The 45,470-nt window shown below is 36.7% G+C and carries 32 protein-coding genes; 27 read left to right on the top strand and 5 right to left on the bottom strand.

Going from position 1 to position 45,470, the window contains the following annotated elements; genetic code table 11:
* A partial coding sequence (locus EQG68_RS14720; protein WP_449404220.1) for an HYR-like domain-containing protein occupies positions 1–7,287 on the bottom strand: 7,287 nt, incomplete at its 3' end.
* Between the two features lie 49 nt (positions 7,288–7,336).
* Positions 7,337–7,879 (bottom strand): hypothetical protein, encoded by a 543-nt coding sequence (locus EQG68_RS14715; RefSeq protein WP_129465649.1) that lies wholly within the window; start codon positions 7,877–7,879, stop codon positions 7,337–7,339.
* A 600-nt stretch (positions 7,880–8,479) separates the two neighbouring features.
* Between EQG68_RS14715 and EQG68_RS14710 the strand changes: the two genes are divergently transcribed.
* From EQG68_RS14710 to EQG68_RS14700, 3 genes are read left to right on the top strand one after another with little or no spacing between them, the layout of a single operon-like run.
* A complete protein-coding gene (locus tag EQG68_RS14710; RefSeq protein ID WP_129465648.1) occupies positions 8,480–8,971 on the top strand; it encodes a SixA phosphatase family protein in 492 nt (163 codons plus the stop codon).
* Complete coding sequence (gene ppk1, locus EQG68_RS14705; RefSeq protein ID WP_129465647.1) at positions 8,964–11,087, top strand: polyphosphate kinase 1; 2,124 nt, start codon at positions 8,964–8,966, stop codon at positions 11,085–11,087. Before EQG68_RS14710 ends, ppk1 begins: the two co-directional genes overlap by 8 nt.
* Positions 11,088–11,108: 21 nt before the next feature.
* The gene (locus tag EQG68_RS14700; RefSeq protein WP_129465646.1) at positions 11,109–11,999 is read left to right on the top strand and encodes a Ppx/GppA phosphatase family protein; all 891 of its coding nucleotides are present in this window, start codon (positions 11,109–11,111) and stop codon (positions 11,997–11,999) included.
* Here EQG68_RS14700 and EQG68_RS15295 read toward each other — a convergent pair.
* Positions 11,996–12,592 (bottom strand): DNA polymerase III subunit gamma/tau, encoded by a 597-nt coding sequence (locus EQG68_RS15295; RefSeq protein WP_246011776.1) that lies wholly within the window; start codon positions 12,590–12,592, stop codon positions 11,996–11,998. The two genes, EQG68_RS14700 and EQG68_RS15295, sit on opposite strands and share 4 nt — an antisense overlap.
* A gap of 41 nt (positions 12,593–12,633) precedes the next feature.
* Complete coding sequence (gene dnaX / locus EQG68_RS14690; protein ID WP_129465645.1) at positions 12,634–13,719, bottom strand: DNA polymerase III subunit gamma/tau; 1,086 nt, start codon at positions 13,717–13,719, stop codon at positions 12,634–12,636.
* 274 nt (positions 13,720–13,993) lie between these two features.
* Here dnaX and typA point away from each other — a divergent pair, with 274 nt between their 5' ends.
* The 24 genes from typA (at position 13,994) to EQG68_RS14570 (ending at position 43,831) form a co-directional block, all read left to right on the top strand.
* Positions 13,994–15,790: a translational GTPase TypA gene (gene typA / locus EQG68_RS14685; protein ID WP_129465644.1), complete on the top strand. Its 1,797-nt coding sequence runs from the start codon at positions 13,994–13,996 to the stop codon at positions 15,788–15,790.
* Positions 15,791–15,982: 192 nt separating this feature from the next.
* Positions 15,983–16,603, top strand: a complete 621-nt coding sequence (gene recR, locus EQG68_RS14680) for a recombination mediator RecR (protein ID WP_129465651.1) — start codon at positions 15,983–15,985, stop codon at positions 16,601–16,603.
* 64 nt (positions 16,604–16,667) lie between these two features.
* Entirely contained in the window at positions 16,668–17,456 is a 789-nt protein-coding gene (locus EQG68_RS14675) for a polysaccharide biosynthesis/export family protein (RefSeq protein ID WP_129465643.1), read from the top strand.
* A 9-nt stretch (positions 17,457–17,465) separates the two neighbouring features.
* A complete protein-coding gene (locus EQG68_RS14670) occupies positions 17,466–19,937 on the top strand; it encodes an exopolysaccharide transport family protein (RefSeq protein ID WP_129465642.1) in 2,472 nt (823 codons plus the stop codon).
* Positions 19,937–20,923, top strand: coding sequence for an SDR family oxidoreductase (locus tag EQG68_RS14665; protein ID WP_129465641.1), 987 nt, complete (start codon positions 19,937–19,939; stop codon positions 20,921–20,923). The genes EQG68_RS14670 and EQG68_RS14665 overlap by 1 nt, the downstream gene beginning before the upstream one ends.
* Positions 20,924–20,934: 11 nt before the next feature.
* Positions 20,935–22,326 (top strand): UDP-glucose 6-dehydrogenase, encoded by a 1,392-nt coding sequence (locus EQG68_RS14660; protein WP_129465640.1) that lies wholly within the window; start codon positions 20,935–20,937, stop codon positions 22,324–22,326.
* 6 nt (positions 22,327–22,332) lie between these two features.
* Positions 22,333–23,610, top strand: coding sequence for a nucleotide sugar dehydrogenase (locus tag EQG68_RS14655; RefSeq protein WP_187347471.1), 1,278 nt, complete (start codon positions 22,333–22,335; stop codon positions 23,608–23,610).
* A gap of 124 nt (positions 23,611–23,734) precedes the next feature.
* Positions 23,735–24,790, top strand: a complete 1,056-nt coding sequence (rfbB, locus tag EQG68_RS14650; protein WP_129465639.1) for a dTDP-glucose 4,6-dehydratase — start codon at positions 23,735–23,737, stop codon at positions 24,788–24,790.
* Positions 24,791–24,795: 5 nt separating this feature from the next.
* The gene (locus EQG68_RS14645; RefSeq protein WP_129465638.1) at positions 24,796–25,815 is read left to right on the top strand and encodes an NAD-dependent epimerase; all 1,020 of its coding nucleotides are present in this window, start codon (positions 24,796–24,798) and stop codon (positions 25,813–25,815) included.
* 4 nt (positions 25,816–25,819) lie between these two features.
* A complete protein-coding gene (locus EQG68_RS14640; RefSeq protein ID WP_129465637.1) occupies positions 25,820–26,848 on the top strand; it encodes a glycosyltransferase family 2 protein in 1,029 nt (342 codons plus the stop codon).
* 7 nt (positions 26,849–26,855) lie between these two features.
* Positions 26,856–28,013: a polysaccharide pyruvyl transferase family protein gene (locus EQG68_RS14635; protein WP_129465636.1), complete on the top strand. Its 1,158-nt coding sequence runs from the start codon at positions 26,856–26,858 to the stop codon at positions 28,011–28,013.
* A complete protein-coding gene (locus tag EQG68_RS14630; RefSeq protein WP_129465635.1) occupies positions 28,014–29,204 on the top strand; it encodes a glycosyltransferase in 1,191 nt (396 codons plus the stop codon).
* Positions 29,197–30,390 carry a glycosyltransferase gene (locus EQG68_RS14625; protein ID WP_129465634.1) on the top strand — a complete coding sequence of 398 codons (1,194 nt, stop codon included), beginning with the start codon at positions 29,197–29,199 and terminating at the stop codon, positions 30,388–30,390. Before EQG68_RS14630 ends, EQG68_RS14625 begins: the two co-directional genes overlap by 8 nt.
* A 5-nt stretch (positions 30,391–30,395) precedes the next feature.
* On the top strand, positions 30,396–31,832 hold the full coding sequence (locus EQG68_RS14620; protein WP_129465633.1) for an MBOAT family O-acyltransferase: 1,437 nt from the start codon (positions 30,396–30,398) through the stop codon (positions 31,830–31,832).
* Between the two features lie 3 nt (positions 31,833–31,835).
* Positions 31,836–32,795 (top strand): hypothetical protein, encoded by a 960-nt coding sequence (locus tag EQG68_RS14615; protein ID WP_129465632.1) that lies wholly within the window; start codon positions 31,836–31,838, stop codon positions 32,793–32,795.
* 27 nt (positions 32,796–32,822) lie between these two features.
* Positions 32,823–33,986 carry a glycoside hydrolase family 88 protein gene (locus EQG68_RS14610; protein WP_129465631.1) on the top strand — a complete coding sequence of 388 codons (1,164 nt, stop codon included), beginning with the start codon at positions 32,823–32,825 and terminating at the stop codon, positions 33,984–33,986.
* Positions 33,987–34,064: 78 nt separating this feature from the next.
* Complete coding sequence (locus tag EQG68_RS14605) at positions 34,065–35,453, top strand: T9SS type A sorting domain-containing protein (RefSeq protein WP_129465630.1); 1,389 nt, start codon at positions 34,065–34,067, stop codon at positions 35,451–35,453.
* A gap of 96 nt (positions 35,454–35,549) precedes the next feature.
* A complete protein-coding gene (locus EQG68_RS14600; protein WP_129465629.1) occupies positions 35,550–37,100 on the top strand; it encodes a lipopolysaccharide biosynthesis protein in 1,551 nt (516 codons plus the stop codon).
* Positions 37,101–37,125: 25 nt separating this feature from the next.
* Positions 37,126–38,220, top strand: a complete 1,095-nt coding sequence (locus EQG68_RS14595; RefSeq protein WP_129465628.1) for a glycosyltransferase family 4 protein — start codon at positions 37,126–37,128, stop codon at positions 38,218–38,220.
* A complete protein-coding gene (locus EQG68_RS14590; RefSeq protein WP_129465627.1) occupies positions 38,217–39,341 on the top strand; it encodes a glycosyltransferase family 4 protein in 1,125 nt (374 codons plus the stop codon). The genes EQG68_RS14595 and EQG68_RS14590 overlap by 4 nt, the downstream gene beginning before the upstream one ends.
* Positions 39,338–40,441, top strand: coding sequence for an EpsG family protein (locus EQG68_RS14585; RefSeq protein WP_129465626.1), 1,104 nt, complete (start codon positions 39,338–39,340; stop codon positions 40,439–40,441). The genes EQG68_RS14590 and EQG68_RS14585 overlap by 4 nt, the downstream gene beginning before the upstream one ends.
* 5 nt (positions 40,442–40,446) lie before the next feature.
* Positions 40,447–41,343: a glycosyltransferase family 2 protein gene (locus tag EQG68_RS14580; protein WP_129465625.1), complete on the top strand. Its 897-nt coding sequence runs from the start codon at positions 40,447–40,449 to the stop codon at positions 41,341–41,343.
* A gap of 4 nt (positions 41,344–41,347) precedes the next feature.
* Positions 41,348–42,682, top strand: a complete 1,335-nt coding sequence (locus tag EQG68_RS14575) for a polysaccharide pyruvyl transferase family protein (RefSeq protein WP_129465624.1) — start codon at positions 41,348–41,350, stop codon at positions 42,680–42,682.
* Between the two features lie 6 nt (positions 42,683–42,688).
* Entirely contained in the window at positions 42,689–43,831 is a 1,143-nt protein-coding gene (locus tag EQG68_RS14570) for a glycosyltransferase family 4 protein (protein WP_129465623.1), read from the top strand.
* Positions 43,832–44,165: 334 nt separating this feature from the next.
* On the opposite strand, the gene EQG68_RS14565 is transcribed toward EQG68_RS14570, so the two are convergent.
* A complete protein-coding gene (locus EQG68_RS14565; RefSeq protein WP_129465622.1) occupies positions 44,166–44,933 on the bottom strand; it encodes a hypothetical protein in 768 nt (255 codons plus the stop codon).
* Between the last annotated feature and the right edge of the window lie 537 nt (positions 44,934–45,470).

The following is a 45,470-nucleotide window of genomic DNA, read 5'->3' as shown; positions in this document are numbered from 1 at the left end:
TTCTACAACAATACTAGCTGCTTGAGTAGTGATTTCAGGGGAAACAGTATCTTGAACAGTGATAATTTGTGTGTGTGTTGTTTCATTTCCACACTCATCTGTTGCCGTCCAAGTTCTGGTCACAACAAAAGCGTTAGCACATTGACCTTGTTGAGTAGACTCAACAAAGGTAACACTTGCCTCACTACAGTTGTCAGTAGCAGAAAGTGTAGCAGCCGTTGGTACAGCATCACATTCTACAGTTACATCACTTGGTAATTCTTCTACAAAAATCGGAGCAGTAATATCTTGAACATTAACAAATTGTTTTTTAAGTGAAGTGTTACCACACAGATCCGTTGCTGTCCAAGCTCTTGTAATTAAATAGTTATTTGGACAATTTCCTTCACTAATTACTTCAAAATAAACAACATTTACTTCACCACAATTATCTGTTGCAGTCAATACCTCTGGTTGAGGAATGTTGTCACATGAAACTGTTATTTCTGAAGGAATATCTTCATTAAATATTGGAGCTATAGTATCCTCTACAGTTATAATTTGAGTATGAACTGTTTGGTTGTTACAAGCATCTGTTGCCGTCCAAGTTCTGGTCACAACATAAGCGTTAGCACATTGACCTTGCTCAGTTGATTCAGTAAAGGTAACAATTGCATCACCACAATTGTCTGTAGCAGTTAAAGTAGCAGCAGTTGGAACAGCACTACATTCAACGCTTACATTAGCAGGAAGCTCTTCTACAAAAGCAGGAGCAGTTGTATCTTGAACAGTGATAATTTGTGTGTGTGTTGTTTCATTTCCACACTCATCTGTTGCCGTCCAAGTTCTGGTCACAACATAAGCGTTAGCACATTGACCTTGCTCAGTTGATTCAGTAAAGGTAACAATTGCATCACCACAATTGTCTGTTGCAGTTAAAATAGCAGCAGTTGGAACAGCACTACATTCAACAGTTACATTAGCAGGAAGCTCTTCTACAAAAGCAGGAGCAGTTGTATCTTGAACAGTGATAATTTGTGTGTGTGTTGTTTCATTTCCACACTCATCTGTTGCCTTCCAAGTTCTGGTCACAACAAAAGTGTTAGCACATTGCCCTTGCTCAGTTGATTCGGTGAAGGCAACAGTTGCCTCACCACAATTATCTGTAGCAGTTAAAGTAGCAGCCGTTGGAACAGCATCACACTCTACTGTTAAACTAGCAGGAAGCTCTTCTACGAACGCAGGAACAACAGTATCGTTTACAGTAATTGTTTGCGAAATAGAAGTTTCGTTACTACAAGCATCTACAAACAACCAAGTTCTAGTGATTACGAACGAGTTCGGACAATCACCAGCCACAGTTGTATCAACACCTTCCACAGTGATTTCACCGGCACAATTATCCGTAGCGGTTAATGAAATGGTTGCCGGAACTTCAGAAGCACAGGCTACAGTTACAGCAGCAGGAGCTTCCGGAGCCACAGGAGCAGTACTATCTTGTACAGCAAAAGTAGCTGAAGTAGTAGCGGTATTTCCACATGCATCAGTTGCAGTGAAAATCACAGTTATAGCTGTAGAACAATCGTTTGATAAAGCATTGAAATCATTTGTCCAAGTAACATCAGAACAGTTGTCAGTTGCAGTAGCACCACCATTGGATGCTAACCAAGCCTCAACAGCTCCTTGGTTTCCAGATCCATCACATTCAACAACAATACTTGATGCTTGAGTAGTGATTTCAGGAGAAACAGTATCTTGAACAGTGATAATTTGTATGTGTGTTGTTTCATTTCCACACTCATCTGTTGCCGTCCAAGTTCTAGTCACAACAAAAGCGTTAGCACATTGACCTTGCTCGGTTGATTCGGTGAAGGCAACAGTTGCCTCACCACAATTATCTGTAGCAGTTAAAGTAGCAGCTGTTGGTACAGCACTACATTCAACGGTTACGTTAGCTGGAAGCTCTTCTACAAAAGCAGGAGCCGTAGTATCTTGAACAGTGATGATTTGTGTGTGCGTTGTTTCATTTCCACACTCATCTGTTGCCGTCCAAGTTCTGGTCACAACATAAGCGTTAGCACATTGACCTTGCTCGGTTGATTCATTGAATGCAACAGTTGCATCACCACAATTATCTGTAGCAGTTAAAGTAGCAACAGTTGGAACAGCAGTACATTCAACGGTTACATCAGCAGGAAGCTCTTCTACAAAAGTAGGAGCGGTTGTATCTTGAACAGTGATGATTTGTGTATGAACCGTTTGGTTATTACAAGCATCCGTAGCTGTCCAAGTTCTAGTTACAACGAAAGCATTAGCACATTGACCTTGCTCAGTTGACTCAGTGAAGCTAACAGTTGCATCACCACAATTATCTGTAGCAGTTAAAGTAGCTGCAGTTGGAACAGCAGTACATTCAACGGTTACATCAGCAGGAAGCTCTTCTACAAAAGTAGGAGCAGTTGTGTCATTTACATTTATTGTTTGAACGTGGGTTCGAGTGTTATTACATACATCCGTTGCTGTCCAAGTTCTTGTAATTATGTATGCATTCGTACAATTTCCTTGTTGAATTGACTCATTATAAGTTACTGTAGCACTACCACAATTATCTGTAGCAGTTAAAGTAACCGCCATTGGTATTTGGCTACATTCAATAGTAACATCAAAATCATTAGGAAGTTCTTCAACAAAAGTTGGAGCAACATTATCCTCAACAGAGATTGTTTGAACATGAGTAACGGAATTACCACAATCGTCTGTAGCTACCCAAGTTCTTATTAAAGAATATTGATTTGCACAGTTTCCTTGTTCAATTACTTCGTTAAATACTACGTTAGCAGAACTACATTCATCTATAGCTGTAAGTACTGCAGGGGCAGGAATTTGACTGCAGTCAACAGTATTATCAGTTGGAAGAACTTCAACAAAAACAGGTGCCGTTGTATCTATCACATTAATAGTTTGACTTGCTGTTGTAATATTACCTGATAAATCAGTGGCAGTCCAAGTTCTCGTAATTGAATAATTACCTGTACAATTACCGTTAGTTATAACATCGTTAAATGTTAAAGTAACATCACCACATGCATCTGTAGCGGTAGGCTGAGTAAACTCAGGAGTATTTGGACAATTAATTGTAGATTCTCCAGGAAGTAAGCTGATTACAGGAACAGTATTGTCAATCACATTCACTGTAATGATAGCTGAACTACAATTAGTAGGATTAATGATTTCGCAAATGGTATATTCAAAAGTATATTGACCGGCTTGAATACCCGATGAAACAGTTATATTACCTTCCGTATCAATTGAAATATTAGGATAATTACCTGAAATGATACTAAAGTTTACATTCGAAGTCGAGGCTTGACTATTATTTACTGAATCGTTATTAAGAACATTTCCAATAATACTATCAGTAATACATTCAATAGCATTGTAATTATCATTTTGAGCGATAATTGATGCTTGACTAACTACAATTGTAACAACAGCTGTATCACAGTTACCCGGATTTAAGTTTTCACAGATTTGGTAAGTTAAGGTATAAGTTCCGGCAGGAGTACCAGCGGCTACATCAACAGTACCATCAGGATTTAATGTTAAAGCACCGGTTGGATCAGGTGTAACTAAAGTTAAAGTTACATCAGCCGGATTAACAGGATTACCATTTAAAGTATCGTTATCAAATACATTCACTACAGCTGTTTGACCACTAGCTCCATTTACAGGACCTTGGTTGTCATCCACAGCATCGATAACCGGAGCACTCACTGTAATAGTTACAACAGCTGTATCACAATTATCCGGATTTAAGTTTTCACAAATTTGGTAAGTTAAGGTATAAGTTCCGGCAGGAGTACCAACTGCAACATCCACAGAACCGTCGGGGTTAAGTGTAAGAGCACCGGTTGGATCAGGTGTAACTAAAGTTAAAGTTACATCAGCCGGATTAACAGGATTACCATTTAAAGTATCGTTATCAAATACATTCACTACACCGTTTTGACCTGAAGTACCATTGATTGGTCCTGCATTGTCATCCACAGCATCGATAACCGGAGCACTCACTGTAATAGTTACAACAGCTGTATCACAATTACCCGGATTTAAGTTTTCACAAATTTGGTAAGTTAAGGTATAAGTTCCGGCAGGAGTACCAACTGCAACATCCACAGAACCGTCGGGGTTAAGTGTAAGAGCACCGGTTGGATCAGGTGTAACTAAAGTTAAAGTTACATCAGCCGGATTAACAGGATTACCATTTAAAGTATCGTTATCAAATACATTCACTACACCGTTTTGACCTGAAGTACCATTGATTGGCCCTGCATTGTCATCCACAGCATCGATAACCGGAGCACTCACTGTAATAGTAACAACAGCTGTATCACAGTTACCCGGATTTAAGTTTTCACAGATTTGGTAAGTTAACGTGTAAGTTCCGGCAGGAGTACCAACTGCTACATCCACAGAACCGTCAGGGTTAAGTGTAAGAGCACCGGTTGGATCAGGTGTAACTAAAGTTAAAGTTACATCAGCCGGGTTAACAGGATTACCATTTAAAGTATCGTTATCAAATACATTCACCACGCCGTTTTGACCTGAAGTACCATTGATTGGTCCTGCATTGTCATCCACAGCATCGATAACCGGAGCACTCACTGTAATAGTTACAACAGCCGTATCACAATTACCCGGATTTAAGTTTTCACAAATTTGGTAAGTTAACGTGTAAGTTCCGGCAGGAGTACCAACTGCAACATCCACAGAACCGTCAGGGTTAAGAGTAAGAGCACCGGTTGGATCAGGTGTAACTAAAGTTAAAGTTACATCAGCCGGATTAACAGGATTACCATTTAAAGTATCGTTATCAAATACATTCACCACGCCGTTTTGACCTGAAGTACCATTGATTGGTCCAGCATTGTCATCCACAGCATCGATAGGTTGACAAGCTGAAATTGTAAATTCAAAATAACAACCATCTGCATTAAATGGAACTGCAAAATAGGTAGCAGTATTTCCGGCACTAACTGGGAAATTTGTAATTGGATTTGCACCTTGTTGAACTGGATAAGCAGCGTAAAACAATGATCCCGGAGGGAATGCCGAAGCTAATTCGGTTGCAGTAACATTTGTTTCACCGTTACAATAGTAAAAGTTTTGTACTAAAGGAACATTCGAACAATTTTGAGCTACATAGTTTCCGGCAACAATATTTACAGTAATAGGTTGATAAATAGGTTCTCCTTGACAATTTCCAGAGTTATTATATCCTAAAATTAATGGTCTGTCTTTAAAAGGGATTCCGGTTACTGCACCAGTTCCGTTGGTAAGACCATTCACTAAAATATTGTTAGAACAATTTGGATTAGAGAGTATAGCACAATTGTCGGTTGCTCTTAATTTGAATCTAAGTGAAGCTAACAATGTTTGTGGATCAGCAGGTAAAGGTAAGGTACCAAAATCCCAAACAATAGAACCAGTAGCTCCTAAATTTGGATCAAAAAACAGATTGTTAGGAGTTGGGTTTGGAGTAAAAAATATAGAACTATTCAAACTACCTGGAACAAACGTTGAGGTAAATGGAATTGGAATTACCAATCTGTAATTATTTACCGCTTCAGTTCCAAGGTTTTTAATATCTACACCAAATTCTACTTCTTGTCCAGGCTGTGCATTGTATGGTCCGCCTGATGTTACAGGGACACCACCAATATTTTGAACAGATAACAAACCTTCAATTTCAGGGATATAGGCATCAACAGACATTGTAATGTTAAAAATAACATATGTATCACGCGTAGAACCATATCTAAAACGGGTAGAGGTTTGATTGTTTGTAATAACACTATTATTTGTATTAGGAATATCAAACATACTAATGTCTAATCCGGTGTTATTTAATAATTCAGGTACTCTGGTATTACCACCAGTAAAAATGGAAGAATTAAAGAAGTTATTAGTGTCATTTGCACCGTGATTTAGCGTAACCCAGTTTGTATCCGGATGATTTCTGATTTGAAAGTAATCTCCTGAAATTGCACGATCACCTTCTCCGGCAATCATCCCTAATTTCATATTAACAGGTCCTGCTTGAACTGTATTAAATCCAGAAACCGGAATTTCAAAATCTGCAGTAACACTACCGGCAACATATGAATGACCGTCAAAGATGGTTACATCTCTCCATTTCATTTTATCATTTTCATAAACAACGACCATTCCCCATCCGCCATAATAACCAGTACCACCACCATTACCTTCAACTAAGGCAATGTCGGCTACTTGATAAGCCCCTAATCCATTAGTTCTAACATAGTCTGTTACTTCTATATAAGCGGAATACATAAAACCATCGCTACTGTCTGGATAATAAATATCATCTGCTTGAGCAGTTAAAACAGTGTAAGCAGAAGAATTTGGACCTTTGATAGAAACTTTTCGTTTATCAAAAGTTTTCGATACAGTTCCGAAAACAGGAATTGATCCGGAAACATTTATTGAAGCAAAAGATGAATCTTCATAATCACCAGTTGATAAGTTTTGTCTCGAATCACGAGTTAATGAGTTTACAGTTAATGTAACATCATTTTCAGTTGTTAAAGTGACTGCGTCAAATGTTACCGTTCTATTATTACCAGAATTGGAAACTGATTGATTTGTAGCATTTGTCCAAGCACCGCCATTAATACGATATCTAATATATGGTGTTGAGTTTTGAAATTCAAAATCTACAGTAGCGCCATCTCCAGAGAATGTATAACGCACATAACGTGCATTAGTGTTTCCTTGACGAGTGATGTTTAATGAATAGCTAGTATTTGATATAGCATCATTATCACCAATTGTTGAATTTTGATTGATAGGTTGTGTACCGATTTGTTCTGTTCTAACCGCAGTAAATTCTGTTGGACTAGTAGATGCATCGGATGCTCTTCCTGTCCAATATAATCCGGCATAAACTATATTTGAACAAGCAGGATTTGCACCATTCTCGGTTGAAAGAGACAATGTTGATGACGATGAGTTCCAAGTTGAAGGATCACCATCCATATCAATATAACGCATATTGTTGGCATTTGAGCCATCATCAGCGTAATCTACAAGTGTTAAGTTAGAATTACCTATCATGGTAAAATCACCTTTCACGTTGTAAATGGTCTTTTGAGGTGTATAAACAGAAGTCCTTTGTGTAAAAGGAACTCTCACCTGAGCATTTACATAAAATGAATTACCTATTAACACCATTAAGAGTATTAAAAGATAATTTGATTTTAGGTTTAGTTTGAAATTTGAGTACATATTATTCATGTTATTTCTTTAACAAATTAATTTCTGAACAGAAATATTTTTAGGAAGGCTTTTCAACTGTATATAATACTGTGAAATTAGTCTTATTGTTTTTGATCAAATTATTGAGCATATCCACTGAACAATCAAAACTTACTTTGATTAGAATTACTCTAAGTGAAGGATAATTTGAAAAAAATGATAAATCAACAGGAGTTGAAAGATCTTCCTTTTTGTTGATTTTTACAGTGACAAGTTCTACTTGACTCATTTCTAAGTTCAAATCTCTAAGTTTTGAAATAGATGGTGTGTCTACAAATAACACTTTGGCAGGTTTTCCATAAGTGTTTACTGCACCATTGTTTACATAGATCGAAGGGTGTAGATCTTTTATCAATGATTTGACAGAAATTGTACCAGCAAGGCTAGTAGTTTCCTTTTTGGGCTCTCTTTTAAGGTATTCATTTACTTCAATCAATTTGAAGTCTTGTGAAAAACCTAAAAAGGGAAGCACCAATAGCATTAGAACAAACAGTCCAAAAGCGTTATTTCGCTTTGTCGTAGCTTGATTTCCCATAATTTTAAATTTAAATTTTGAATTCATGATTTTTGACATTTTGGGTTAAGTTTTTTTTCATAATTAATAAATTAGTTGATTTGGGCGGATAAATTTTAATAGACTTATACAGTTTACACATTTATCGGATGGCTAAACTATATACAATATGATTTTTTTGTACATTTCTTCTGTAACTAACCAAAAAACTCGATAAGTAGCACTTAAAATGCTGTTTGTGGAGTTTTTTGTCGATGAATAACCACTCTTTTTTCTTATATTTATACATGTTTCTGCGTTAATTTATTCTTAAATTCTTGTCGAATGTATAAAGTTGTTTCGATAAAAAAAAATATTTTATCGATAAAATGCATAAAAATGCCGATAAAAGGCGTTAAAATGAAATATCAGTAAGAAAATACATAAATAAATACTTATTAACAAGCCTTGTTGATAAGTTGACATGGAATATTTTGTTGGGTTAAGATTTAAAAATTTTCATTTTGTCATTCTAAAAAGTTTTGTTTTTTGTTTTAATCAATATTTACCACAATGAATTATGAATTTTTATATTAATAAGGTACATTTATTAAAAAAATAATCTTAAATTGTACTTATATTTAATTAGTTGCAAACAATTCTTTTTCAATGAAAAATTTAATATTAATCAGGCATGCAAAATCCAGTTGGGACGCACCGGTTCAGGATAAAGACAGAGTGCTCGCCCAAAGAGGTGTTCGCGATGCTCATTTGGTTGCAAAAAACATTTCAAATTTTATCCCAAAGGCGAATTTAATTTGGAGTAGCACTGCTAAGAGAGCATCAGAAACAGCAGTGATTTTTGCCCAAATTCAAATGTGGCCATTAGAAAGTATTGTTTTTAAAGATGAGTTGTATACTTTTGATAGTGCTAAACTTGAAAAAATAATTAAATCATGCGATAATAGTTATGAAAATGTTATTCTTTTCGGACATAATGAGGCAATCACAGAATTTGTTAATAAATTTGGAGATGTTTTTATTGATAATGTGCCTACTGCCGGATTTGTATCCCTTTCATTTGATGTAGACAGTTGGTCAACTATCCGTAAAGGCAAAATCAATAAAGTACTTTTTCCAAGAGATTTAAAAGATGATTAAAGCGATTGAATACCGTTATGTTGACAGAGAGAAAAGTTGGTTATGTTTTAATGCAAGAGTGCTTCAAGAAGCCGCTGACCCAACGGTTCCATTATTAGATAGATTACGATTTTTAGGCATTTTTTCCAATAATTTAGATGAGTTTTTCCGTGTGCGTTTTGCTGCCATAAGACGACTAAGTCTTTCCGGACAAACCGGAGAAAAAGTTTTGGGTGGAATCACCTCTCAACAATTACTCAAAGACATTACCGACATTGTCATCAAACAGCAATCAGAAAGTTTGCGAATTCTTAATATCATTGAAAAAGAACTCGAAAAAGAAGGCGTTTTCATTATCAATGAAAAAGAAATTTCAAAAGAACAGGAAAATTATATTCATGATTTTTTTATTCAAAAGGTTAGCCCGGCTTTAGTCACCATCATCTTAAATGATTTGGCAGAATTTCCGCTTCTTAAAGATACATCCGGTTATTTAGCCGTAAAACTTGTCATGAAAAACGAAACAGTTGAAAAATCATCTTTTTTAGGGTTTAAAAAAAATAAAAAAGACATTCGTTATGCAGTGATTGAAATTCCAAAAACAATCAATCGATTTGTAGTTTTGCCTTCTAATGGTGAAAAACAATTTATAATTCTTTTAGATGATGTGATTCGATATAACCTGCAAAGTATTTTCAATATTTTTGAATATGAAAGTATTTCTGCACACATGATCAAAATAACCCGTGATGCTCAGTTGGAAATTGACAGTGACATCAGCAAAAGTTTTGCCGAAAAAATTTCCGAAAGTGTTCGCGATAGAAGAATAGGAGAACCCGTTCGATTTGTTTACGATCAGTCAATTGATAAAGATACGTTGAAGTTTTTCTTAGAAAAAATGAACATCGATTCTACCGATAGCATTATACCCGGAGGAAGATACCACAACCGTCGTGATTATATGGATTTTCCTAATTTAGGACGATACGATTTATTATACCAACCTAAAACGCCATTACCTGTTGATGGTTTAGCTTTGGAAGGTAGCATCATCAAAAAGATAAGTGAAAAAGATTATTTAGTCAATGCTCCCTATCAATCTTTTTCTTATTTAATCAAATTTCTACGTGAAGCCGCTCTTGACCCAAAAGTCATCAGTATTAAAATCACACTTTATCGTTTGGCTAAGAATTCACAAATCATTAGTTCGTTGATAAATGCCGCTAAAAACGGAAAAAAAGTAACCGTTCAAATTGAATTACAAGCTCGTTTTGATGAGGCAAGCAATATTTCTTATGCTGAACAAATGCAAACAGAGGGAATTAATTTGATTTTTGGTGTGAAAGGATTAAAAGTACACAGCAAAATCTGTGTCATCGATCGATTTGAGGATAAAAAAATAAAACGATACGGTTTCATTTCTACCGGAAATTTTAACGAATCTACTGCTAAAGTGTATACCGATGTGACATTGTTTACGAGCCATCAACAGATTTTAAAAGATGCCGACAAAGTCTTCGATTTCTTTGAAGTCAATTACCGTGTGCATCGCTATAAGCATTTGGTTGTTTCGCCACATTATACTCGAAATAAAATGTATAAACTCATTGATCGAGAAATTATGCATGCTCTATCCGGGAAAGAAACATATATCAAATTGAAGATGAATAGTTTATCTGATGTCCGAATGATTGATAAATTATATGATGCCAGTCGAGCAGGAGTGAAAATTCAATTGATTGTTCGAGGCATTTGTTGTTTGATTCCGGGTGTGAAAGGGATGAGCGAAAATATTGAAGCCATCAGCATCGTAGATAATTTTCTGGAACATTCCCGAATTTTTATATTTGGGAATCATGGTAAACCGGAAGTTTTTATTTCCTCTGCTGATTTTATGACCCGAAACATCGATGCACGAGTGGAAGTTACTTGTCCGATTTATGACGAAAATATTAAATTTGAACTCATCGAAAGTTTTGATGTGGGTTGGAAAGGAAATGTAAAAGCACGTTATCATTCTGAAAAATTAGATAATAAATACCGTGTTCGCAATGAAAACGACCGTGTTTATAGAGCCCAAATTGAAACCTATAATTACTACCGCAACCAATTGGAAGTAATTACAGAAAAAATATAAACCCCAAATTAAAAAGCATAAATGATTACAATTAAAAGATACGCTGCCATCGATATTGGTTCCAATGCCATGCGGTTGTTGGTGTCTAATATCGTGGAACAAGAAGGAAAAGATGCACAGTTTAACAAAAGTTCCTTGGTGCGTGTGCCAATTCGTTTAGGGCAAGATGTGTTTACCGTCGGTGAAATATCGGATGAAAACATCGAACGGATGATTGATGCCATGAAAGCCTACAAATTGTTAATGAAAGTGCATAAAGTAGAACACTACAAAGCCTGTGCAACTTCAGCCATGCGTGAAGCTGACAACAATAGAGATATTGTTGAAATTATTCAACGCGAAGCCGACATTCATATTGATATTATTGATGGGAAAAAAGAAGCCGCCATTATTGCTTCTTCCGATTTGAAAGAATACATTGCTACTGATAAAACCTATTTATATGTAGATGTCGGTGGTGGAAGTACCGAATTTTCATTGTTTTCCAATGGAAAAATCATTGCTTCCAAATCCTTCAAAAACGGTACCGTTCGGATGTTGAATAATATGGTGAATGAAGTAGTTTGGGTGGAAATCGAAAAATGGATAAAATTAAACACCACTCCTTTTGAAGATATCACGATGATTGGTTCCGGAGGAAACATCAACAAACTTTTCAAAATGACCGGAAAACAGCAAGATAAACCATTAACATATTTAGGTTTGAATGCTCAATACGCCATGTTGAACAAAATGACCTATGACGAACGTATTTCTGAATTAGGTTTAAACCCCGATCGTGCCGACGTAATTATTCCTGCCACCAAAATCTATTTGAATGCCATGAAGTGGAGTGGAGCCCGCCATCTATACGTACCTAAAATCGGACTTTCAGACGGAATTGTAAAGGCGATGTATTATGGGAGGATTTAAACATCCAAATCAAACGTCTTCCGCAACAACTCCAAATTTGGATTAATCTCATTCAACCGATTAAATTTATCTTGTGGCGTAAAAGCCCGTTTGTTCTCCATTTTTTCATTCACTACCAACTCAATTTCAATGTCGTGGTTATGAAGCATGCCTCGTAAATAACCCAAGACTTCGTTCTTTGTTCGTTCAAATTCCAAACGTGTTCCTTCATTGGGTAACTCGTGGGTGATTTTAGTTCCGTCTAGTTTTGGGTCGTTAATCAGCATTAACGAGTGCATAATCATTTGCCCTTTTTCCTCCAATTTCACAGCAAATTTATTCCATTGCAGCAACATGTCGGTTTCTGTAAATGGCTCGGTGGGATATTGAATGGTCTCTTTGGTAGCTAATTTTTGAGCTTCCGCCAGTTCTTTTTTCTGTTTTATACTCGCTAACGAAAAAGCAGAAACCTTTAGTTCGCCGGTAGATGTAGTCGGAATATCAATTTTAGGTTTTGTAGTTTCTTCTTGAACTTGTTGGTTAGAAGTTGGAGTTTCCACTTTTACAATTTCTTTCGGCACATTCGGAACCACTTCCACAGAAGCAGTTGCCACTTCTATAGAACCTAATTTTCCCAGAAAATGAAAGGGTGGAATTATATAGCCGTCAACTTTTTTTTTTCTCCATCAAAAGTGATAGAGCCTATTTGCATTAAACAAAGTTCGATGAGCAAACGTTGGTTCTGACTCACTTTGAACTTCAAATCCGTATCGTTTGCCAGTTCAATTGCTTTCAACAAAAACTCCTGACTGCATTTTTTTGCTTGTTCTCCAAACAACTTCTGAGCTTGTTCGCCGGCTTCCAATAACACTAATGTCGAAGGATTTTTACAAACCAATAAATCCCTAAAGTGCGAAGCCAATCCTTGAATAAAATGATGAGCATCAAAACCACGAGCCAAAATATCATTAAACGCCATCAACAACTCCGGCAATTTATTTTCCAGCAGTAAGTCGGTGACATTTATATAGGATTCATAATCCAACACATTCAAATTCTCCGTAACTGCTTGACGAGTCAAATTATTTCCGCAATACGAAACTACTCGGTCAAAAATCGATAACGCATCCCGCATTGCACCATCCGCTTTTTGAGCAATAATGTGCAACGCATCATCTTCAAACTGAATACCTTGATTTTCGGCTACATACGCCAAATGTTCTTTGGCATCTTTTACGGTAATTCGTTTAAAATCAAAAATCTGACAACGCGACAAGATGGTTGGAATGATTTTATGCTTTTCGGTCGTGGCCAAAATAAATATGGCGTGTTTTGGAGGTTCTTCCAAAGTTTTCAAAAACGCATTGAAAGCCGCCGAGGACAACATGTGCACCTCATCAATAATATATACCTTATATTGTCCGGTTTGTGGCGGTATGCGAACTTGGTCAATCAAATTCCGAATATCATCCACCGAATTGTTGGAAGCCGCATCCAATTCAAACACATTAAACGCAAAATCCTCATTTGGATCATCATAACCCGGTTGGTTAATTTTGCGAGCCAAAATTCTAGCACAAGTCGTTTTTCCCACTCCACGAGGTCCGGTAAAAAGCAAAGCCTGAGCTAAATGATTGTTTTCGATGGCATTAAGTAAAGTATTGGTAATAGCCTGCTGTCCCACTACGTCAATAAACGTTTGGGGTCTGTATTTTCGGGCTGATACTACAAATTGTTCCATCAAAAAAGTTTGGATGACAAATATAAAATTTAATTATCGATTGGCAAGGGGAGGAGGGAATTTAGTTGATGTGTCAATTGTACAATTTGTCAAATGATTAACGATTAGAGAATTTTGTTTGTTGATTTTTGAATTAAGTTGACCATTTTCAATGGAATCAGAAAACCGATAACAGACAACCGTTTATTACCCCAACGTTAAATCTCTCAATGTTTTAACCAAAAGTTTTTTATGTAGAAATAAAGTGTACCTTTGCACCCTGAAAAAATAACAGATGGAATCAATTAGAAACATTGCAATTATTGCCCACGTCGACCACGGTAAAACCACTTTGGTTGACAAAATTATGTATCACTGTCAGCTTTTTCGTGAAAACGAAAATACAGGTGATTTAATCCTAGACAACAATGACTTGGAACGTGAACGTGGAATCACTATCACTTCCAAAAATGTTTCTGTAGTATATAAAGGTACAAAAATCAATATAATTGATACTCCCGGTCACGCCGATTTTGGTGGTGAAGTGGAACGTGTTTTAAATATGGCAGACGGTGTTTGCCTGTTAGTAGATGCTTTTGAAGGACCAATGCCACAAACGCGTTTTGTATTGCAAAAAGCCATCGACTTAGGGTTGAAACCTTGTGTGGTGATTAATAAAGTAGATAAAGAAAACTGTACACCGGAAGAAGTGCATGAAAAGGTATTCGACTTGATGTTCGAATTAGGTGCGGAAGAATGGCAATTGGATTTCCCAACGGTTTATGGTTCTGCTAAAAACAATTGGATGTCTGAGGACTGGAAAAATATAACAACCAATATCGAACCTTTGTTAGATATGGTGGTGCAACATGTTCCAGCCCCTAAAATTTCTGAAGGAACTCCTCAAATGTTAATTACTTCTTTAGACTTTTCTTCCTTCACAGGTCGAATTGCGATTGGTCGTTTAGAAAGAGGTGTTTTAAAAGAAGGAATGCCTATTTCTTTGGTCAAAAGAGAGGGAAAAATCATCAAATCCAGAATAAAAGAATTGCATACCTTTGAAGGTCTTGGACGTAAAAAAGTAACCGAAGTAATTGCGGGCGACATCTGTGCGATCGTAGGAATTGAAGGTTTTGAAATTGGTGATACTGTGGCTGATTTTGAAAATCCGGAAGCCTTGCAAACCATTGCTATTGATGAGCCAACGATGAGTATGTTATTTACCATTAACGATTCACCGTTTTTTGGGAAAGAAGGAAAATTTGTAACCTCAAGACACGTAAAAGATCGTTTAGCAAAAGAATTAGAGAAAAACTTAGCCCTTCGAGTATCGGATACAGATTCAGCTGATAAATTCATGGTGTTTGGTCGTGGCGTATTGCACTTGTCAGTATTGATTGAAACTATGCGTAGAGAAGGATATGAGTTGCAAATTGGTCAACCACAAGTTATCATCAAAGAAATTGATGGCGTAAAATGTGAGCCAATTGAGGAATTGACGATTGATTTACCGGAACATGTATCCGGAAAAGCAGTAGAGTTTGTTTCCGTAAGAAAAGGAGAAATGTTGAGTATGGAAGGAAAAGGCGAGCGAATGATTATTAAATTTAATATTCCATCACGCGGAATCATTGGTTTGAGAAACCAATTATTAACCGCCACTGCCGGAGAAGCGATTATGGCTCACCGATTCATCGGGTATGAACCCTATAAAGGTGAAATTGCAGGTCGAATCAATGGTTCTTTGATTTCGATGGAAAACGGAAAAGCCATTCCTTATTCTATTAATAAATTACAAGACAGAGGTAAATTCTTTGTGGATCCGAACGAAGATATTTATGAAGGTCAGGTTGTAGGTGAAAATTCAAGAGGCGACGACATGACGATTAATATTACCAAAACGAAACAGTTGACTAACTTCCGTTCTGCCGGAGCTGATGATAAAACAAAAATTATTCCGGCTATAAAATTCTCTTTGGAAGAAGCGTTAGAATACATTCAAAAAGATGAATATGTAGAAGTAACACCAAAATCGTTACGTCTGCGTAAGATTTACTTGAATGAAAACGACAGAAAAAGATATAAAATTTAATTTTTTAAAAATCCCGTTTAGCGGGATTTTTTTATTTATTTAGCAGAGTTAAAGGTGTTTTTAACAATTCTATTTTTAAAGAATTATTTTAATTCGTGACTTCACTAAAATTTTTATTGTATCCCAGCGTTATTTGAAAACTTTCAAAAAAAATGTTAAAGCATTACGATTGAAAAATGTATTTTTGTGGCAATGGAATTTTCTTCAAAATTATTGGAAAAAGCAGTAAACGAAATGGCACAATTACCGGGAATTGGTAAGCGTACAGCACTTCGTTTGGTTTTACATTTGTTGAAGCAACCCAAAGAGCAGACTCAGTTTTTGACCGAATCGTTGCAAACCATGCGTCATGAAGTAAAGTATTGCAAAAGTTGTCATAATATTTCTGATGTAGAACTTTGCGAAATTTGCTCAAATGAAAAAAGAAATCATCAAATGATTTGTGTGGTAGAAGATATTCGTGATGTTATGGCCATTGAAAATACGGGACAGTTCAAAGGCGTTTATCATGTGCTTGGCGGAAAGATTTCTCCCATTGATGGCGTAGGCCCAAGTCAATTAAACATCGCTACATTGGTTGAAAAAGTTAGTGCTGGAATGGTGGCTGAAGTTATCTTTGCGTTAAGTTCTACCATGGAAGGAGACACGACCAATTTTTATATTTTCAGACAAATTCAACAGTATGAAATTAAAACTTCCACTATTGCAAGAGGGATTTCGGTGGGTGATGAATTGGAGTATGCTGATGAAATAACCTTAGGAAGAAGTATTTTAAATAGAATTCCGTTTGAAAACACGATGAAAAGCAATTAATTATCAGTAAACTTGTTTTTATATTCTGATGGAAAAACTATATTTGTTGGCTAAAAATTTCAAAATGAATAAAACCCTGATGGTAATAGTGATGTTTATTGTTTTAGTAACATCATCGTGTGTGCCAACGAAAGATTTAAAGTATTTACAAAGTAACCATGAACAGAAGGATACTTTAGTAATGAGTCAACTTGTCAAAAAGCCTTATCGAATTCAAAGTAATGATATATTGGTTATTAATATAAAAACAATAGACGCAACTTTAACCGAGATGTTTCAAGTTTCAGATGGAAATAGAAATATCGTAAATGAACAAATTATATATTTTGAAGGCTTTAATGTGGATGATCACGGAAATATTCGTATACCCATTTTAGGCGAAGTGGCAGTTTTAGGAAAAACAACAGAGGAAATTAGACTGAATATTGAAAAGCGTTTACTGGAAGAGTATTTTAATGAAGAAGCAGAATTATTTATCACTGTAAAATTAGCCGGTATCCGTTATACAATTAATGGAGAAATTAAAAGTCCAGGCACTAATATAATTTATAATGAAAGGGCAACAATTATGGATGCTATTTCAAACTCCGGTGATATTTTAATTACGGGTGATCGAAAGGAAGTTATTATTGTTCGTCAATACCCTCATGGCGTTGAAATGCATACCGTAAATCTTTTAGATAGGAAAGCAATAGAATCACCCTATTACTATTTACAACCAAATGATTTTATTTTAATCAATCCATTAAAACAAAAGTCTTGGGGAACCGGAACTACCGGTATTCAAACAATGACAACAATTATAACAGCCTTGTCACTAGTTACCTCTATTATTTTATTATCACGCTTATAATTTAAAGAAATGCTCGAATCTAAAGATTTTACACTTTTTGAAAACCAAATAAAGTTTGATTTAAAAGGCTTTATCATAAAATTGGCCGGTTATTGGAAATGGTTTTTCATTAGTTGGATTGTTGCTTTTCTGATTGCTTATAACGTTAATATTCGAAAAGAGAAAATCTATGAACTTGATACCACAATAGCAGTTAAAGAAGAAAGCAACCCTTTTTTCACTTCCAATACGAGTTTGGTTTTTAATTGGGGAGGAACTTCAGACCAAGTGCAAGGTTTAGCTTCTGCCATTAAATCAAGGTCTCACAATGAAGTGGTAGTTGATAAGTTAGATTTTTATCTTGATTATTTAAAAAAAGGGAAGTACTATATGAAGGATGTTTATGGAGCAGTACCTTTTAAAGTAAAAATCGATAAAACTAAGCCTCAATTGTTAAGAACCTTGATTGGAATAAATTTTATCTCTGAAAACACCTTTGAATTACGTGTGTTTTTTGATGAAGAACAAGCTGAGGTTTTTACATATAATACAAATTCCTCATCAAAAAAAGGAATTAATAGCGGAACATTCACCAAACGATATAATTTCAATCAAGACATTAATTTACCTTTTTTAAACATCCGACTTTTAAAAGATGAGTTTTTAGGTAATTATGTTGGTCAAGAGTATTTTATTAAATTCAATAAATTCGATGATGTTGTAACTCGCTATAGAGGAATCAAAACAACCATTGATAAAAACGCACAATCAATCATTAAATTATCGCTTGAAGGAACAAATAAAAATCGATTAGTGGTTTATTTGAATGAGACAGTGAAAACAATCATTAAAGCACAATTAGACCGTAAAAATCAATTCGCTACCAATACTATTGCTTTCATTGATAGTACTTTATTGGCAATGGAAGATAAATTAAAAGACAATGAAAACGAATTAAAGAACTTTACCAAGAATAAGAACTACTATCAAATCAATTCAGGAGGAGGTCAAATATCAGCAAAAATTTTGACTTATGAAGTTGAAAAAGACGGTATAAACAGAAAAATTGCTTACTATAATTCTCTTAGGAATTATTTAGTCAATAGCGTCGATTTTTCGAAGCTTCCTGCACCCTCTGTGGCCGGTGTTGATGATCCCAATATTGCTATGAATATTTCTAAGATTATTGATTTGTCTACTGAGAGAGCTCAAAAACCTTATTTGGTTAAAAACAAAAAAATGTTCAAAGATTTTGATGTTCAGATGGAGGCCTTAAAAAGTGTTTTGTTAGAAAATATCAAATCTGCTAAAGCATCTTTAGAATATGATTTATCTGTAGTTAATTCAAAATTAAGTCAAGCAGAGGCTGAAATAAGTCAATTACCAGCAGACGAACAGGAGATTTTAAAGATATCCAGAAAGTACGACTTGAACAATACAATTTTTACAAGCTTTTTAAGTAAACGTAACGAAGCAAATATTGTTAAAGCGGCTAATTTAGCTGATGTACACTTTATTGACCCGGCAAAAGATATCGGTGGTGGTCAAATCGGACCAAACACAAAAGTAAATTATGTATTAGCATTCTTTCTCGGATTGTTTATTCCATTGATAGCCGTATTTATTATTTTCTTTTTAGAAAACACAATTTTAAATGCAGAAGATATCAGTAAATTAACCACTATACCTATTATAGGAATTATTGGTATAAAACAAACTAAATCTAATTTAACTGTTTTTGAAAAACAAAAATCATCACTTTCTGAATCGTTCAGAGCTATTCGGTCTTCATTACAATTTATGTACAAAAAACAAAAAGTTGAAGGCTCTAAAACCTTAATGCTAACTTCCTCGATAAGTGGAGAAGGTAAAACATTTTGTTCCATTAATATTGCTACTGTTTTTGCATTGAGTGAGAAAAAAACAATCATTGTTGGATTAGATTTGAGAAAGCCAAAAATATTTGATGATTTTAATATTAAAAATGATGTTGGGGTAGTTAATCATTTAATCGGTCAGAAGACCTTGGATGAAGTAATTCAAACAACACATATTCCTTATTTGGATGTTATCACTTCCGGTCCTGTTCCACCTAATCCATCTGAATTATTAATTGGTGAATCAATGGATGAACTTATGATTGAATTAAAAAAACGATATGATTATATTATCTTAGACACTCCTCCCGTAGGATTGGTAGCAGATGCAATAGAGTTAGCTCCTTATGCAGATGCAACTCTTTATATTATTCGCCAAAACTACACTAAAAAAGAAATGATTAATTTGTTGAATAATAGGGTTCAACGGGAAGAATTAAAAAATGTAAGTATCGTATTCAATGGTTTTGAAAATAGAGCTAAATACGGAACAGGGTATGGATATGGGTATGGATATGGGTATGGATACAGTTATATTTATGGTAACTATACCAATGCTTATGGTGAAGATGAGCGACCTAAGACCTTCTTACAAAAGTTAAAAAAAGCAATTAGAAAAGGATAATGAATAGTTTAAAACAAATACATACAATCCTCATAACCGGTGGGGCAGGATTTATTGGTTCTAATCTTTGTCAGTATTTTTTAGAAAAAGGGCATCAAGTTCGTTGTTTGGATAATTTTGCAACCGGACATCGACGTAATATTGAGCCTTTTTTACAAAATCAGGGTTTTCAACTTATTGAGGGAGATATTAGGGATTTGAAAATGTGTCAAAGGGCGGTAGAAGGAGTAGACTATGTGTTACATCAAGCTGCTTTGGGTTCGGTGCCGAGGTCTATTCATGATCCGATTACGTCTAATGAGGTGAATGTTTCCGGTTTTTTAAACATGTTGGTTGCGAGTAGAGATGCACAAGTGAAACGATTTATTTATGCAGCTAGTTCTTCAACCTATGGGGATTCTGAATCTTTGCCGAAGGTAGAGGAGGTTATCGGTAAACCGCTTTCGCCTTATGCCATTACCAAATACGTGAATGAATTGTATGCTGAAATTTTCAGTAGAACTTATGGTTTGGAAACGATTGGATTGCGTTATTTTAATGTGTTTGGCAGACGACAAGACCCCGATGGTGCTTATGCTGCGGTGATTCCTAAGTTTGTGAAATTATTAATGCAACACGAAAGTCCGGTGATTAATGGGGATGGACTTTTTTCAAGGGATTTTACCTATATTGACAATGTTGTTCAAATGAATGAATTGGCCATGCTTACGCAAAATCCGGAGGCTGTTAATACAGTTTACAACACTGCTTATGGTGACAGAACGACATTGAATCAAATGGTGACATTGTTGAAAGAGTATTTAACGCACTATGATTCAAAAATTGCTTCTGTGGACATTGTTTATGGCCCTAACCGAGCAGGAGATATTCCGCATTCGTTAGCGAGTGTTGAGAAAGCAAAACGATTACTCCATTACCAACCTCGCTATTCGTTTAGTGAAGGACTAAAAGAGGCGGTTGATTGGTATTGGCATAACTTACAATAAATTTATATAGCATGAAAATTACAAAAATTTGCTGCATTGGAGCCGGTTATGTAGGGGGACCTACGATGGCTGTAATTGCACAAAAATGTCCGCATATTCAAGTTACTGTGGTTGATTTGAATGAGCAGCGAATCAAGTTATGGAACGATCCAGATGTTAATAATATACCTATTTATGAGCCGGGTTTGAGCGAAGTGGTAGCCGAAGCGAGGGGAAGAAATTTATTTTTTTCTACCGATGTAGATAAGGCTATTGATGAAGCTGAAATGATATTTATATCAGTGAATACCCCTACTAAAACCTATGGTTCGGGTAAGGGTTTAGCGGCTGATTTAAAATATATTGAGTTGTGTGCCCGACAAATTGCTAGGGTATCTAAAACAAACAAAATTGTTGTAGAAAAATCGACCTTGCCGGTTCGGACAGCAGAAGCGATTAAGAGTATATTGCATAATACCGGTAACGGGGTTAAGTTTCAAATACTTTCGAATCCGGAGTTTTTGGCAGAGGGGACAGCGGTAGAAGATTTATTTCATCCGGATCGGGTATTAATTGGTGGAGAAACCAATGCCGAAGGAGAACAAGCGATCCAAGCGTTGGTTGAGGTGTATGCCAATTGGGTACCTAAGGATAAGATTTTGACTACCAATGTATGGTCATCAGAGCTTTCTAAATTGGTTGCTAATGCCTTTTTAGCTCAACGTGTTTCTTCTATTAATGCCATTTCTGAATTGTGTGAAAAGACAGGGGCTAATGTAAATGAAGTAGCCAAAGCCATTGGGATGGACAGTAGAATTGGACCTAAATTTTTAAAGGCTTCTGTTGGTTTTGGTGGTTCTTGTTTTCAAAAAGACATTTTGAATTTGGTTTATATTGCTAAATCGTATGGTTTACATGAAGTGGCCGATTATTGGGAACAGGTGATTATTATGAATGATCATCAAAAAAACCGATTTGCAAAAAATATTGTCACTACTTTATATAATACGGTTGCCGATAAACAAATTACCTTTTTAGGTTGGGCTTTTAAGAAGGATACGAATGATACCCGTGAGTCGGCTGCTATTTATGTGGCGGATAACTTGTTGTTTGAGCAAGCGAATATAGTAGTTTTTGATCCGAAGGTGAGTTATGCTCAAATTTTATCGGATTTGACTTATTTGGGCAGTCGTACGGAGGCTGAAAATAAAGAGCATATTACCGTGGCTTCGGACCCGTATGAAGCTTGCAAAGGAGCTCATGCTATTGCGTTGCTTACAGAATGGGATGAATTTAAAACGTATGATTGGGAAAGAATATATGCCCAGATGAATAAGCCTGCTTTTGTGTTTGACGGCAGAAATTTATTAGACAAAGCATTATTAACCCGAATAGGGTTTAAATACCAAGCAATTGGTTCATAAATTAATATGGATATTAAAATAGCAGTAATTGGTTTGGGATATGTGGGATTGCCTTTGGCAAGGTTGTTTGCTACAAAATATCCTGTTGTTGGTTTTGATATCAATCTACAGCGTGTAAGAGAGCTTAATGAGGGATTAGACACCACTTTGGAAGTTTCAAAGGAATTATTACAATCGGTATTAAAGTCCGGATCCAATGACCAAAACGGATTGTTTTGTTCTGCTGATTTGGCGGATATTCGCGATTGCAATTACTATATCGTGACCGTTCCCACTCCGGTTGACAAAAACAACCGACCCGATTTGACACCGTTGTATAAATCGAGTGAATCGGTTGGTAAAGTTTTAAAGAAGGGGGACATTGTGATTTACGAATCAACTGTTTATCCCGGGGTCACGGAAGAAGAATGTGTACCGGTGCTTGAAAAAATAAGTGGATTACGTTTTAATGTTGATTTTTTTGCCGGTTATTCACCGGAACGCATTAATCCGGGCGATAAAGAACATACGGTAGAAAAAATATTAAAAGTTACCGCCGGTTCAACTCCTGAAATCGGAAAAAAAGTGGATGATTTATATCAATCCGTTATTACAGCCGGAACGCATTTGGCCCCCACCATTAAAGTGGCGGAAGCAGCTAAAGTAATTGAAAATTCGCAACGCGACATCAATATCGCTTTTGTGAATGAATTGGCCAAGATTTTCAATATGCTTGAGATTGATACACAAGCTGTTTTGGCCGCTGCCGGTACCAAGTGGAATTTTTTACCGTTTAAACCCGGACTAGTGGGCGGACATTGTATAGGGGTTGACCCCTATTATTTGGCTCAAAAAGCACAAGAGGCGGGTTATCATCCTGAGATTATTTTAGCCGGAAGACGACTGAATGACAGTATGGGTGATTATGTAGCTTCGCAAGTGGTTAAATTAATGATTAAAAAAGGAATTACCATTAACTCGGCTAAGGTATTGGTGTTGGGTATTACTTTTAAAGAAAATTGTCCGGATGTACGCAATACTAAAATTGTAGATGTTATTCATGCTTTGACCGATTATGGAATTGATGTAACGATTCATGACCCTTGGGCCAGTGCGGCAGAAGTGCAACATGAATATAATTTAACGTTGCAAAATGAATTGATGGATGAGCAATATGACGGTATCGTTTTAGGGGTGGCTCATAACGAATTTTTATCGCTGGATTTTGGAAAATTGAAGAAAGACATTTCCGTAGTTTATGATGTAAAAGGTATTTTAGGTCATGAGGTTGATGGGAAGTTGTAGTCTGTTGTCGGTTGTCTGTTGTCGGTTGTTGGTTGTCGGTTGTTGGTTTGGAGTTTGTAGGATAGAATTTAGCGTTTAGAATATAGCGTTTAGTGTTGTTTTAAAGAAGTAATTTTATTGTTTGATGAAAAAAATTTTAATTACCGGAGGAGCAGGGTTTATAGGGTCGCATGTTGTGCGGCGTTTTGTGACCCGTTATCCAGCGTATCAAATTGTTAATTTGGATGCGTTGACCTATGCCGGTAATTTAGAAAACATTGCTGATATTGAACACTTACCCAATTATCGTTTTGTGAAAGGCGACATTACGGACGTGGATTTTATTATGGCTTTTTTTCAAAAAGAATCCTTTGACGGGGTTATTCATTTGGCTGCTGAATCGCATGTGGACCGTTCTATTACGGATCCGTTGGCCTTTGTTAGAACCAATGTAATGGGAACCATGAACTTATTGAATGCGGCACGAGCATTATGGGGAAATGTTAAAGAAGGAAAACGTTTTTATCATGTTTCGACCGATGAGGTGTATGGTACTTTGGGGGAAACCGGATTGTTTACCGAAACTACCCCGTATGCTCCTAATTCGCCTTATTCTGCCTCTAAAGCCGCTTCCGATCATTTTGTTCGGGCTTATGGCGAAACCTATGGATTACCTTATGTTATTACCAATTGTTCCAACAATTACGGGCCGAATCATTTTCCGGAGAAGTTGATTCCCTTGTTTATCCATAATATTATTCATAATCGACCTTTGCCTGTTTATGGCGATGGCAATTATACGCGTGATTGGTTGTATGTACTTGATCATGCTGTGGCGATAGACTTGGTTTTTCATGCGGGTAAGAATCACGAAACCTACAATATTGGCGGATTTAACGAATGGAAAAACATCGACTTGGTTCGGTTGTTGTGTGAAAAGATGGATGTTAAATTACACCGTGAACCGGGCACTTCTGCCCAATTGATTACTTTTGTGAAGGATCGACCGGGCCATGATTTGCGTTATGCGATTGATGCCGGTAAAATCAACCGTGAATTGGGTTGGCAACCCTCGGTTACATTTGAAGAAGGTTTGGAAGCCACCATTGATTGGTTTTTGACTCATGAAGAATGGCTTTCGCATGTTACCTCCGGGGAATACCAGCGGTATTATGAAGCACAATATATGAACTCTAAATAAAGCGGATGAAAGTATTAGTTACAGGAGCAGCCGGATTTATCGGTTATCATTTGTCGGAAAAATTACTTTTGGCAGGGTATACCGTGGTTGGGTTAGATAATCTGAATGATTATTATGATGTACATCTCAAATTAGGACGGTTAACACAACTTGGTATAGAGGGGTCCTCCTTTATTTATAATCAATCTTATCAAGGAGATAAACATAAGCAACAATTTACTTTTTTTAAACTTAATTTAGAAGACAGGTCTGCCCTTGATGCTTTATTTAAAGAGCAGGGGTTTGATTTGGTTTGTCATTTGGCTGCTCAAGCCGGTGTTCGGTATAGTTTGGAGCAACCCTTTGCTTATTTGGATAGTAATATCAACGGTTTTTTAACTATCTTAGAAGGGTGCCGAAATTACGGGGTGAACAAACTCATTTATGCCAGTAGTTCCAGTGTGTACGGATTGAATGATAAGGTGCCTTTTTCAACAACTGATATTGTAGATCATCCGATAAGTTTGTATGCCGCTACCAAAAAGTCGAATGAATTAATGGCACATACGTATAGTCATTTGTTTGGAATTCAAACCATTGGCTTGCGGTTTTTTACAGTTTACGGCCCTTGGGGTCGACCGGATATGGCGATGTTTTTATTTACGGATGCCATTTTGCATGATAAGCCTATCAAGGTATTTAATCACGGGAATTTGTCTCGCGATTTTACGTATATTGATGATATTGTAGGCGGGATTTCCAAAATTATTTCGGCATTTGAGGCCGGAACCATTCAACCTCGTTACAAAGTGTATAATATTGGGAATAGTGCACCCGTTAAACTTCTTGATTTTATAGAGGCTATTGAAGAAGTAACCGGTAAAAAGGCCATTAAAGAATGGTTGCCTATGCAACCCGGTGATGTAGAGCAAACATGGGCTGATGTGGACGATTTAATCCAAGATTTTAATTATAATCCCAACACTGATATCAAAGTAGGGGTTGCTGCTTTTGTGCAATGGTACAAGGATTATTATTCAGTTTAAAAGAATGGTAAACGTATCCGTCATCATACCTGTTTATAATGCCGAAAAGTACCTTAAAGACTGTATAGAATCACTTTTACGTCAAACTCTCCCCGAACTCGAATTTATTTTTGTGAACGATGGGTCCAAAGATACTAGTGCACAAATTATAGCCTCTTATCAAGCCACTGATTCGCGGATTACTCTAATCAATCAACCTAATCAAGGCGTTAGTGTTGCCAGAAATAATGGGGTGGACGTTGCTCAAGGGGATTATATTGGATTTGTGGATGCCGATGATACGATTACACCTGAGTATTATCACAAGTTGTTTACGGCTGCTTTGGACAATCGAACTGATATTGTTTTTTCTAACTTTATCCAAGAACAGGATGGTTCGCACATACATTATAAACTACCTTTTCAGGCTGGCGTAGCTTTGAAAAAAGATTATATTGAAACAACTCTTTTACCCTATATGTTTGCAGAGGATGGTTTGAATACTTGCTGTACAAAGTTGTATAAAAGAGAATTACTTCATCAAAATGCTGTTCATTTTCCTCAAGGGATTGCCTTGGGAGAAGACGGTTTTTTTAATCTACAGGCTTTTCATTTCGCTACAGCTGTTCTGTATTTGGATTTTTCCGGTTATTTTTATCGTGAAGTTACCGGAAGTGCCACCCGTAATTTGTTAGAAAAAGATTATTTTCAACGAGCATTACAAGTATATCAATTTGATATTAAAAAGGTGATTCCATTATCGCTTTCTGATAAGGTATTACAAAAACAAAAATCCATTCGTTTGGCCAATAAAGTGGTTTCATACACTTTTATTTATTTAAAACCTTCCAATGGATTGCCGTTTATAAAGAAATATAAGTATGTTCGTGCTATGCTTCGGAATGATTCGGTTAAGGGCATTTTTAACAACGAATGGCATAGATTAAAACAAGCCAAATCGATGTTTCAAAAAATTACATTATATTGCATCAAGTATCAACAGGTCTGTTTACTGTTTATTTTAACCTATTACAGTTACAGAAGAAATAAATAAAAATTGTATGAAAATCTTATTGTACTTTCACGGTGGGAGTAAAAACAGGGGTTGTGAAGCCATTGTAAGGTCAGCTATTCCGATTATTAAAAAAAGTTTACCCCATGCCACTTTGGATTTAGCTTCTTGGGACCCTGCCTCGGATACAGATTTTACAGGGATTTCAAAAATTTATGATGTGCAACCACAGCCTATCGCCAAATTTAGTTTGGATTGGTTTATAAGTTTATATCATGTTAAAGTGCATCACTCGGAGGCTTTTGCCCATAAGACCATGCATAAACGTCTTTTGGATTTGATACCCCATTATGATTTGTTGTTGTCTGTGGGAGGTGATAATTATTGTTATGGTGAGCAACCGTGGTTGTATGTGGTGGATGAGTATATAAAAAAAGCCGGAAAAAAATTGGTTTTGTGGGGAGCCTCAATAGGGGAAGAGGATTTATCTCCGGCTAAAATTGCCGATTTGAAACAATTTGATTTGTTGTTGGTTCGCGAAACCCTAACGGAAGCAGTATTAAATCAGCATGGAATAGCAAATGTTAAGCTTTGTGCTGATGGTGCTTTTACGATGGTTAAAGAAGAGCTTCCCTTGCCGGAAGGTTGGCAAGAAAATAACACCATCGGCTTTAATTACAGTCCGTTGGTATGGAAACGCAATCAGGCCTCTAAAGAGGCAGCCCAACATTTGATTCAACATATTTTGGACACTACTACCCTGACGGTAGCTTTGACACCGCATGTGATGATACCGGGCAACAATGATTATGAAATGTTAGTTGCTTTTTATGAGCGGTTTCAAGATCATCCGCGGGTAATTTTGTTGCCGGATACTTTGAACGCGATTCAATATAAAGGGTATATTGCCCGTATGCGTTTCTTTATCGGAGCACGGACGCATGCTACCATTGCCGCCTATTCTAATTATGTTCCAACCATGGTGTTGGGTTACAGTATCAAATCCAAGGGTATTGCTAAAGATATTTTTGGTTTTGAGCGATTGGTGTTGGGAATCAACGAAATTGCCGATACGGAGAAATTGATTCAAAAGTTTGAAGAATTAAAGCGAGATGAAACGGAACTTCGTGAGATTCTTACGAAAGAGATCCCCCGCATTCAATCGATGTCTTATAAAGCAGGGGAATATTTAGCAACACTGGCGTAAATGAAAAAGAAACTGTTGTTTGTCATACCCTCATTGGATGCAGGAGGAGGTGAAAAAAGCCTTGTGAACCTCCTGAACACCCTTGATTTTGATTGCTATACAGTTGACTTATTGGTTTTTCAACGCAAAGGATTATTCCTGTCGAGTATTCCGGAGGCTGTTACACTACTCACACCTCAGGGTCATTATTCGGTTTTTACCGGTGGCTTAGTGTCTACTTGTTTAAACTTGTTGAAATCCGGAAGAATTTCGTTGCTTTTTCATCGTCTGATCTATTCGTTAAAAACTAAATTTATACGGAATAAAGGAGCTGCAGAACAGTCGGCTTGGTTAAATTTGCGAGAGGCCATCCCCAATTTGGAAAATCCCTATGATGTGGCCATCGGGTTTTTGGAGAAATCGTCTATTTACTATGTGGTGGACAACGTTACTGCCAAGCAAAAGATAGGTTGGATACATACGAACTATTCTCAATCCGGCATGAAACCTTCGTTTGATTTGCCTTATTTTACTCAATTGGATTGGGTGATCACGGTTTCGCCGGAATGTGTTACCGATTTAAAAACCACCTTTCCTACCTTAACTTCTCGCTTTGCTGTTATCCACAATATTGTTTCCGCTAAGTTAATTCGCCAGTTAGCCACTAAAGAACCTGAAAAGGTTATCGATTGGACTCCTTTTACCTTGATTACGGTAGCCCGTCTTAGTCCTGAAAAAGGGTGTGATTTAGCCGTTGAAACCTGTAAACTATTGGTTGAGCAAGGCCTGGATGTTCAATGGCTTTTGATAGGAGATGGAAGCGAGCGACTGTCTCTTGAAGCACAAGTTGCCCGCTATGGTCTACAAAAGCGTTTTTTGTTTTTAGGATTACAAGCCAATCCGTATTCCTTTGTACAAAGAGCATCGGTGTATGTGCAACCTTCCCGATACGAAGGTAAATCGATTGCTATTGATGAGGCAAAGATTTTGTGTAAACCGATTGTTGTGACTAATTTTCCAACGGCTAAAGATCAGATTACTCATTTGAAAACCGGCCTTATTTCGCCGATGCATCCGGAAGATTTGGCTAATGAAATCAGTAAAATTTATCATAGTACTTCTCTTCAAAACGATTTAATGTTACATTTGTCACACGAACACATTGATTCTGAACAAGAAATTGAAAAATTATATGCCTTAGTAAATGGCTAATCAGAAAAAGAAAATACTTTTTATAATTAATAACTTGCATTGCGGAGGGGCAGAAAATGCATTGATTTCACTCCTGCATGTTTTTGATTACACCCGTTTTGAGGTAGATTTATTATTGATGAAATACGAAGGTGTTTTTTTACATAAAGTGCCTCCTTCTGTTCGCATTTTGCCTTCGCCAAAAGAGATCGTTTTTTTTGATATGCCTTTTAAACAGGTTTTGTATAAAAGTATCAAGGGGTTTAGACCGGATATCCTATTGGCCCGTTTATTTTATTTTTTTTATGTTCGCCATGAACCCGTGCCAACCATCAAAGACCAAAAGCTTTGGCGAGCCTTACGACTTTGTTTACCGAAGCTCCCTAACCGGTATGATGTGGCCATCAGTTATCTTGAAAATATACCCAATTGTTATAATGTAGATAAAGTCACTGCAACTAAGAAAATTGCCTTTATAAGGAATGATTACGATAAGTTGGGGATGGACCCCAAGTTGGATCGTCCTTATTTTAAACAATTAACGGCTTTGTTAACGGTTTCTAAATCTTGTGAAGCCATATTGCATCATCATTTTTCAGACCTTCCCATTCAAATTGGTACGATGCAAAGTGTTTTTTCGTTGGATACAATTAAAGTGATGGCGGACGAACCGATAGCGGAGGATTTTTCCGGTACTACGATTGTCTCTGTAGGGCGTTTGTATCCTCAAAAAGGGTTTGATTTAGCCATTGCCGCTTGTTCTATTTTGGTTAGCAAAGGATATGCTATCAAGTGGTATGTTTTGGGAGAAGGTTCTTTGCGAAACGAATTGCAACAGCAAATTGACGATTTGCATTTACATCAACACTTCTTTCTTATCGGGCAAAAAGAAAACCCTTATCCGTATTTACTAAAGGCAACTCTTTATGCACAAACCTCACGATTTGAAGGTAAATCACGGGCTACTGAAGAGGCTAAAATTTTACAAAAAGTAATTTTAGCTACTAATTTTCCAACGGTGAACGATCAACTTAAACATCTTGAAAACGGGTATATTGTAGATTTAACTGCTGAAGCAATTGCTGCAGGGATTCAACAATTGCTAGATAATGAAGAGATTAGGGAAAAACTAAAAGATACGTTGAGTTCTTCTCAAATTAACAACACCAAAGAACTAAAAATTCTTTATGATATAATTGAAAATTAAAACGTATGCTATTCAATTCCATCGATTTTGCTCTTTTTTTACCAATTGTATTTGTTTTGTATTGGTTTGCTACCAATCGGAATTTAAAATTGCAGAATTTATTGATAGTTGTTGCCAGTTATGTTTTTTATGGCTGGTGGGATACCCGCTTTTTGTCTTTAATTCTCTTTAGTACTTTGGTCGATTATTTGGTGGGGATTGGTTTGTTGAAGCAAGAAAATCTAAACAAACGAAAAGTTTTACTTTGGATTAGTATCCTCGTTAATCTTGGATTTCTTGGTTTTTTTAAGTATTACAATTTCTTTTTGGATAATTTCATCACTGCTTTTACCTTTTTTGGTATGCCTATTCAAGCCGGTTTGCTTGACATTATTCTTCCGGTGGGAATCAGTTTTTACACTTTTCAAACTTTAAGTTATTCGATTGATGTGTACCGACGTAAATTAGAGCCCACTCAAGATTTTGTTGCTTTTGCTGCTTTTGTGAGTTTCTTTCCGCAATTGGTGGCGGGTCCGATTGAGCGGGCAACCCATCTTTTACCCCAATTTTATTCAAAACGAGTTTTTAATTATACGTTGGCTGTGGATGGTTTACGTCAAATTTTATGGGGATTATTCAAGAAAATTGTGATTGCCGACAATTGTGCCGAGTATGCGAATATGGTATTTAACAACTCTGATTCTCATTCCGGTAGTACGTTGGTGTTGGGGGCTTTGTTTTTTACGTTTCAAATTTATGGTGATTTTTCCGGGTATTCGGATATTGCCATTGGGACTTCGCGGTTGTTTGGTTTTGATTTGATGCGTAATTTTGCCTTTCCCTATTTTTCCAGGGACATTGCCGAGTTTTGGCGGCGTTGGCATATTTCGCTTTCCACTTGGTTTCGGGATTATCTCTACATTCCGTTAGGCGGAAGTAAGGGAGGGATGAACATGAAAATTAGAAACACCTTTATTATTTTTTTAGTGAGTGGTTTTTGGCATGGAGCTAATTGGACGTTTATTGCCTGGGGTTTTTTAAACGCATTGTATTTTTTACCCTTGTTGCTCACCAACAACAACCGAAACAATTTGGAGGTGGTGGCGTTGGGTAAATTGTTGCCTTCCGGCCGGGAGTTTTTATCTATTTTATTGACTTTTTCACTGACAGTTTTGGCCTGGATTTTCTTTCGTGCCGATAACATTTCGCATGCGTTGAGTTATATTCAAGGCATTTTTACGCCGAGTTTGTTGAGTATTCCAACTATTTTACCGCTTTCCGTTTTTGGTTTATTGGCCTTTTTTATGACGGTAGAATGGATGGGAAGGGGCGAAGCGTATGCTCTTGAAGCCCTCGGCTCCCGATGGAAACGACCCTTGCGATGGGGGTTTTATTATGTGATTGTCTTTTTGATTTTCTTTTTTATGGGCAAAGAACAAGAGTTTATTTATTTTCAATTTTAAAACATGAAAAGTTTTCTACTGAAATGTACCGCTTTCATTGTTCTTCTACTTTTAGTGGTAGTAGGAATTCGTACTATTATTGTAAGGCAAAAACAAAACCCGAATCGCTATAAGTTAGATGCTTCTGTAGAGCATATTATTTTGGGACATTCGCAACCGGAATGTGGTTTAAACGATAGTTTGATAGCCCATACCAAAAATTTCAGTCAAGGTGGAGAAGCTTATTTTTATACTTATACCAAACTCAAAAAACTAATAGAAGTCAATCCGAAAATTAAGACTGTTTATTTGTCGTTTTCCAACAATCAATTGGAGCAAAAGATGGACGAATGGACGTTTGATGCGGTGTATATTAATGATAAATATCCGGCCTATTTCTTCGCCATGGATTGGAAAGAGAAAAAGCTATTGTGGAAGCATAACCCCAAAGCAGTGTTGCAATCGGAACAATTGCTTTTAAAGAATAATTTGGTTGACTTAGTTAAATACAAAGGAAAAATACGTCCGGAAATTTATTGGGGTGATTACCTGTATTTGAAACGTCAAAAAACGGATTCGCTGATTCAAGTCAATTACGTGCAAACTATTGTAAAAGAGCGAGGGAAAGGCATTTCTGAAATCAACCTTACCTATTTAAAGAAAATAGTCCATTGGTGTAAGGAACACAACATCCAACTCCTGTTCTACCGAACCCCTGTGCATACTGTCTTGAGCGAAACGTATGACGAAAAGGCATTTGATTCTATCCGAAAAAAGCATTTTAGCACGGTCCCTTTTTTGGATTGTATTGATTTTCCTTTATCTAATGAAGAATTTGGCGATTTTGATCATTTGAATTACAAAGGAGCGAGAAAATTTTCCTCCTTTTTTAATCAATTAGTTCAGCAAAAAATCACCTCTGAATTTGAAATAAAAAATATATTATTATCCGAAAGTCAACCTGAGAAAACCAGTTCTGAGTAGAAGATTTTCAAACTTAAACAGAAAGCCATGATTTTTATTCTCGTCCTTCTATTACTTGTTCTTTTAGTATTGCTTATTGATTGGATACCGCAATTCAATACTTGGCAAAGTCGTATTAAAATTGGTCAAGTTACCGATATCAAGCAATGGCAATCAGTCGTGACTCAAAAGTCGCAACAGTGGTTAAAAAAAACACCTACCATCAAATTGACGGATAACAGTCGGTTAATTATCATAGATTTGTTACGGGGCAATTATAAACGCGATGCTATTCAACATTGGCAAGAAGCAGCTTTGGTTTTAGGATTAACGGCTTCGTACGCTCAAACCAAAAATGAAAAGATAAAGGATCAGGTAGATGCGTATGTAAACCGAAAAATTAAGTCGGATGGCAACTGGGTAAATCCCATTACGGAAAGCGATGGGGTCATTTTAGGCTATGCCTTTATTCAAACGCCTTGGTTGGAACATCAACAACTTCAACCGGCTTATGACAGCTTGTGGCATTTAATCAAAGAACTGAAAGGCGAACATACTACCGTAACTTATAAACGACATACCCAAAAATTCCGCTATGTGGATACCTTAGGATTTATTTGTCCTTTTTTAATTGAGTATGGTCAAAAGTTCAAGGTGCCTGAAGCTGTTGATTTGGCAATTGCTCAAATTGAGGAGTTCAATAGGTATGGCCTGTATCCGAATCAATTTATTCCTTGTCATACGTATGCTACCCAAACGAAACTTCCCGTTGGTCTTTTCGGTTGGGGAAGAGGGTTGGGCTGGTATGCCATTGGTTTGATTGATGCGTGGCGAGCTTTGGACGATTCCCATCCTAAAAAGCAGGAAATGACCCAATGGGTGGAACAATTTGCTCGTATGGCGATGCGTTTTCAACGCGACAATGGCAGTTGGGGGTGGCTCATCCTACAAGACAGTTCTCGCAGTGATTCCTCTACTGCGGCTACGTTGGCTTGGTTTTTAACGAATGCGGCTATCCTTCCGTCCCTTGAAACAGCTTGTAAGCAATCAACTGAAAAGGCTTTACACTATCTGATGAAAGTCACCCGTCGTGACGGAGCGATTGATTTTTCGCAAGGTGATACGAAAGCGATTGGGATTCACTCGCAGGAATTTGACATTTTACCGTTTACGCAGGGTTTTGCATTGCGGACTGTCTCCACTTTACGATAAAATGAACTTTCTTTAACATTAATCTTTTTTTTCTGACAAAATTTTTCTTAACTTAGTACGGAAATTAATTTCTGCTACATGAAAAGAAAATTACTTTACCTTTTTTTATTTATTTACAGTTATAGCCAAGGACAATGTTTTGGGTCGTTACGCCACCCCGGTTATACCGTTTTGTCGGATGGGACTTTGTGGTATTGGGGATATGCAAATTCATTTACGGGTTTTGGTTTTCCTTTGGGTAGCCCAATCGTTTTTTTGCCATTTAATCAAATTGGGACTGATTCTGATTGGTCACAAAAATACAGTGCAGCTAGTCATCGTTTATTTATAAAAAATAACGGAGAATTGTGGGGTTGGGGAAATGCAACACAAGGTCAACTGGGTAATGGAACAAGTGGCACTAACAACTACTACACATCGCCAATATTGGTAAGCACAGAACATTGGATTGAAGTTGCAGGAAATGGGGCTCATTCTTTAGGAATTAAAGTTGATGGAACCCTGTGGGCATGGGGAAGAAATGACGTCCATCAATTGGGTTTAAACAGTACCGTAGGTCAAATTCTTATTCCAACACAGGTTGGGGTTGATTCTGATTGGTCAAAAGTGTTTTGTTCATCTAATGGTAGTTTAGCCATTAAAAGCGATGGGACATTATGGGCATGGGGAACAGCGGCATTTTATTCATTTGATTTTAATTCGAATGGTACAATTCCCCAACAAGTTGGTACAGACACAGATTGGATAGATGTTTATTGTACATACGGTCCCTATTTTGCTTTAAAAAGTGATGGAACCTTATGGGCTTGGGGACAAAATCCTACTTCTTATTATTCAGGTTTTTATGGAAATGGTTTACCGGATACAAATGATTATGAACACGGTCCTGTTCAAGTTGGAACGGAAGCTGATTGGATTAAAGTACGGAGTGCAGAAAGAAATGTTATTGGTTTAAAATCAGATGGAACAGTTTGGCTTTGGGGAGAAAATTGGTTAGGTGTTTTGGGTTTAGGATTGAGTGGTAGTCAGTATTCACCTCAACTATTAGGAATTCAGACTAACTGGGTTGATATTGGACTAAGTGGAAATATGTTTTATGCTTATAATAGCGATGGACAACTCTATAATTGGGGGTCTACTATTGACTATGACACCAATCAAACAGTTTATATTACTTCGCCTACGCCCTATGGAGAGCCGTGCCTTTTATCGATAAATGATGATAGAAAAAGTGACCTGCTCATTTATCCGAATCCTGTTGTAGATCAACTCACGATTTCATTAAAAAATACCACCACAGAAGTAAACAAACTATTTATTTACAACAGTTTAGGACAGTTAGTACTCGAAAATCAATTTACTCAAAATGAAATTTCCATTTCGGTCAGTCATTTGTCCAAAGGGGTTTACTTTTTACGTGTTGATCATGGAGAAGGTGTTGAGCAAGTAAAGTTTGTGAAGCGGTAATCTCATTCTTTAATTTCCCTCACTTGAGACTCTTTTTATGTAAATACAATAGTTTATATTTGCTTCCAGATTAAATGAAAAGGGCAAATTCAATACATGAACAACAATTCCCGTATAAGTAACTCTGTTAAAAACATTTCTTTTGGTTTGCTGACGCAAGGCACCCAAATGGTGTTGGGATTTGTGAGCAGAACCATTTTTATCCAGTACCTTGCTATTGAGTATTTAGGGGTAAATGGTTTGTTTACCAGTATTTTAACGATGTTGTCGTTGGCAGAGTTGGGTATAACCAGTGCTATTTTATATGCCTTGTATAAACCCTTGGCCGATCGAAATGAGGAAAAGATAGCGGCCTTGATTCGGTATTTTAAAAAAATATACCTTGTTATTGCCGGTATTGTGGCTGTTTTAGGACTTTGTATTTTGCCGTTTCTCTCGCAGATTGTCAATCATCCACCCCCCCAATTGGCTGCTGATTTACAAATCATTTATTTGCTGTTTTTATTCAATACGGTTGCTTCCTACTTTTTTTATTATAAAATCAGTTTGTTTCAGGCTGACCAAAAGAGTTATGTTATCTCTAAGCGAAACATTGTTATTTTTCTCATTCAGAATAGTTTACAGATATTGTCTCTGGTTTTGTTTCAAAACTTTTTGCTCTATCTTTCTATTCAGTTGGTATGCCAGTTAGGAGGAAATTTATACTTGTCTCAACTAGTTAAAAAGCATTATCCTTTTTTAAGTCAGTACAAAAATGTTTTGATCGAACAAGAAGTGAAAGATCAAATTTGGACTAATTTAAAGTCCACTGCCTTGGTCAAAATTGGAGGGCTTTTGGTGAACAACACCAGCAATATTGTGTTGAATTATTTTTCCGGATTAAAATCGGTGGGTTTATTATCCAACTATACGTTACTGATTGGATTGGCCTCTGGTTTAATCATGCAAGTATTTGCCAATTTAACGGGAAGTATTGCCAACGTGAATGTAAAAGAAACCTTAGAAAAAAAGCGACAAATATTTACCCTAGTTAATTTTGCCAACTTTTGGGTATATGGTTTGGCTTCGGTTTGTATCATTTTATTGGTAAATGATTTTATCACGGTATGGATAGGCGAAGGTTATGTGCTTTCTTTTCCCGTTGTTTGTGTGTTGGCTTTGAATTTTTATATGGTCGGGATGCAAAATGCCGTTTGGACTTTTAAAGGGACATTTGGTTTGTTTAAGCAAGGGCGTTGGTTGGTAATAGGTACTGCGATTCTCAATGTGACACTGTCATTTATTTTAGGCAGTTATTTTGGGTTGTTTGGCATTTTATTGTCCATTGCCATTGCTCGGGCCGTGACCAATGCTTGGTATGATCCTTATGTGGTGTTTCGATTGGCGTTGGAGCAAGATGCCGGGGAGTATTTTCGCAAGTACTTGGGTTATGTTACTCTTTTGGTCTTTATTTTGGCTTTTTTGTCCGGAATTTTTTATTTCATTCCGTTCACCGGTTTGTTTGGGTTGATTTTTAAACTATTTTTGTGCCTGATTGTCACGAATGGGGTCATTTATTTATTTTTCAGGCAATCGGCTGAAATGAAGTATTTACTCACCGTTTTTGGAGGCATGTTGGGTAAATTTACCCAAAAACTAAAACGATAATGTGTAAGCGGCCTTTTTATTGACTATGAAATTACTCTATATCACCAATGGGATTAAAGACCCGGGCGGACTCGAACGGGTTTTGTCTGTTAAAGCCTCCTATCTGGCCGATGAATTGGGGTATGAGGTGCATATACTCACCTTGAATAACCGGGGAGCAGTTCCTTTTTATACGTTTAGTTCAACCATTATTTATCACGATATAGCGGTAGGCGGACATCCGTTTGCTTATTTTAAAAGTTATCTCAGTGGTATAAAATCTAAAGTAAACGCCATTCAACCCGATGTTATTTTGGTTTGTGACGACGGACTTAAAGGCTTTTTTCTACCGCTATTGTTGCGAAAACCCTGTCCCATGTTTTATGAACGCCACGTTTCTAAAGTGGTTGAGTTGGGGGAACGCCCTTCTTTTTTTAAAAAAATAACGGTAGGGGTTAAGTTTTTTTTGATGCAGCAATTCGGAAAGACCTTTGATCAGTTTGTGGTGTTGACACCGGATAATATTAAGGAATGGCCGATGCGAAATGTACGGGTTATCCCCAATCCTTTGTCGTTTTATCCTGAAGCATCCTCAACGTTGACTTCCCAAAAGGTGATTGCGGTGGGTAAACAGGGATTGCAAAAAGGGTATGATCGGTTGTTACAAAGTTGGGTGGACGTGCAAAAGGTACATCCGGATTGGCAGTTGGAAATTTACGGTAAATTTGATGAGCGGTATGGTTTGGTTGAGCTTTCCCGTAGGTTGGGGGTTGACAACACGGTTACATTTTTTCCACCCGTAGCGGCTATTCAAGCCAAATATTTAGAAAGTTCTATATTTGTGTTGTCTTCGCGTTTTGAAGGGTTTGGCATGGTGTTGATTGAGGCGATGGCGTGTGGTGTTCCGTGTGTTACGTATGATTGTCCGTATGGTCCTGCCGACATCGTATCACATCAGGAAGATGGTTTGGTTGTTCCTAACAATGATATAGTTGCATTTGCGGAAGCACTTTTACACTTAATCGACAACGAAAAAGTTCGCCAAGCTATGGGCAAAGCAGCTAAACAAAATGTACGACGCTATTTACCGGAGGTGGTGATGCCTCAGTGGGATGAACTGTTTAAAAGGTGTAAACCATGAAGATTTTATTTAGTACCGACCAAATTTATCTTCATGGAGGGATTGAAAAAGTAATGGCAGAAAAAGCCAATTATTTTGCTGATGTGATGGGGTATGAGGTTTTTATTTTAACCACAGAGCAAAAAAACAATCCACCTTGTTATCCGTTAAGTAAAAATATTAGTTTGCTTGATCTTTCGGTTAATTATATTCGAACAAAAAGTTATTTTCATCCGTTGAATATCAGCAAAATTCCTACGCATTTTTCACGCTTTATCAAAACCATTGAAACTATAAATCCTGACATTATTATTACTTGTAATTATGCTTTTGATTTTTATTGGTTGCCTTTTACGTTTGTTTCTATTCCAAAAATTAAAGAGTTTCATTCTTCGCGTTATTTTGAAAATGAAATACGAAAAAAAACAACCGGTATCCGTCGTTTGAAATATCTCTTGAATGATTTTATTGAGTCTAAGTTTACCCGATTGGTTTTGCTCAATCCGGATGAATTAGATTTTTACCCTTCTCCCAACAAAGTTGTTATCCCTAATCCGATTACATTACGTGATCATTCCGATGTTCAAAAACGAAAAAAACAAGTTATTGCAGCAGGACGTATTGCTCCGGTAAAGCGATTTGATTTGATGATTGAAGCATGGAAAAAAGTTATTGCAGCCAGTCCTGATTGGCACTTGGTTATTTTTGGTGATGGTGAACCGGCCTATGTGGATTATTTACGGCAAATAATAGTTGACAATTATTTGGAGCACAATGTTTTTCTTCAACCCGCCACCCCACAATTACAGGATGAGTTTTTACAATCTTCGTTTTATTTAATGACTTCTAAAACAGAATGTTATCCGATGGTTTTGCTTGAGGCGATGAGTTGTGGACTTCCTATTGTTACGTATGATTCACCAACCGGACCACGAAACATAGTCACACACGAGTTTGATGGTTTTATTGTTCCGTATGATAATGAATCTGTATTAGTTGAAAAAATTGTATTTTTGACCCAAAACGAACCACTTAGACATGAAATGGGAATTAAAGCTGTTTCAAAAGCAGCTTCTTTTTCTGTTGAAAAAGTGATGGTACAGTGGCTTTCATTAATTAAGGAATTAAAACAAAAGCATTGAATACACTCATTCCAGTTGAATATTATTCCGCCGTTTATTTCAATATTTTATTGGCTTTTGTTTTGTTGGTAAGGGGTCAAGCTGCCGGAACTGAATTGTTTGATCAACAAAATCTCAGTACCAAGCGAGTAGTTGGAATTGTATTTCTCTTTTTTGTCATTTTGTTTATGGGTACGCGACCCATTAGTTTTACTTTTGCTGATATGGCGGTGTACGCTCTTGAGTTTAAAGACTATGCCAACGGAGCCCCATTGAACACCGACAAAGAAATTGTTTTTGGTGTTTTCATGAAGTTTTGTTCCGGTATCATGTCAGCCGAAGTTTTCTTTTTGTTGTGTGCTTTTTTGTATGTGTACCCGTTGTATTTGGCTTCAAAAAAGTTATTTAAAGACTACTGGTTTTATTCCTTGTTTATTTTGGTGATTTCCTTTTCATTTTGGGCGTATGGCACGAATGGCATTCGCAATGGGTTGGCTACCAGTTTGTTTATTTATGCCCTTTCCCGGGATAAAAAATGGATGACATTGGCTTTTATTGCCTTGTCTGTATCTATCCATACCTCGTTAATTATTCCCACCATTGCCTATGTTATTTCTTTGTTTAATAAAAATTTAAAACCCTATTTACTTGCCTGGTTTATCGCTATACCGTTGTCTTTTGCGATGGGTAGTTTTTGGGAGAACTTTTTTTTAGGTCTAGGTTTGATTGAGGAAGACCGTGTGATTGGTTATTTTTCGGATGATGAATCGTATTTGGACAATATAGTAGCCATTAAGGTTGGATTTCGTTGGGATTTTTTGTTGTATAGTGCCATTGGGGTGTTTGCCGGTTATTATTATATCTTCCGCAAGAAGTTTGAAGATGTCTTTTACCATCGTTTGTTTGCTATTTATTTGATGTGTAATACCCTTTGGATTTTGGTTATTCGGGCAAATTTTTCGAACCGATTTGCCTATTTGTCTTGGTTTTTATTGGGGTTGTTAGTGATTTATCCGCTTATTAAAGTAAAGATGTTTAAGCAACAACATGTGTTAATCGGCAGGATTATGTTGCTTTATTTTGCATTTACCTATGTGTTGAATTTTGTTTTAGGCAAATAGAAATTATGAAAAGTATAACTGTATTTACACCCGCCTATAATAGAGCCTATTGTTTACATTTATTGTATGAAAGTTTGGTGAGGCAAACCAATCAGGATTTTCATTGGTTAATCATTGACGATGGTTCTACCGACAATACTGAAGAAGTTGTCCGGCAATGGTTGGAGGAGGGTAAGATTTCAATGCAATACCACAAGCAAACCAACAAAGGAATGGTGGGAGCCCACAATACCGCCCATTATATGATGGAAACGGAGTTGTGTGTTTGTATGGATTCGGATGATTTTATGCCGGATAACGCCATCGAACGCATCCTTGCTTTATGGAAGGAGCATGGTTACCCGGAATCGGCAGGATTGGTTGGTTTAGATGCTTTTAAAGATGGTAAAATCGTTGGAACAAAGTTACCGGAAAACGTAAAAGAATGTAAATTTTCAGAATTGTATGTAAAGTATAACGTATCCGGAGATAAAAAATTTGTTCATAACCGAAAGGTGTTTAATCGCTATTTGCCCTATCCGTTCTTTGATGGAGAAAAATTTCCGATCACCAGTTATTTGTATCTTTTTATAGAGCAAAAGCATAAGATTTTATTGTTTAATGAAGTTTTTTGTATTGTTGAATATATGCCGGACGGTTTATCGATGAATTTATTTAATCAGTATAAAGAAAGTCCAAAATCTTTTGCCCATTACCGCAAAGCTAAAATGCAATTTGCATTAAATTATAAGGAACGGTTTAAAAATGCCATTCATTATGTTTCTTCTTCGCTGATGGCCAAAAATTTTAAATTTTTAATCGAATCCCCTTTTATATTAACCACTTTGTTGGCGTTTCCTTTTGGAGTTATTCTCTATTTTTATTTGATGAATACCAAAAAGAAAGCCATTTTAAAAACATGAGAACATGAAAGCAATAGTAGTACCCGGCGTTACGGATTTGAATAAAGGTGATCAAGCATTGGTTTGGGAAAGCCATCGCATTGCCATGGATACCCAGTTGTTTGAGGAAGTTTCCATTTTATCATTAGGTGATACAGAAGAGGAATACCAGCTTTTGTGTGCTCAATCTGAAGCGAAAGGCTACCGCATTATTCAAAATATTTTAAAACATCCCAGACGTGGGAAACATCCCAAAGGAGATGTTATCGGCGAAGGTGTTTTTTACCTTTTGTTTCAGGTTTTTAATGCAGTATCTGATTTATTTACTCGTGGTTTCCTATTACAAATATGTAAAAATAAATTTTTGACTGACTTGTTTTTTTCCAAAACCACCGCAAAAACGATTGATGAATTCAGAACTACCGATGCTATATTTGTTAAAGGAGGAGGATTTATACATGCCCATGGAGAAAAAACTGCACCGTATGTAATGTGGTTTTTTTTATTTTACATTAAACTAGGTATAAAATTAAACAAAAAACTTATCTTTTTACCCAATTCATTTGGTCCTTTTGAGGGTTTAACGGTGTCTACTCAAATCAAAAAAACCTTGAATAAAATGGATTTGGTCTTGGCAAGGGAAAATATTTCTGCCCAAAAAATTAGTGATTTATTGGGACAAACTATCAGCGTTTCTCCTGACTTAGGATTTTATTTAAAAGCAAGCGATGCCTCTGTAGGGAGAGCAGTTTTGAATCGTTACGGTTTTACTGAAAGTGATAAAGTAGTGGGTGTAACTATCCGACCGTGGCGATTTCCGGGTAAAGAAAATCCGGAATCGTTGTATGAAAAATATATTCATTCCGTTAAAGAATTAATCTTGCATATTGACCAACAAGGTTTCAAAGTAGCCTTTTTTAATCAATCGTTAGGACCTAATGCTCATGAGGATGACCGCAATGCTATTGAGTACCTTCTTTCAAAACTTGATTCTAACGATCGTGCTAAATTTGTTTGGGTGAATGAAAATTTTAATTGTGCCGACTTAAAATCAGTTTATTCCAACTTGCATTTTTTTATCGGGACCCGTTTTCATTCTGTTATTTTTTCCATGACATCTATAGTACCTTCCATTGCTATAGGCTATGGTGGTAATAAAGCTAAAGGCATCATGAGTGATTTTCATTTGGATGATTATGTTATTCAAATCGAAGATGTTACTCCAAATGATTTGATTACACGTTTTGATAAAGGCATAGCCGCTTATGCAAGTATCAAATCTCGCTTAACTGAAAATATCATTTTGTTAGAACAAAAAAGAGTAGCAGCAATTGCATTGATTAAAAAGGCTATTGCCTAAGGTCAAATGAAAAAAAAAATTATCAGAACTTCCACTATAGCACTTTCACTTGATGTTTTACTGAAAGGACAGTTATCTTTTTTGAATAAAACTTATGACGTTATCGCTATATCAGGTGAAGACGAACATTTAACAACTGTTCGACAGAGAGAAAATATCAGAACGGTTTCCGTTTCGATTCAAAGGCAAATTTCTCCTTTAAAAGATATCGTTTCTCTTTATCACTTGTATCGGGTTTTTAAAAAAGAAAAGCCTTATATAGTACATTCCATTACACCTAAGGCCGGTTTGTTGAGTATGATCGCGGCTTATTTTGCCGGTGTTCCACATCGGATTCACACGTTTACCGGATTAATTTTTCCTTCCAGAACCGGCATTATGAGACATGTTTTGATTATGATGGACAGGGTTTTGTGTGCTTTTGCTACACAGGTCTATCCGGAAGGTTTGGGTGTGAAAAATGATTTAATTCAAAATAAAATTACCAATAAACCACTTCGTGTTCTTGCAAATGGTAATGTGAACGGCATCGACACTGCTTATTTTTCCAAAGCCCATTTTTCATTTGCACAAAAGAATGCATTAAAGGAGTCATTACAACTGGGCGATGCTGATTTTGTATTTGTTTTTGTTGGTCGTTTGGTATCCGACAAAGGGATTAACGAGGCGGTGCGTGCTTTTACGAAGTTGCGAATTACCTATCCGCATGCTAAACTTTTGTTGGTGGGGCCATTGGAAAGTGAATTGGATCCGTTGAATGCTTCGACTTTGGAAGCGATTACGCATTGTTCAGGTATTCTATCGGTGGGTTATCAATCGGATGTTCGTCCTTATTTGGCCATTTCTGATTGTTTGGTTTTCCCGAGCTATCGGGAAGGATTTCCGAATGTAGTGATGCAAGCGGGAGCAATGGAATTGCCTTCCATTGTTTCGGATATCAATGGGTGTAATGAGATTATTGTTCCGGGGGCGAATGGGATTATAGTTCCTGCTAAGTCGGAACAAGCCCTTTTAGAGGCAATGGAGTTGATGGTGTCGGATGAGGCATTGCGGGAGCAATTAACAGCCAAAGCTCGTTTGATGATTGTGGAGCGTTATGAGCAGCGGGTGGTTTGGGAGGCGTTGTTGGAGGAGTATGAGGGGATGTAGGTTTTCGGTTGTCTGTTGTCTGTTGTCTGTTGTCGGTTGTCTGTTGTCTGTAGTCGGTTTTCTGTTTTCTGTGAGGTTTTGTGGAATGTGAGGGAGTTGCTGCGAAGTTACAAACTTCTCAGAGCAAGGGGGATGTAGGTTTTCGGTTGTCGGTTGTCTGTTGTCGGTTTTCTGTTGTCTGTTGTCGGTTTTCTGTTGTCTGTTGTCTGTTGTCGGTTTTCTGTAAATCTGTGAAAAGATAGGATGAATATTTTTGCACCATACGAAGGGATTCGTGTGGAAGCTGGGAATTTTGGATGATGAATTTTGAATGGAGGAAGACGTTTGATTTAGGTTAGCTAGGGTTGTGTTTGAGGATTTTGAAGATGGTTACGGAATTGAAGCTTCGTTTGAGGGGTCTGATTTTCTTTTTGTAGTTTTCTGAAAACCCAATAAAAACAAATAGTAACACTAGTTTCTCACCTATTAATTTTTCAGGTTTTAAGGTAATGTCTATTGTTTTGTCTTCTTTATCGTATACTACTTCTTCGCTGTAGGCGGTTTCAAAGGTATCTTTTATGTAATCCCAATTGGATTGAGCGACAGCCAAATGTACTTTTGAGGCTGTTTCGGGCCATTCGATGTCTTTGAGTAGTGATAAGTTAGTCAGGTGAAAAGTTTCTGTTTTAGCCTCCCACTTTCCGTTTTTTTTCAAGGTTTTATTCAAGGGTTTTGTTTTGTTTCCTTCAAAACCCACCAATAAGTTGACACCTTCCGACGTATTTAATCCGTTTTCAACGGTTCTTGCTCCTCTTTCATTGAGCAGGTCTTCCTCTAAAATTTCAAATAGCAATTTATTGGCTCTTCCGGCAGTGCTCACGTCTTTTGCTCTCATAAAAAAGCGATTGGCTAAAAAACGAAAGATTCTACTTTTTTTGGAAGCTTGACCAAATTCTTTTCCATGTTTTCTAATGGGGTCGAAAATCGGGTTGTTTTTGAATTCTTCTTTGGTTATACCGGGTTTTCCTTTCGTTTTTACGCGGTTTACCTTGTCTTGGTCAACGTAAAAGGTAAGGTCTCCTATGGTTCCTGTGATGGTAAAGGGAGCTGAAACAATTGCCATGGTTTTATGATTTAGGTTTTCAAATATCTTAAAATGATTTTGGATTTGCAAGGGGGGGTGTCGGTTGTCGGTTGTCGGTTGTCGGTTGTCTGTTGTCGGTTTTCTGTTGTCGGTTTTCTGTTTTCTGTTATATGTGATGTTTTGCAGGGAGTTTGGGATTTGCTGTGAGGTTGAAAGCATTGTAAATCAGGGAGTTAAAAACTTTAAAGAGTAGTAGGTTTAACCACATATTTTACGAATTAAACGGATTGGTTGTGGGATGTATGTTTTATGTAATATATGAGTTTTTTTGTGGAATATAGGTGTGTTGCCTGAAAAGTCAATCGGGATGTTGTGTGTCTATATCATTATTGTACCTCCTAAATGAGCATTAGCATCTAAGAAACAGTAGACGTCTAGGGTATTAATATAAGGATGATAATCTTGTAAACTCATTTTTAATACAATTAAACGCTAAATAAAAGAACACAGATTTTTAAAATTGTAGAAATTTCAAAAATCCGTGTTCAGAAAATTTATTATTTTGATTGTTGGAAT

Origin of the sequence: Flavobacterium piscinae (assembly GCF_004122145.1) — a bacterium.
Taxonomy (GTDB): Bacteria; Bacteroidota; Bacteroidia; order Flavobacteriales; family Flavobacteriaceae; genus Flavobacterium; species Flavobacterium piscinae.
Note: the sequence above shows the minus strand (reverse complement) of the source record. Positions and strands in the feature narration are given on the sequence as shown.

What these genes read in the sequence shown, in the direction of transcription:
- EQG68_RS14715 (WP_129465649.1), bottom strand. Translation starts at nt 7,879, where the DNA reads ATGAATTCAAAATTTAAATTTAAAATTATGGGAAATCAAGCTACGACA.
- EQG68_RS14710 (WP_129465648.1), top strand. Translation starts at nt 8,480, where the DNA reads ATGAAAAATTTAATATTAATCAGGCATGCAAAATCCAGTTGGGACGCA.
- ppk1 (WP_129465647.1), top strand. Translation starts at nt 8,964, where the DNA reads ATGATTAAAGCGATTGAATACCGTTATGTTGACAGAGAGAAAAGTTGG.
- EQG68_RS14700 (WP_129465646.1), top strand. Translation starts at nt 11,109, where the DNA reads ATGATTACAATTAAAAGATACGCTGCCATCGATATTGGTTCCAATGCC.
- dnaX (WP_129465645.1), bottom strand. Translation starts at nt 13,719, where the DNA reads ATGGAACAATTTGTAGTATCAGCCCGAAAATACAGACCCCAAACGTTT.
- typA (WP_129465644.1), top strand. Translation starts at nt 13,994, where the DNA reads ATGGAATCAATTAGAAACATTGCAATTATTGCCCACGTCGACCACGGT.
- recR (WP_129465651.1), top strand. Translation starts at nt 15,983, where the DNA reads ATGGAATTTTCTTCAAAATTATTGGAAAAAGCAGTAAACGAAATGGCA.
- EQG68_RS14675 (WP_129465643.1), top strand. Translation starts at nt 16,668, where the DNA reads ATGAATAAAACCCTGATGGTAATAGTGATGTTTATTGTTTTAGTAACA.
- EQG68_RS14670 (WP_129465642.1), top strand. Translation starts at nt 17,466, where the DNA reads ATGCTCGAATCTAAAGATTTTACACTTTTTGAAAACCAAATAAAGTTT.
- EQG68_RS14665 (WP_129465641.1), top strand. Translation starts at nt 19,937, where the DNA reads ATGAATAGTTTAAAACAAATACATACAATCCTCATAACCGGTGGGGCA.
- EQG68_RS14660 (WP_129465640.1), top strand. Translation starts at nt 20,935, where the DNA reads ATGAAAATTACAAAAATTTGCTGCATTGGAGCCGGTTATGTAGGGGGA.
- EQG68_RS14655 (WP_187347471.1), top strand. Translation starts at nt 22,333, where the DNA reads ATGGATATTAAAATAGCAGTAATTGGTTTGGGATATGTGGGATTGCCT.
- rfbB (WP_129465639.1), top strand. Translation starts at nt 23,735, where the DNA reads ATGAAAAAAATTTTAATTACCGGAGGAGCAGGGTTTATAGGGTCGCAT.
- EQG68_RS14645 (WP_129465638.1), top strand. Translation starts at nt 24,796, where the DNA reads ATGAAAGTATTAGTTACAGGAGCAGCCGGATTTATCGGTTATCATTTG.
- EQG68_RS14640 (WP_129465637.1), top strand. Translation starts at nt 25,820, where the DNA reads ATGGTAAACGTATCCGTCATCATACCTGTTTATAATGCCGAAAAGTAC.
- EQG68_RS14635 (WP_129465636.1), top strand. Translation starts at nt 26,856, where the DNA reads ATGAAAATCTTATTGTACTTTCACGGTGGGAGTAAAAACAGGGGTTGT.
- EQG68_RS14630 (WP_129465635.1), top strand. Translation starts at nt 28,014, where the DNA reads ATGAAAAAGAAACTGTTGTTTGTCATACCCTCATTGGATGCAGGAGGA.
- EQG68_RS14625 (WP_129465634.1), top strand. Translation starts at nt 29,197, where the DNA reads ATGGCTAATCAGAAAAAGAAAATACTTTTTATAATTAATAACTTGCAT.
- EQG68_RS14620 (WP_129465633.1), top strand. Translation starts at nt 30,396, where the DNA reads ATGCTATTCAATTCCATCGATTTTGCTCTTTTTTTACCAATTGTATTT.
- EQG68_RS14615 (WP_129465632.1), top strand. Translation starts at nt 31,836, where the DNA reads ATGAAAAGTTTTCTACTGAAATGTACCGCTTTCATTGTTCTTCTACTT.
- EQG68_RS14610 (WP_129465631.1), top strand. Translation starts at nt 32,823, where the DNA reads ATGATTTTTATTCTCGTCCTTCTATTACTTGTTCTTTTAGTATTGCTT.
- EQG68_RS14605 (WP_129465630.1), top strand. Translation starts at nt 34,065, where the DNA reads ATGAAAAGAAAATTACTTTACCTTTTTTTATTTATTTACAGTTATAGC.
- EQG68_RS14600 (WP_129465629.1), top strand. Translation starts at nt 35,550, where the DNA reads ATGAACAACAATTCCCGTATAAGTAACTCTGTTAAAAACATTTCTTTT.
- EQG68_RS14595 (WP_129465628.1), top strand. Translation starts at nt 37,126, where the DNA reads ATGAAATTACTCTATATCACCAATGGGATTAAAGACCCGGGCGGACTC.
- EQG68_RS14590 (WP_129465627.1), top strand. Translation starts at nt 38,217, where the DNA reads ATGAAGATTTTATTTAGTACCGACCAAATTTATCTTCATGGAGGGATT.
- EQG68_RS14580 (WP_129465625.1), top strand. Translation starts at nt 40,447, where the DNA reads ATGAAAAGTATAACTGTATTTACACCCGCCTATAATAGAGCCTATTGT.
- EQG68_RS14575 (WP_129465624.1), top strand. Translation starts at nt 41,348, where the DNA reads ATGAAAGCAATAGTAGTACCCGGCGTTACGGATTTGAATAAAGGTGAT.
- EQG68_RS14570 (WP_129465623.1), top strand. Translation starts at nt 42,689, where the DNA reads ATGAAAAAAAAAATTATCAGAACTTCCACTATAGCACTTTCACTTGAT.
- EQG68_RS14565 (WP_129465622.1), bottom strand. Translation starts at nt 44,933, where the DNA reads ATGGCAATTGTTTCAGCTCCCTTTACCATCACAGGAACCATAGGAGAC.